Annotated in this window: 32 protein-coding genes and 1 pseudogene (1 of these 33 running past the window's edge); 23 read left to right on the top strand and 10 right to left on the bottom strand. The window is 45.5% G+C overall.

Going from position 1 to position 57,671, the window contains the following annotated elements; all coding sequences use genetic code 11:
• Window positions 1-331 precede the first annotated feature (331 nt).
• Both NXS07_RS00630 and fepB read left to right on the top strand, forming a co-directional pair.
• Entirely contained in the window at window positions 332-1,489 is a 1,158-nt protein-coding gene (locus NXS07_RS00630; RefSeq protein ID WP_038202181.1) for an MFS transporter, read from the top strand.
• 612 nt (window positions 1,490-2,101) lie between these two features.
• Complete coding sequence (fepB, locus tag NXS07_RS00635) at window positions 2,102-3,148, top strand: Fe2+-enterobactin ABC transporter substrate-binding protein (protein ID WP_038222107.1); 1,047 nt, start codon at window positions 2,102-2,104, stop codon at window positions 3,146-3,148.
• Window positions 3,149-3,182: 34 nt separating this feature from the next.
• Here the strand turns inward: fepB and entS are convergent, their stop codons facing one another.
• Window positions 3,183-4,448, bottom strand: a complete 1,266-nt coding sequence (gene entS, locus NXS07_RS00640; protein ID WP_038214341.1) for an enterobactin transporter EntS — start codon at window positions 4,446-4,448, stop codon at window positions 3,183-3,185.
• Between the two features lie 168 nt (window positions 4,449-4,616).
• On the opposite strand from entS, the gene fepD reads away from it, so the two are divergent.
• From fepD to NXS07_RS00655, 3 genes are read left to right on the top strand one after another with little or no spacing between them, the layout of a single operon-like run.
• Window positions 4,617-5,663, top strand: coding sequence for a Fe(3+)-siderophore ABC transporter permease (fepD, locus tag NXS07_RS00645; protein ID WP_038214343.1), 1,047 nt, complete (start codon window positions 4,617-4,619; stop codon window positions 5,661-5,663).
• 16 nt (window positions 5,664-5,679) lie between these two features.
• Window positions 5,680-6,711 carry a FecCD family ABC transporter permease gene (locus NXS07_RS00650; protein ID WP_046336394.1) on the top strand — a complete coding sequence of 344 codons (1,032 nt, stop codon included), beginning with the start codon at window positions 5,680-5,682 and terminating at the stop codon, window positions 6,709-6,711.
• Between the two features lie 36 nt (window positions 6,712-6,747).
• Window positions 6,748-7,551 (top strand): ABC transporter ATP-binding protein, encoded by an 804-nt coding sequence (locus NXS07_RS00655; RefSeq protein WP_258085972.1) that lies wholly within the window; start codon window positions 6,748-6,750, stop codon window positions 7,549-7,551.
• A gap of 79 nt (window positions 7,552-7,630) precedes the next feature.
• Here NXS07_RS00655 and NXS07_RS00660 read toward each other — a convergent pair whose 3' ends face one another.
• The 3 genes from NXS07_RS00660 to fes are packed head-to-tail and all read right to left on the bottom strand — an operon-like array spanning window position 7,631 to window position 17,848.
• Window positions 7,631-16,225 carry a non-ribosomal peptide synthetase gene (locus NXS07_RS00660; RefSeq protein ID WP_258085973.1) on the bottom strand — a complete coding sequence of 2,865 codons (8,595 nt, stop codon included), beginning with the start codon at window positions 16,223-16,225 and terminating at the stop codon, window positions 7,631-7,633.
• A gap of 40 nt (window positions 16,226-16,265) precedes the next feature.
• Window positions 16,266-16,523: an MbtH family protein gene (locus tag NXS07_RS00665; protein ID WP_038214354.1), complete on the bottom strand. Its 258-nt coding sequence runs from the start codon at window positions 16,521-16,523 to the stop codon at window positions 16,266-16,268.
• Between the two features lie 38 nt (window positions 16,524-16,561).
• Entirely contained in the window at window positions 16,562-17,848 is a 1,287-nt protein-coding gene (gene fes / locus NXS07_RS00670; RefSeq protein WP_258085974.1) for an enterochelin esterase, read from the bottom strand.
• 314 nt (window positions 17,849-18,162) lie between these two features.
• Here fes and NXS07_RS00675 point away from each other — a divergent pair, with 314 nt between their 5' ends.
• The 8 genes from NXS07_RS00675 to NXS07_RS00710 all read left to right on the top strand — a co-directional run bounded on the left by NXS07_RS00675 (window position 18,163) and on the right by NXS07_RS00710 (window position 27,697).
• Entirely contained in the window at window positions 18,163-20,361 is a 2,199-nt protein-coding gene (locus NXS07_RS00675; RefSeq protein WP_258085975.1) for a TonB-dependent siderophore receptor, read from the top strand.
• Window positions 20,362-20,543: 182 nt separating this feature from the next.
• On the top strand, window positions 20,544-21,728 hold the full coding sequence (locus tag NXS07_RS00680; protein WP_051870463.1) for an isochorismate synthase: 1,185 nt from the start codon (window positions 20,544-20,546) through the stop codon (window positions 21,726-21,728).
• Entirely contained in the window at window positions 21,725-23,353 is a 1,629-nt protein-coding gene (locus NXS07_RS00685; RefSeq protein ID WP_258085976.1) for a (2,3-dihydroxybenzoyl)adenylate synthase, read from the top strand. The genes NXS07_RS00680 and NXS07_RS00685 overlap by 4 nt, the downstream gene beginning before the upstream one ends.
• Entirely contained in the window at window positions 23,350-24,237 is an 888-nt protein-coding gene (locus tag NXS07_RS00690; protein WP_258085977.1) for an isochorismatase family protein, read from the top strand. The genes NXS07_RS00685 and NXS07_RS00690 overlap by 4 nt, the downstream gene beginning before the upstream one ends.
• Complete coding sequence (gene dhbA / locus NXS07_RS00695; RefSeq protein ID WP_038193395.1) at window positions 24,237-24,995, top strand: 2,3-dihydro-2,3-dihydroxybenzoate dehydrogenase; 759 nt, start codon at window positions 24,237-24,239, stop codon at window positions 24,993-24,995. The genes NXS07_RS00690 and dhbA overlap by 1 nt, the downstream gene beginning before the upstream one ends.
• Before the next feature lie 258 nt (window positions 24,996-25,253).
• Window positions 25,254-26,501: a multidrug effflux MFS transporter gene (locus NXS07_RS00700; RefSeq protein ID WP_258085978.1), complete on the top strand. Its 1,248-nt coding sequence runs from the start codon at window positions 25,254-25,256 to the stop codon at window positions 26,499-26,501.
• Between the two features lie 86 nt (window positions 26,502-26,587).
• Entirely contained in the window at window positions 26,588-26,983 is a 396-nt protein-coding gene (locus NXS07_RS00705) for a nuclear transport factor 2 family protein (protein WP_038214362.1), read from the top strand.
• 204 nt (window positions 26,984-27,187) lie between these two features.
• On the top strand, window positions 27,188-27,697 hold the full coding sequence (locus NXS07_RS00710) for a MarR family winged helix-turn-helix transcriptional regulator (protein ID WP_258085979.1): 510 nt from the start codon (window positions 27,188-27,190) through the stop codon (window positions 27,695-27,697).
• A 120-nt stretch (window positions 27,698-27,817) separates the two neighbouring features.
• Here NXS07_RS00710 and NXS07_RS00715 read toward each other — a convergent pair whose 3' ends face one another.
• Together NXS07_RS00715 and NXS07_RS00720 are read right to left on the bottom strand one after the other, a co-directional pair.
• A complete protein-coding gene (locus NXS07_RS00715) occupies window positions 27,818-28,996 on the bottom strand; it encodes an MFS transporter (protein WP_258085980.1) in 1,179 nt (392 codons plus the stop codon).
• A gap of 257 nt (window positions 28,997-29,253) precedes the next feature.
• Entirely contained in the window at window positions 29,254-30,087 is an 834-nt protein-coding gene (locus tag NXS07_RS00720; protein ID WP_258085981.1) for a MurR/RpiR family transcriptional regulator, read from the bottom strand.
• A 338-nt stretch (window positions 30,088-30,425) separates the two neighbouring features.
• Here NXS07_RS00720 and iolD point away from each other — a divergent pair, with 338 nt between their 5' ends.
• The 6 genes from iolD to iolB all read left to right on the top strand — a co-directional run bounded on the left by iolD (window position 30,426) and on the right by iolB (window position 39,224).
• Window positions 30,426-32,360, top strand: a complete 1,935-nt coding sequence (gene iolD, locus NXS07_RS00725) for a 3D-(3,5/4)-trihydroxycyclohexane-1,2-dione acylhydrolase (decyclizing) (protein WP_258086027.1) — start codon at window positions 30,426-30,428, stop codon at window positions 32,358-32,360.
• Window positions 32,361-32,702: 342 nt separating this feature from the next.
• Entirely contained in the window at window positions 32,703-33,695 is a 993-nt protein-coding gene (iolG, locus tag NXS07_RS00730) for an inositol 2-dehydrogenase (RefSeq protein WP_258085982.1), read from the top strand.
• A gap of 59 nt (window positions 33,696-33,754) precedes the next feature.
• Window positions 33,755-35,455 (top strand): solute:sodium symporter family transporter, encoded by a 1,701-nt coding sequence (locus NXS07_RS00735; RefSeq protein ID WP_258085983.1) that lies wholly within the window; start codon window positions 33,755-33,757, stop codon window positions 35,453-35,455.
• 11 nt (window positions 35,456-35,466) lie between these two features.
• Window positions 35,467-37,371 carry a bifunctional 5-dehydro-2-deoxygluconokinase/5-dehydro-2-deoxyphosphogluconate aldolase gene (locus NXS07_RS00740; protein ID WP_038202138.1) on the top strand — a complete coding sequence of 635 codons (1,905 nt, stop codon included), beginning with the start codon at window positions 35,467-35,469 and terminating at the stop codon, window positions 37,369-37,371.
• Between the two features lie 72 nt (window positions 37,372-37,443).
• Window positions 37,444-38,334 (top strand): myo-inosose-2 dehydratase, encoded by an 891-nt coding sequence (gene iolE / locus NXS07_RS00745; protein WP_038202136.1) that lies wholly within the window; start codon window positions 37,444-37,446, stop codon window positions 38,332-38,334.
• Between the two features lie 59 nt (window positions 38,335-38,393).
• Entirely contained in the window at window positions 38,394-39,224 is an 831-nt protein-coding gene (iolB, locus tag NXS07_RS00750; RefSeq protein WP_038202134.1) for a 5-deoxy-glucuronate isomerase, read from the top strand.
• A 43-nt stretch (window positions 39,225-39,267) separates the two neighbouring features.
• Here the strand turns inward: iolB and NXS07_RS00755 are convergent, their stop codons facing one another.
• Together NXS07_RS00755 and NXS07_RS00760 are read right to left on the bottom strand one after the other, a co-directional pair.
• Complete coding sequence (locus NXS07_RS00755; RefSeq protein ID WP_258085984.1) at window positions 39,268-40,557, bottom strand: cytosine permease; 1,290 nt, start codon at window positions 40,555-40,557, stop codon at window positions 39,268-39,270.
• 22 nt (window positions 40,558-40,579) lie between these two features.
• The gene (locus NXS07_RS00760) at window positions 40,580-41,275 is read right to left on the bottom strand and encodes a helix-turn-helix transcriptional regulator (RefSeq protein WP_038202129.1); all 696 of its coding nucleotides are present in this window, start codon (window positions 41,273-41,275) and stop codon (window positions 40,580-40,582) included.
• 407 nt (window positions 41,276-41,682) lie between these two features.
• Between NXS07_RS00760 and NXS07_RS00765 the strand changes: the two genes are divergently transcribed.
• Both NXS07_RS00765 and NXS07_RS00770 read left to right on the top strand, forming a co-directional pair.
• A complete protein-coding gene (locus tag NXS07_RS00765) occupies window positions 41,683-42,297 on the top strand; it encodes a helix-turn-helix domain-containing protein (protein WP_038185912.1) in 615 nt (204 codons plus the stop codon).
• A complete protein-coding gene (locus tag NXS07_RS00770; RefSeq protein WP_038202126.1) occupies window positions 42,281-43,138 on the top strand; it encodes a queuosine precursor transporter in 858 nt (285 codons plus the stop codon). Before NXS07_RS00765 ends, NXS07_RS00770 begins: the two co-directional genes overlap by 17 nt.
• Window positions 43,139-43,819: 681 nt before the next feature.
• Here the strand turns inward: NXS07_RS00770 and NXS07_RS00775 are convergent.
• A complete protein-coding gene (locus NXS07_RS00775; RefSeq protein WP_038202123.1) occupies window positions 43,820-44,374 on the bottom strand; it encodes a TetR/AcrR family transcriptional regulator in 555 nt (184 codons plus the stop codon).
• A 176-nt stretch (window positions 44,375-44,550) separates the two neighbouring features.
• Between NXS07_RS00775 and NXS07_RS00780 the strand changes: the two genes are divergently transcribed.
• Together NXS07_RS00780 and NXS07_RS00785 are read left to right on the top strand one after the other, a co-directional pair.
• Window positions 44,551-45,081 carry an HPP family protein gene (locus NXS07_RS00780; protein ID WP_038202120.1) on the top strand — a complete coding sequence of 177 codons (531 nt, stop codon included), beginning with the start codon at window positions 44,551-44,553 and terminating at the stop codon, window positions 45,079-45,081.
• Window positions 45,082-46,116: 1,035 nt separating this feature from the next.
• A complete protein-coding gene (locus NXS07_RS00785; RefSeq protein WP_258085985.1) occupies window positions 46,117-57,498 on the top strand; it encodes a non-ribosomal peptide synthetase in 11,382 nt (3,793 codons plus the stop codon).
• A gap of 139 nt (window positions 57,499-57,637) precedes the next feature.
• On the opposite strand, the pseudogene NXS07_RS00790 reads toward NXS07_RS00785, so the two are convergent.
• Window positions 57,638-57,671, bottom strand: a pseudogene (locus NXS07_RS00790) (type II toxin-antitoxin system RelB/DinJ family antitoxin); it runs 229 nt beyond the window's last position.

Genomic DNA, 57,671 nt, shown 5'->3' on the forward strand with positions numbered 1-57,671 from the left:
GGTTTTTTGGCAACCCTTGCAATAATAACGAGGAAACCCGGCTTTACCTGCTCCATGTTTGCGTACCGGTTCGGTTTGGTTACAATACCGGCAAGCAACTTCTATCGTCACCGTCATTTTGAGATCCCCTTAAAAAGGCATAAGAATATCAGGTTAACGCTTTGGCGTCATGACCAAATATAATGGTGGAACGTGTAAAAATTAAGTGCAATAAAATATTATTGAAATAATTATATTACCATAATGGTATTTATTGTAGTTGATAGTGTTGAAAGCTTTTTCAAAGTAGTTTAACGTTTCATGCTTTATATGAATCTATCTAGGAATATTTATGATACATAAGAATGTTATGCTATTGCTTGTCTTGGCTATTGCTGTCTTTGGAGTTATTACCACTGAGGTAGCAGTAATCGGCCTACTACCACAATTAGGGTCACAACTTCACGTTACACCTACACAAGTCGGTTTTCTTGTCAGTATTTATGCTGTCATTGTTGCCATAACAGGGCCATTCATCACATTACTACTATCGCGATATAATAAAAAGCACATTCTTCTTACAATCCTTCTTATATTTGTTATCTCTAACCTTATCTATGCCACAACAAGCAGCTTTAATTTAATCCTGTTCTTTAGAATATTGCCAGCATTGTTTCATGCCACTTTCTTTGCTGTGGCGCTCGTCGTCGCTGCCAATTCAGTAGCTAAAGAGGAAAGCCCAAGAGCAGTGGCGAAAGTTTTCGCCGGGGTTGCTGTAGGATTGGTATTAGGCATGCCGGTTAGCTCGTTTATCGCAGAACATTTATCATTAAGCGCTGCGTTTTATTTTGGTTCAATATCTTGTTTGCTCGCTTTTATAGGTATTTTATTCTTTATTCCTTCTTCTATCTCTACAAAAAAAATTAACTTTTCCAGTCAATTAATTATATTACGCAATGGGAAATTATGGTTAACAATTGTTACAGTAACGGCCGTATTCTCTGCAATGTTCGCAAATTTTAGTTATATTGCAGACTATCTTGCTAAAATCACACGTCTTGATAATGACACTATTAGTGTATTTCTCGTTTTGTTTGGTGTTAGCGGAATATTTGGTAATTTTATTTTTAGCACCTTTCTACAAAAAAATGCTATAAAAACAACGAAGTTATATCCTATTTTGTTGACGTTACTATATGTTTTTATTTGGATTCTGGGTTTTTCCCCAATAGCTATATTTATATTGATTTTTTTTTGGGGAGCGTTACATTCAGCAGGGCTCGTTATCAGCCAAACATGGCTTATGAAGGAAGCCAATGAAGCACCTGAGTTTGCTAATAGTTTGTATATATCGTTTTCAAATTTAGGAATCACAGTAGGTGCCATGGTAGGTGGATGGGGAGTATCTTATTTAGGTGTCCATTCCGTTGTTCTTATTAGTATCATATTTACGGTTACGGCATTTTTAAGCATCTATCTTAAGAGTAAAATAGATAATAATATTGGCTAGACTCTGGACAATAGTGAGGATAATGTTCAACAAATCGAGTAGGGTGAAACGTTACCCTACTCTGTCAAGATAGGTGGTGCTTCCATTAAAAAACATTTATGGACACTGACTCAATTCAAGTGGGTGCATAAAATTTTCGGTCACGTATTTACCCTCATTATACGTGAGAAACAACGGGATGAATACGTGACCTAAATTCGCTTCATGGCAATCAGCCCTGTAAGAGCGATTAAAAAGGACATGCCAATAAAGGAGCAAACCAATCATCGCAAACAGACCAGACAATAATCCGGATGCAGCTTCAGCAGTGTTGGCCAACGTTGAAAATGCACCAAAGCTCTTGCCGATATCCTCACTTCGGGAAAAAGACTGAATGGTGGAAACCAGGGTGATATCAACATCGCGGTCCGCTATGGAATTAATGGATAACCCTTTGTAAAAGTTGACCCTATTTAATGGTAATAATTCCCATTTTCATTTATGGTTGCGCAATGTGTCCCTTACTTCTGGATAAAATGTACTCTTTCCCTTTATTCAAATAGGTCGAATGAAAGTTTTGGGTATTCCCATGCCAGAATTCCATTTACGCTCTGATGATTAAGGAAATTAAAAATGCAGTGCAAATTTACTTTTTCCTATTACCGATTAATCACCGTTATTTTTGCTTTTATCGCACTAATTCTTACCAGTGGCTGCGATGAAAAATCGACAGAAATCAAAACCGAACAGCCTCAATCTTCAGGGGAAACCACCAGCATGGCGGGTTGGCCACGAACCTTCGAAACAGTAAAAGGCCCTCTCACATTAACACAGCCACCTAAGCGTATTGTTTCTACCAGCGTGACGCTTAGTGGCACTTTGCTGGCTATCAATGCCCCTTTAATCGCTTCAGGCGCAACAGGCCCAAATACTGATGTGGCTGATAGCCAAGGCTTTTTTATTCAATGGGCCAAAGTCGCTTATGAACGTGGTGTAAAGCTTCTCTATATCAGTGAACCCAATGCCGAAGCTGTTGCGGCTATGGTGCCAGATCTGATTGTTATTTCAGCGACGGGAGGGGATTCAGCCATGAAACTGTATGAACAACTCTCAACCATTGCCCCCATACTGGTTATTGATTATGGCGATAAGAGCTGGCAACAGCTTGCCCTGCAACTTGGGCAAATAACCGGGAATGAAGCTGGTGCCGGGGAAATCATCGCGCGCTTTGAGCAACGTTTGCAGAAAGTGAAACAAGATATCACCTTACCCCCGAATCCTGTTTCTGCATTTGTCTATTATGCTGATGGGAGAGGTGTCAATCTTTGGACGCCATCATCTGCGCAAGGGCAATTACTGCATCAATTAGGTTTTACACTCGCCACATTACCGACCAGCCTGAAAACAGAAACCAGTATGGGCAAACGTGAAGATATCATTCAGCTTTCTGCTGAAGGGTTAGCAGATGGTTTAAACGGCCAATCCTTTATGCTGTTCGCTACCAATGACAGCACAATTCAAGCTGTGAATGCTAACCCTTTTTTACAGCACCTGCCTGCTGTCAGCACCCAACGCCTCTATGCGATGGGGCCGGATACTTTCCGCTTAGACTATTACAGTGCAAACAATATGCTTGATCGCATTGAACACTATTTCTCAAATCAAGAATTAAAAAATTAGCCGGTTCAAAAAAACAAAGATTGCTGCATCATATTCACTTTTCAGAGGCACCGCCCTCTAATGATGCGGCATTATCATGCAGAGTAGAATGGCGCAGAGGTTTTACCAATGCTGCAAGCAATAGACAGGTAATTGCCGCAAAAGAACCAAACGAAAGCGCCGTTATGAGAGGAGATAACAGGCGTCCCATTACGCCTAATCCCAATGCTCCCAAGGAATCACCGGTAACATCCTGTGCTGTGACAAAACTATTTACCCGCCCCAATAAGTGATCCGGTGTATGACTTTGGATGAGTGTAAACTGCAATAAGGAAGCAAAAGCATTCAGGTAGCCATAACACACCAATGCGAGTAATGCCGGGACAATATGCGTCATGACACCGAGCAGGGATAATGCGAGGAAAGAGCCCAGCGCAAAAATAATAAGTAAAAGACCGGGTCGGGCGCTTCGTCCTATCCAGCCACTGGTAAATGCTCCTAGCATGGCACCCAGAGGAACGGCTGAATACATCAAACCTGTCGCGGAAGGACCTTGGTGATAAACCTCTTGAGATAACGCAGGGAAAAGGATGCGAACTGCCCCCGCCATGCTGATCAACATACCGATTAATATCACACTGCCTACGATTTTATGCTGACAGACAAATCGGACACCACTCACTAACGCTCTGAGTGGATGCTCTTGCAGGGTTGACTGTGGCTTCATCTTGGGCAGTCTCACCAGCGGGATCAGTGTAGCCAAAGTCCCTGCAGCGGCAATGGCAAAGTTCCAGCCCGGTCCGCTGGCAACGATAATAAGACCCCCTAATGCGGGGGAAAGAATAGCACCAATGCGAACCGTGATCATACTCAAGGCACCCGCCGCAGCCAGATTTTCCCGGCCAACTAAGTTTGGGATCGCCGCCATTAAAGCGGTCATGCCTAAAGCGCCAAAGAACCCATCCCAGACGGAAAGGAAATAGAGTACAAACAGTGAAGGGGAATCCAAAAACGCATTAAAACTCAATGCAACAAAACCCAAGCCACAAGTGCCTCGGGCAAACAGAATCAGTTTACGCCTGTCATAGCGGTCGGCCAGTATTCCGCCCAGCATCAATCCGATAAACATGCCGATCCCATCTAATGCCACCACGATCCCTACCTGCAAGGTAGAACCGGTCAGAAACTGCATTTGAACTGGGACACCCACTGTCAGCATGCCTAATGCAAAAACAGATAGCATACGGGCGATAAAGATAGCGCGGAAGTGTGCATTATTTTTAAGTAAACTGAAGTCCAGCAGGATTGATGACTTAGCCATGATGCTCCATGCAATACGTAAACAGGAATTGAAATAAGTGATCTTCGCAGCTTAATTGCCGCAATATAAATATGTTTCCAGAAAAAGCTGTGCTAGCATATCGACCGTTAATGATAATGGCAATACAAATGATTATCACAATCAATAACGAATGGAGTCTTTCCGGTTATGCCTGCTGCCCCAATGCATCGTGAGATAACCTCTTCAAAACCCTTGCCTCAATTTCATACTTATCGCACCCGTCGGTTAACAGGCCCCATAATCTGTTTATTACTCCTCATTATTTTTTCTATAGCGAGTCTGTTATTAGGCAGTAAATATATTGCCCCTGAGACCGTCTGGAATAGTTTAACCGGTGAGCTGCATAACAATGAGAGCATCATTATTCTCGAATCGCGCCTGCCTCGTACCCTTGTCGGTATTTTGGTCGGGATGGCATTAGGTGGCGCGGGGGCATTAATTCAGGCACTGACACGTAACCCTCTGGCAGACCCGGGTATACTGGGCGTCAACGCAGGAGCCAGCTTTGCCATCGTAGTGGCAATCACATTATTTGGTTTAAGCAGTGTTATGGCAAAAGTTAGCGTGGCCTGTCTGGGCGCTTTTCTTGCCAGCCTGGCGGTCTGGTTAATCAGCATGCAGTCTGGTGATAAATCCAATCCTGTTCGCTTAACACTGTCGGGAGTCGCGATCAGCGCCCTGTTAACCGGGGTAACAACCAATATTGCCCTGCTCAATCCTTCAACTTTCGATCAATTACGCATCTGGCAGGCGGGTACGCTGGATATCCGATCTTTACAGGTTACTCTCCTTGTTGCTCCGCTCATTCTTATCGGTTGTGCGCTCACCTTATTGATTTCAAGGCCGCTCAATACGTTGAGTATGGGGGAAGAAATCGCAACAACATTAGGCGTCAAAATCCTCTGGGTAAAAGTTTCAGCCATCATAGCCATTATGCTGCTATGTGGAACGGCAACCGCATTGGCTGGCCCGATCGGGTTTGTTGGATTGATGATCCCACATATCGCGCGCTGGTGGTGTGGCCCAGACCAGCGCTGGATCATTCTGCATTCATTACTCATGGCTCCGGTGTTATTACTTAGTGCAGATATCGTCGGGCGTTTATTGGTTGCCGGTGAGCTGCGCGTATCAATCGTCACGGCCTTTATTGGTGCGCCCGTGCTGATCTGGCAGGTACGTAAGCGTAAATACTGAGCAGGAGACAGATTTCATGCCGAAAATGTTGCAAGTCGGGCATCCAGAAGGGTGGATAAATGGCCGCATTCCCCTTCGGGTTCTACTGGTGAATATTCTCCAGCTATTTTTAATTATGTTATTAGCACTGTTCGCTGTTTATTACGGAACGCTGAAACTTTCCTTCTGGCAAATCTGGCAGGCTTTTCAAGGTGAAGGTGATCCCGGCATTATTGCTGTCGTCACGCAATGGCGAGCGCCCCGTGTTGCCATTGCGCTGGTGGTCGGAGCCGCACTGGCGATAAGTGGCGCCATCTTTCAGTCTGTCATCCGCAACCCTTTGGGCAGCCCCGATATTATGGGGTTCAGTACCGGCGCGTGGACTGGCGTACTGATTACTCTGATTTTTCTAAATGGCGGTTATTATCAAATGACCCTGGGCGCGCTGATCGGCGGTTCATTAACTGCTGCTTTAATTTATTTATTCGCCTGGCGCCAGGGTATCCACGGTTTCCGCCTGATTATTGTGGGGATTGCTATCAGTGCCATGCTGACAGCGGTCAATACTTGGCTTATCGTAACGGGTTCGCTGGAACATGTCATGAGTGCAGCACTTTGGGGCAATGGTTCGCTTAACGGCATCACCTGGCAAAAATCGGCCTCAGCCCTGTTTGTTATTCCTTTGCTTACTTTCGGCGCTTTTGCTTTGGCAAAGTCGCTGAAAATAATGGAAATGGGGGATGATAAAGCCAGCGCCTTGGGCTGTAATGTTGAAACTAACCGTATGCAGCTTATTCTCTATGGCATCCTTCTGACTGCTGTCGTGACGGCAACGACAGGCCCGATATCCTTTATTTCCCTTGCTGCACCGCAAATTGCCCGAAGATTAACAGGTACAAGTTATGTTCCTCTGTTTTCTGCTGCCATGACAGGTGCCTTGCTATTGTTAACTGCTGATTTAGTTGCGCAGCATACTTTTTCAAATGTGCAGCTACCTGTGGGTGCTGTCACCGTCAGTATTGGTGGTATCTACCTTATTTGGCTTCTTATTCGGGAAGCTCGCCAATAATGCCAATCATACAGTAAACAGAAAGAGTAATTATCGATGACATATCGCCTCAGCGCTTCACATTTGACATTAGGCTATGAACGAAAAATTATTACTGAAGATTTAAGTATCAGTATTCCGGATAAACAGTTCAGCGTAATCATTGGCCCAAATGCCTGCGGCAAATCTACGTTACTGCGTGCGCTTTGTCGTTTACTGAAGCCCCATCACGGTCATATTTTGCTGGATGGAAAAGATATTCAACAAATACCGACTAAGGCATTGGCACGTCAGTTAGGTTTACTGCCCCAGCAAGCGATAGTGCCGGAAAATATCACGGTTTCCGAGCTAGTCGCCCGTGGCCGCTATCCCCATCAAAGCCTGCTGCGCCAATGGAGTCTGGATGATAGAACTGCCGTGGCTCAGGCGATGAAAGCCACAGGGATTGCACAATTAGCTGAACGCTATGTTGATGAATTATCAGGAGGGCAGAAGCAGCGTGTCTGGGTAGCTATGGTATTAGCCCAGCAAACTCCTTTACTGTTTCTTGATGAACCAACAACCTGGCTCGATATTGCTCATCAAATTGACCTGCTGGATCTTTTCCTGCAACTTAATCAGGAAAGCAGCCACACCCTTGTTTCAGTGCTGCATGATATTAATCAGGCATGCCGCTATGCGGATCATTTAATCGTCATGCAGGCAGGGCAGATTGTTACACAGGGTAAGCCTCAGGATATTATCAGTACAGAACTTATCAAATCGGTGTTTGGCTTATCTTGTGTTGTCATTGAAGATCCGGTTTCCCACACGCCCCTGATTATTCCCTGCGGCCGCTACCATTCGGTAAAAGACATTTAAAAACCGTTAAAAAGAAAAAATCCCATCACTAATGAATGATGACGGGATTTTTAGGTAATGTTTCAAGCTAGGTATTTTTTCAATCGCGATGCGTTTTCAACAGTGTATTGAGCAATGGCCCTAACTGTTTCAGTGATGTTGGCGAAAGAATATCCGCATGTTCACAATCTTGCCAATAGATGCTTAACTGCCGGATCCAAGGCGCCCATGTCGCTGCAACATCCATATCAGCAGGCAATGTGCGTGTTGCCGAAAACAGAATGGCTTCGCCATCATATTTTTGATTGGCGGCTGATGAAAGGATACGAACAGAATCCTTATAGTTAGCCACAATATCGGCGAACATGGCCTGCTTTTCAGCACGCAGCAGCGGATCATGCTCATCTTCCGTGGCGGCCATAAATTCGGCCTGTTCACGCGCAGCTTCTTCTTTGGCTTCTTCTTCACTTAAGACAGTCCAGTCTTGGCCTTCCGGTGGATAAGTATCCAATAATCCGAGGAAAGCCACTTCTTCTCCCTCTTGGCGCAAGCGCGCAGCCATGCCTTGAGCCAGCATCCCGCCTAACGAATAACCGAGTAGGTAATAAGGGCCATGTGGCTGGATCTGCCGTAATGTCGCTAAATGGTGTGTACACATCTCTTCAAGGTTATCAGAGTCGGCAATAACTCCCAGCGGGCGAGGTGACTGTAGTCCAATGATCGGCCAGTCGCCTTTTAAATAACGCAGCAGCCCACTATATTGCCAGGCAAAGCCAGATGCAGGGTGCAGGCAGAATAGTGCCGGGCCGTGCCCGTCTCTCAGCGGGAACACTTCCCCTAGGCCACGATTTTCTGCGGAATTTTGTCCATTTTCATCAGACAGTAGTGCACTCAGTTTCTCGACGCTGCGAGCAACCATGATATGACCAATAGAAATAGACCGATTAAAACGACGGCGTATTTCTGCGGCCAAGCGCATAGCTAATAGTGAGTGGCCACCCAGCGCAAAGAAATCATCATCAGCCCAAACGGTGTCGCAGTCCAGAATTTCAGCAAAAAGGGCTGCCATTTGGCTTTCCGTGCCTGCTACAGGCAAGCGCCCAGTAGTAAGTTTCTGTGGCATAGGAAGTGCCTTGCGATTCAATTTCCCATTGGCGCTTAATGGGAAACTGTCCTGAAGCACATAACTGACCGGCAGCATATAAGCAGGCAATCGCCGGGTAAGTGCTTGATGTAATGCCTCTGTATCCAGTGAAACATCGGGTTGAGGAATTAACCAGGCAACTAACTGACGGGCATCTGCATTACTAACGGTGTTGGCTGTTTTGCCTAATTCACACGCAGCAACCGCCGCCTGAGCGACGCCGGGCTGTTCCAGTAGAACCTGTTCAATTTCCCCCAGCTCAATACGCTGACCCCGTATTTTTAATTGATCGTCACTGCGTCCAAGATATTCCACTTCACCATTTGGCAACCAACAGGCAATATCGCCAGTTCGATACATGCGTTCGCCACAGGCAAAAGGATCAGCCACAAAACGGCTGGCCGTCAAATCAGCCCGGTTCAGGTAGCCCGTCGCCAATTGAATACCGCAGAGATAGAGATCGCCCGCTACACCAACAGGAACCGGACGCAGCCAAGAGTCCAAAATACGCAATTGGGTATTCCATACCGGTCGGCCAATAGGCACACCTGAACCTGTACAGTGATCTAATGCCTCACCATAAGCCGGCTGCCATGTGACATCGACTGCCGCTTCCGTTGGCCCATAGAGATTATGTAAAGGTGCAGCGATGAATGTTTGATAGCGGCGAGCCAGTTCACAGGATAACGCTTCACCACTGCAAAACACCCGACGCAGGCTATGACAGAATAAAGTACTTTGCTGACGTGATGCCAATGAGTCAACTAACGTCGCCAACATGGATGGCACAAAGTGCAGCGTAGTCACCGTATAGTCATCAATAAGCTGCATTAGCGCTTCTGGATCGCGATGCACTTCAGGCGGCGCCATCACGAGTTTAGCGCCTGTCATCAGCGGCCAGAAAAACTCCCAGACAGAAACATCGAAGCTGCATGGTGTTTTCTGCAAAACCACATCATCCCGGGTAAGTGGGTAAGCATCCTGCATCCATAACAGACGGTTCACAATGGATTGATGGCTGACCATCACACCTTTTGGCCGTCCGGTTGAACCCGAGGTGTAAATGATATAAGCCGTGTGCTGTGGCGTCACTTGGGCTGCGGGATGCACCGGCTGCTGATTTTCATCCGCCAACTGATCCAGTACCAGCAAAGGAGCCTGATGAGCAAAACGCGCTTGAAGTTCACTTTCCGTAATGACTAACCGTGGCTGGGCATCCTCCAGCATCATCGCCAAACGATCATCAGGATAACCGGTATCGAGGGGTAACCAGGTTGCTCCCGCTTCTAGTATCGCCTGTAATGCCAGGCTGAGTCTTACTGAACGGGGTAAAGCAATCCCAATAATATCACCGGGCTGAACCCCTGCTTCAATTAAACGATCAACTAATAGACGAATTTGAACACGCATTTGCCGATAAGTCAGTTGATGCTGGTTATCCAGTAATGCTAAATCATCAGGCGTTTTTTCAGCCTGTTCAATCACAAACTGGTGGAGTGTACCAGAAGGGATTTCATGGTGTGTCCGATTCACTTCGGTAATCAATGCAGCTTCATCCGATGATTGTAAAACCCAATCCCGCAGAGCCGTATCGGGTTGCTCAAGCAGTTGCTGAATCAGGAGAAGGATACGTTGAGCCAATAATTCAGGTTGTTTGACACATTCCCGGTATTCCATTAATAAACGCAGCCGCTTACCCGGCAGAACCAGCAAGGTTAAGGGATAATGCGTGTAACCACGGTTATTAATCTTCTGACAAATGATCGTTTGGGTGCAATCTGATTCAGTATCGGTTTCTGGATAATTTTCCACTACCAATAAGGTATCAAAAAGCGTACTTGTCCCCGCAATATGTTGAATTTCACCCAGACCGATATTGTCGTGTTCAATCAACTGGATCTGCTGTGCCTGCAATTGTTCCAGCTGAGGCAAGAGAGGTAACGTGATATCCAGCGTCATTCGAACCGGCAGGGTGTTGCTGAACAGCCCAACATGCTGGTCTAACCCTTCAATCTGGCCAAACCGCCCAGACACGGGGGAACCGAAAACCACATCGGATGAACCACTGTGTATACTGAGCAGAACAGACCAGATCCCCTGCATCAGCGTATTGAGTGTCAAACCACGTTGCTGACATAAGCTGAATAGTGCCTGTTCCATTTCAGGTTCGAGCACGATATCAAGCTCTCTCACTTTGCCGTTATGGGGTTGATCACTGAACAGTTTGGTTGGTTGAACGCCCTTCAACACATCTTGCCAGCATTGGCGCGCCGTTGCCGTTTCTTGTGCCGCCAATTGATGGACGATCTCTTGATAACTGACTCTGGGTACAGGTAACGCTTGCTCACCTTGATTCAGCAAGGTTAAAAGATCTTGTATTAAGATAGGTGTTGACCAGCCATCCACGACGAGATGGTGAATATTCAACAATAACGTATAATGTGAACCTTCACCGTGACAGACCAATAAAGCATGCAGCATGGCTTGAGGCTGGTGGAAAAGATCGCGAGCCAGTTCAGTTCCTTCCAGTTCTAATAATGCCGCCTCTTCTTCCTGCTCAGATAATTCGGGGAGCTGATAAAAATCAAGCGGCCAAATCTCGCTATCCTCTGATAAAAAGGGTATCAGTTGTAGAGGAGAAGCACTTTGCTCAGTATCAAAACGTGCGGCAAGCTGAGGATGGTGGCGGATCAGGCCAGACAGTGCCCGGTGCAGTTTAACCCGATCTAATGGCCCATGCAGAGAAAGGCGGGTGAGTGAATTATAATTACCCTTATCTGTTGCTGTCTGAGCGTGAAAGAGTAGCCCCTGTTGCAGCGGTAACAGCGGTAACACAGTCGTCAAAGACCCATAACGTTCAGTCAGTTGCGTCAGATCACTTTCTTCAAGTCTCGGTAAAACAATTTCTGCGGCAACCAGCGTCGCGGCCGCCTGCTGTGGCTGCTGTCGGGCAAAATTGATTAGGCAGTCGGTAGCCCATTCCATGCCGCGCTGTAATTCAGAGATGTCTTGTTCGCTGAAGATACCATCTACCCATTGCCAGTTAATTGCTAACTGCGGAATACTTCCCTGTTCATCAACAAACAGGTTGATTTCCAAGCTATGATTGGGGGACATTTGCGGATCTTGATAAACAGCAAAAGTATCACGGAACAGGTTTTCAGTTCGCTGTGGCGCCCATAAGTTATCAGTCGTAGCAAAACGCCCCAAATAGTTAAATAAGATCTCTGGCGTATCCTGTTGGGCTAATACTTGTCGGCCAGTTTGATCCAGATAACGCAGCAGGCCATAACCTATGCCACGATCGGGTATTGTACGCAGGGCGCTTTTCACCGCCCGTACGATTTCTGAGGGGTTTTCGGCAGCGATTTCTGTGGATTGGAATTCTGCCTGTGGCAACGCCAGCACCACGGGATATTCAGCCGTTAACCAGCCAACGGTTCGTGCTAAATCAACGTCATCCTCCAATTCAATACGACCATGCGACTCTAATTGGAAACGTAATTTGCTGACACCAAAGTACCGGTTACAGGCTATAGCCAATATTGTTAATAATATCTCTTCAATATTGGCATGGTACTGCTGCGGCAACGCTCCCAGTAATGCCGTGGTCTGTTTGCCGGTTAATAGTGTTCGTTGCTCACGGACAGCGACTTGCCGATCCCGATGCGCATCCAACGGGCGTTTTCCTAGCAGGGAAATTTTTTCGTCAAGCATGGCTTGCCAGAAAGACAGCTCTCCGGCACGGCTTGCTAAATTTTGACCTAGCTGAAGGTTCCAGTCATACAATGTGTACTCTTCTGGTGGCAAAGCGATTGTTTTACCCGCCATGGCAGCTTCTACCGCCTGTTGCAGTTCATCCAGTAGTACCCGCCATGACACACCATCCGTTGCCAGATGATGAATAACCCATACTAATCCCTGAGTCTCTTCATCTTGTTGCAGTAAACAGGCATGAAATAAATGACCCGTGGCCGGATCCAGGCGCATCACCGCCTCATGGAAAGCCTGTTCTGCACTCGTTTCTATATGACCACTATTTTGTATAACGCTGTAATACGATCCGTCTGCCAGTACAGGTTTTTCACCGATAATAAGGCGATTATTGCGGGTAACAGCATGAAGTACCGGGTGAGTCTGGCTCAAAGCGAGAAGGGCGGATGATAAATGTTCTGGCCGTAATTCAGTCGGTACGCGGATGAATACACCGTGGGCGAAACGGGTATTGATGCCATTAGATTCTGCAAACCAATGCAAAATAGGTAAGTGATCGATCTCGCCGATTTGTACTGGTTTAGATATCTTATTGGCGCTAGATGTTCGCTTGCCAATAGCGACCGGAGACATTTTCAGCGCCATACGCGCTGGTGTCCGTTCACTGAAAATATCTCGTGGACGAAGCTGCCAGCCAACACGACGCAATTGTGTTCCCAGTGCCATTGCAGAGATACTGTCGCCTCCGAGCGCAAAGAAATCATCATCGGCACTGACCTGAACCATCCCTAATAAGGTTGCAAACGCCTCACAAATATATTTTTCCTTTTCATTTTCAGCTTGCCGCCCCATAGAAAAATGCTGTTGCTGCGGTTTGGGCAGTGCCTTGCGATCCACCTTGCCATTGACTGTTAATGGCAACTCTTCCAAAATCACCAATAAAGCAGGCACCATATAATCAGGTAGCTGTTTTGCCAGTTCAGCCAGCAATCGTGCAGAAATATCCGCTAAGGCTCGCAGTTTATTATCAGGAACCGAGCAATAGCCAATCAGCCGATAGGTGACTCCCATGGGTTCTGCAATAACCACGGCCGAGCTGACTTCAGGTAAAGCAGCCAACGCATTCTCTACCTCTCCTAACTCAACGCGAAAACCGCGTACTTTAATTTGGTGATCCACTCGGCCAACAAATGAGAGCTGCCCATCAGGCCGCCAACGCATCAGATCGCCACTGCGATACATCACCTCACCATTCTTGAATGGGTTGGCGACAAAACGCGCCGCAGTTAAATCAGGACGGCGCAGATAACCGCGGGCAATGCCTGGCCCGGAAAGGTAAAGTTCCCCCACGGCGCCAACTGGTACGGGTTGCAGATGACTATCCAGAAGCCAGACATCCGTATTGGCAACGGGCCGTCCAATAACAGGCTGATCAGCGACCTGAATATTGGCTCCCAGCGTGTCGATGGTATATTCTGATGGGCCATAGTAATTATGGATATTCATTTGTGGGTATTGCTTTAACAGATCCCACAATCGCGGCGTCGCCGCTTCACCACCAATCATAATAAACGCGGGCTGGTGATTGCCTTCTTCCAGCAAACCGCTGTCAATAAGCTGAGTCAAAAACGATGGGGTAATATCCATGAGGTCAACAGGCAGTTGATTCATTTGCTGTACCACACTCCAGGCATCTCGCCGCAACTCTTCATCAAAGATATAAAGTTCGCTGCCTAACATCATGCAGAACAGCGGCTCCCAAGACGAATCAAATGAGAAAGAGGCTGTGTGACCGGCGCGCATACGCCGTTGGTGCTGAAGATGAAAATTGTCAATCACTGGCCCAAACAACCGTGCAGCATGGGAAGCCAGCAAATTCAGTAACCCACCATGTGTACTCATCACCCCTTTAGGCTTGCCCGTGGAACCAGAGGTGTAGATGATGTAAGCAAGGTGTTCACCCCGCAACGTTTCACGCCTTTCTTCATCTGTGATAGGAAGGGAAGACAGACTGGCACACCGCTCCTGTATCTGATGATCATCCAGACAGATTACCTTCGGTATATCAGGCATTTGTGGCAGTGTATTAATGCAGGTTATCAACAGAGCCGGTTGAGCATCATCGCTCATTAGTTGTAAGCGTTCCCGCGGATAATCGAGATCAAGTGGCATGTAAGCCGCACCACTGGCTAATACCCCCAGAATCGCGACAACCGAATCTACTGAGCGGGGTACACCTATCGCGACCACATCCTCGGCACCAATACCCTGTGCCATCAATAAACGCGCAAGCTGCATACTTTTTGCCATTAATTGATGATAGCTAAGTTGTTGATCACCACAGCGGACAGCTGAGGTATCTGGTTGCTGTTTCACCTGAGATAAGAAGAAATCAAGCACAGAAACCCTACCTGATGGCGGTGTTACGCATGGCCCGCGGGACCATTCATCAAGACGCTGTTGTTCTTGTGGGGGAATCATCGGTATAAAAGCAATCGGTTGTTTCGGCTGAATGAGCAGTTGATCTAATAGATAACGGATGCGCTCACTGTGCCAGTGTAAAGTCTGTTCGCTATATTTTGTCCGATTGGCAATAAAGGTCAGATGAAGAACGTCATCCTGGAAATTCAATTCAAATTCCAGATCATCCACTGGCCCCGTGGCGAGTGTGTGAGTCGTAATCGGCCTGCCGTCTAATTTCAGCGTCTCGTTATATATTTTATAGTTAAAAACAGGGCCATAGAGCAGGTTGCTGCTTCCCGATAACCCCAAATCGCAGCGTAGCTGTTCGGCGTCATAACGCTGGTGACGGCGGACTTGTTTTATTTCTGCCACAAAAGCCTTCACGACATCGGCCAGTGTCATACTGTCTTGCAGTTTGATTTGTAACGGTAGCAGGTTAACCACAGGGCCGGTAGAGCAGAGCGCGGCTGATCCCATACGCCGCATAAACGGAAAACCAATAGAGAGATACTTTTCTCCGCACATGCGGTAGAAATAGATGCCGAGTGCAGCCATGGCAATTTCAGCAGGTTGAAATTGGCGTAGTGAATCCTCTGCTATTAATGAAGTCAGCTGAGCTGCCGGAAAATGGCAGTGATAATTTAAAGGCGAGCTGTTCCCCGAAGCGGCAATATCTTCAACTGAAAGAGAGACACAGGCACCCGGCTCACGGGTATATTCTTGCCAGAATGCCGCAGCCTTTGCTTTTGCCGGCGAACTTTGCCAATCCTGATATTCCTCCACTACCTGAGTAAAGGAACAGAAAGGGGTCTCAGCGGGCTGATAGCCGGCTCTCAGTGCATTATAAATCTGAATAATCCGACGAGTCAGTGCATCAAAACTGAAACCATCCAGCATGAGATGATGAAAGCGTTGATACCAGAACCAGCGTTCAGGTTGCTCATCAATCTTCATTACCACCTGCCGGTACAGCGCACGTTCTCCATCTGCGGGTAATTCAGCCGAGAGATCCTCCTGCATCAATGTATGTGATGCTATTTCAGCCTGTTCAGCCGGCTCTCTGGAAAAATCAATCCATTCAGGGGCAATGACTTGCTGTGGGTCACAGTAAAGCGGGATCTGTTGTACCGGTATTCCATCTTCATTCAGGAAATACCGGGCATGGATCGTATCAGCTTCAGACAACCCCTGACGAAGAGCTGCATCAAATAATGGCTGGTCTAATGCCCCTTTAATTTCAATATAATGTGCAATGGTAAATATGTTACGTGGGTCAGCGAGTTGATCGGCTATCCAAATCCCTGGCTGGGCAGCAACCAGTGGTAGCGTCAAATTTATTGTTTCAACCCCAACCTCTTGTAATCTACTGGACACGTGTATTTCCTTCTTGGCGCAAGCTAAATCACAAGGGTTATCAGTCCTGATTAACCAATTCTTGATTAACCGATTCTCGACTAACTAATAAGTCACGCAAACGGGCAGGGCGCATATCTACCCAATGTTCTTCTATGTATGTAATACATGTTGACCGCGAATCTGGCCCGGCAACCTGTTCCCAGCCAGCCGGCTGTTCCGCAAAAGCTGGCCAGAGGCTGTATTGCTGTTGAGCGTTGATCAGCACAAAGAAAGTCGCGTTATCATCATCAAAAGGGTTTTTTTGTTCCTGAGACATCTTTAGCTCTCGTTATATTTAGAGTTTCAGTCATTGTTTTATGCGTTTTCAGACAGTAACCAGCTAAGGCCATCAATCAACCCGCCACGCCAGCACAAAGAATCATGTCCGCCATTAAAAACACGATAACTCACGTGATATCCGGCATTTTTTAACGCTTCATACATTTGCTGGTTAACACCTTCGATATCATCTTCGCGGGAACCCGCCTCCTGAAAGATTTTCAATGAGGATGGGGTAACTTTTTGCTCAATAACCTGCTGTGTCAGCCAACCGATTTGACGCTCAGATGACTTCATCATTTTGCTGTAGGGCCACCAGAAAGAACCGGACTGAGTGAGTACACAGCCAAAGCGTTGCGGCCAATGTAGTGCCGCATAAAGTGCGGCCAGACCACCATAACTCTGGCCGGCGACAACCGTATTGCTGGGGGAATCGCTGAACGTGGCATGCTGTGCAGCAAGCGGCAAAAGTTCATCCTGAACCGCCAGCCAAAAATCTCTGTTGCAGGGTAATTCTTGCTCCCGTCGGGACATATCAATCACATCAATAAGTAGCCAGACGGCTCCCGGTATGTGCTGCTGTTCGGTAGCGGCTTCTAAGGCAGAAAAAACAGGGGTTCTTTCTGCCCAATTTTGCCCATCCAGAAGAATGACCAGCGGGCGTGGTCTCTCCTTTTCCTCTCCCGTAGCGTAAAGCCAGATACGCCGCTGATTACCGAGGCGATGACTCTGCCAATTCAACAGAATAGGCTGTTGTATATCCGACTGAGCGAGACTATTTCTCCCGATTGATGCCCAAGCTGACTGCTCCGGAGCATGGGGCATATGAGCGGCCGATAAAGACATTCCGAGCCCATTACGATGACAGCCTTGTAAATTCAGAGGATCGGGAATAGACAGAGGAAAGAGTGAACACCACCATTCGCGTTGCTGTTGGTTACGCTGCTGTGTATCGCCGTAAAAATTAGGGGGGAGATAGGCATGAGTGGCAGGGATCAGGCTGTAACTTCCTCTCCAGTCATCATCAATCGTGACAGACCAATACCAAATGTCACTTTCGGACAATCGTTGCAGACTTTGTGGCTGTGGACTGTGGTGATCTGTGATGCCGTTAATATCAATATAAACCCGGCGAATATCTGAATTCTGTTCACTTCCGGCAGGATCTCGCCAGAAAAACGTGAGTTGAACCTGATGCTCCGGCCTTGCTTCCACTAACGGAGTCCCTAAAGCTGCAATATGCTCCCACCATAATTCACTGCCAGCGTAAGATGCTGATAATAAATTACTTATAGTACCGGATGGCTGAAATGCTAATTTCATTCCCTTATCCTCTTCAAAATAATTGCCCCATCTAGTTGTTCCATTAATGCCCCTATCTGGCATAACAATTTATAACCACGCAGGTAAAGATAAATGGTTATCATTTGCTAAACAATATTGATTATCATTTTTATTTGCAATAGCATTAGGCGTCTTTTATGAGCGAAGTTTATCGATTAATGGAATTAATAAGGTCGTCGCAGAGGAGAATAGGACTGGAATCCTCTTATAGAGGCTTAGGGAAAACAAGAGGCATAATAATCTGATTATAAAGTAATTATTTCCAAGAAATCCTATTTTAAGAGATGAAATCTATGGTAATGCCCACGAAAAAAACGCTAAAAAATAAAACAACCAAAAGTTACAATAATAAAGTACCGTTAATATTAACTTCTGTATTATTTTTATCTCCTCACGCCGTAATAGCCGATGAAACGGCTAATGAGAAAGACACCATCATCGTCACCGCATCAACACAGGGCGGCTCCAGCGGCTTCGTTGAATCAGAAAGTTCTGCGGGCACGAAAAGCGCTACACCACTGATAAAAACACCTCAGGCGATTACGGTAGTGAACCGTGCACAAATAGAGGCTCAGGGCGCGACAACAGTGGCTGATGCCCTGAATTATTCCAGTGGTGTGGTCACTAACTATCGGGGTTCTTCCAACCGTAGTGATGAAGTCATTACACGTGGTTTCCGTTATGCGCCCAAATTTCTTGATGGATTGAGCTATGGTTTAAACGGCCAGGGGGCTACGGCAGGCCAAATTGACCCTTGGTTTTTGGAGCGTGTGGAGCTCGTTCACGGGCCGGCATCTGTGCTATACGGGCAAGTCAGCCCCGGTGGGCTGGTTAGCATGACCAGCAAAAGACCGACTGCACAACCTATTCATAAAGTGCAGATGAAAGCCGGTAATCAGCGTCTTGGTGAGTTTGCCTTTGATTTTGGCGGGGCAGTACATGACGATATTCCCCTTTTCTATCGCTTGAATGGAATTCTCAGTACTCAACAGCAATTCGTCAAAGACTATAAAAAGGAACGTATTGCAATTGCTCCGGCGCTGACATGGATACCGAACAGTGACACGACCTTTACGTTACTGACTAGTTATCAATACGATCCTAAAATGGGATTCCGTAACTTTTACCCTAAAGTCGGGACTGTTACGCCTATCCCCAATGTGGGCTATATGCCCTATGATATGAATCTCAGTGAGCCTTCTTTTAATCAGGCCAGACGGGAGCAGACTTCTATCGGCTATATTCTTGAGCACGATATTAATGATATTTTCTCTTTCCAACAAACCTTACGTTACTCAAGCTCGGATGAACGCACTAAATTGTTTGTTTATACAAAAGATGTTACCAGTTCCATCATTGGGCGTCGCCCACAACGTGAACATAATAAAGCGCAGGAATTTGGTATAGATAATCAACTGAAGGCTCTGTTTTCAACAGCTAACATTGAGCATAACATTATCAGTGGAATAGATTACAAGTGGGGAGACAGGCACAATAAAACATGGAATGATAAAAACCCGGGCAGGGAACCCCAATATCGTTTTGACTGGTCAAATCCCACTAGGAACGTTCACATTGATGAGAAAAACCTCTCACTTGACTCAAATGATAAAAAGAAACTTCATCAGTTAGGTCTCTATTTACAGGATCAACTCAATTGGGAAAACTGGAACTTAGTTCTTTCAGGGCGTTATGACTGGACTGAAGTCAAGCAACAAGATCTCATCAAGCACACATCAAAAAAACAGAATGACAGTGCGTTTACAGGACGAGCGGGTTTATTGTATGCGTTTGATAACGGTATTTCGCCTTATATCAGTTACAGCACCTCTTTTGAACCCAACCTGGATACAGGTGCACCAGGTGCCCCGGAATTCAAACCAACAATGGGTGAACAGACCGAAATAGGCATTAAATTCCAGCCCAAAGACCACGATACCCTGCTGACGCTTTCTCTGTTTGATATCACCCAGAAAAACGTGACAACCCGTGATCCAGTTACCCGCATTAGCGAACAAATTGGCAAGATTGGCTCAAAAGGCGCGGAAGCCGAAATTCATTCTCAAATCACCCCAGAAATCAATCTGATGGCGTCGTATACTTATACCGATACCAAGACGAAAAGCGATAGAAACCCTGCTCGTGTCGGTAAAAGAGTGCCTGCGGTTCCTGAACATGCGGCTTCTGTATGGGGTAGCTATAGCTTCAAACAATCCGTACTGGAAGGGCTTACGCTGGGTACTGGCGTGCGTTACCTCGGCACCACTTCCGGTGATTTTACAGAAAAATTCAATGTACCGTCCTACACCCTCTATGATCTGATGGCAAAATATGATCTTGGTGAAGCGTCACCTCAGTTAAAAGGTGCCAGCGTACAACTGAACGTGAATAACCTGACCGACAAACGTTATGTTGCTTCGTGCTCGAATGACGGAGCCTGCTTCTATGGCAGCGGTCGCAGCATTTTTGCCACTGTAGCGTATAGCTGGTAAGCGGAAATGCATTTATCTCAGGGGGCATTGATAAAGCAATGCTGGCACAGGCTGCTTTCTACCTTACTGATGTCCCCTGAGAAATAACTTTTATACAACACAGGTGTAATACGTTTTTCTAATTCGAACCGTAACAGGCAGAAAAAAATAAAATAACAGTCAATAAAATATAGGAAAAAACCGTGCCTAATTTAGCAACTGAATTCCGCATATCCCAATTGCAGGATTTTTGTTGTGATGATTTTGTGTTCCTGTCATCTAATAAAAGTCTACATGCACACGGATGCTTTACCAAAATAACCACGTCAGTCGGTGATAATACAGATACTGACTGCCAATTACATCGCGATATATCTGAGCTTTTCCGTCAGGCTAAAAATAAAGGTATTGAAAACCCCATTATAGTGGGTGCTATTCCATTTGATAAACGCCAGCCTTCTGCTCTGTTTATTCCGGAGGATTACTCTTGGCTAGAGCGTGAGGCATTATCTTTTTCATCTGTTTCTTCCAGCCCCAAATTACAGCAGATACATTCATTGCCGGATAAAGACGAATTCTGCCAGATGGTTACTCATGGCGTTGATGCAATTCATCATGGTTTGCTCGATAAAGTTGTCCTTTCCCGCCTGCTGAACATCAAATTTGACCAACAGCCTAATGCTACGCAGTTATTTATGCGGTTGAATCAACAAAACCCTTATAGCTATAACTTCCATGTTCCACTTGGCAACAGCACCCTTATCGGTGCCAGCCCAGAGTTACTGCTGTGTAAACAGGGGAATACCATTATTTCTCAACCTCTGGCGGGTTCTTCACGCAGAAGCAGCAACGTCATGCAAGACAATGAGTTGCGCCAATCGCTATTGCGTTCAGCGAAAGATCAGCATGAACACCAATTAGTGATTACCGCAATGAGAAAAGCATTAGCTGAACGCTGTACTGAATTAGCTATTCCTGAGACGCCTTCGTTACTCAGCACTCCCTTGCTTTGGCATCTCGCGACAGAAATTCGTGGTGAATTAGCCGATAACCAGATAGATGCCCTCTCGATCGCTTGCTTGCTCCATCCAACCCCGGCACTGTGTGGTGCTCCCAGACAGCAGGCCGCGACGCTGATTTCTGAATTGGAACCGTTCAAGCGCGACTATTTTGGCGGTATTGTCGGTTGGTGTGATGCCAGAGGTAATGGCGAATGGGTCGTGACGATTCGCTGTGGTGAAGTGTTTGAAAACCATATTCGGCTTTTTGCAGGAGCAGGGGTTGTCGCTGACTCGAAACCCAGTGCCGAATGGCATGAAACAGATGTGAAATTTGGCACGATGCTACAGGCGCTGGGATTGTCTTATGATAAGGAACGTTGTTTATGAATATTGAATTCAATCACTGGCCTGAGAAATTAGCGCAACACTATCGCCAACGTGGTTACTGGCTTGACTTGCCCCTGAGCGACATACTCAGCCGCCAAGTCGCTAATGAAAATATCGCCCTTATTGCTGGCAAACATCAGTATAGTTACCACCAGCTCAATTGTCTGGTCGATAATCTGGCGGCTGGCCTCAAGCATCGAGGGGTTCAGCACAGACAAACGGCATTAGTCCAATTAGGCAATGTCGCAGAATTTTATATTACTTTTTTTGCTCTGCTGCGTTTGGGAGCCGTTCCCGTTAATGCGATATTCAGCCATCAACGCAGCGAGCTGTTAGCTTATGCTGATCAGATTACGCCTTCATTACTGATCGCTGATCGTAGCCATACACTATTTTCTGACGATAATTTTCTTCATGAGCTGCAACGACGTTACCCCACGCTGAAAAAAATCTTCCTGCGGGGTGATAACCATAGCCCAATCGATTTGGCTCTATTGCTTGATGAACAAGCACATGACTTCATAGCGTCCCCTACGCCAGCAGATGAAGTTGCATTCTTCCAGCTTTCAGGTGGTAGCACTGGCACTCCCAAGTTGATTCCCCGAACCCATAATGACTACTACTACAGTATCCGCGCTAGCGTTGAAATCTGTCATTTTCATTGTCATACGCGCTATTTATGTGCTCTACCGGCAGCACATAATTACCCAATGAGTTCACCGGGAGCCTTAGGCGTTTTTTATGCAGGTGGTCAGGTCGTTCTGGCTAATGACCCCAGTGCATCAAGCTGTTTTCCCCTGATCCAGCAACACCAGATTAATGTGACTGCCTTAGTGCCTCCCGCAGTAAGCCTATGGTTAGAAGCGATTAACAGCACAGGAGACAACTCGCCCCTCAAGAGCTTGGAATTATTACAGGTGGGTGGTGCACGATTGAGTGAATCATCAGCCAGAAGAATACCTTCCGAGCTTGGCTGCCGCTTACAGCAGGTATTTGGCATGGCAGAAGGGCTGGTGAACTACACACGGCTGGATGACGATGAACAAACCATTTTCACGACCCAAGGCCGCCCAATCAGTGCTGATGATGAAGTATGGATAGCGGATAAACAAGGCAATCCTCTGCCACATGGTGTCGCCGGCAGGTTAATGACCCGTGGCCCATATACTTTTCGTGGCTATTACCGAAGCCCTCAGCACAACGAACAGGTATTTGATGAAAACGGCTTTTATTGCTCTGGAGATATCGTTATTCAAACCAGCGAAGGCTATTTAAAAGTGGTGGGCAGAGAAAAAGATCAGATTAATCGTGGCGGAGAAAAAATTGCTGCGGAAGAGATTGAAAATATCCTATTACGTCATCCTCAGATGATTCATGCTGCCCTGATTGCTATCCCAGACCCACTGATGGGAGAAAAAAGTTGCGCCTATATTGTTACCCGTGAAGAGATAAAATCTGCCGTATTACGCCGTTTCTTACGTGAACAAGGCATCGCTGATTACAAACTGCCGGATCGATTTGAACGCGTCACTCACCTTCCCATGACGCCTGTCGGAAAAATCGATAAACAAATATTACGCCAAATGACACAGCACACCCCATTTCAAGTCGGAGAAACCCAATGAGCATCCCCAAACTAAACGATTATCTTCTGCCTGCTGTTCAGGAATTACCTGTCAATAAAGTGAATTGGGCATTTGAGAGCAAACGAGCGGCTTTGCTCATCCATGACATGCAGAATTATTTTCTCAATTTTTGGCAACCGGATAGTCAGCTAGTGACGCAAATCATCGATAATATTGCCCGCCTGAAAGTACAGTGCCAGAAACTTGGCATACCTGTTTTTTATACCGCGCAGCCCGACCACCAGAGCGATGCTGACCGGGGCTTACTTAATGATATGTGGGGGGCAGGGCTGAATAAACACCCTGAACAGCAAAGTATCACTGACGCATTAGCACCCGAAGGTGATGACACGTTATTAGTCAAGTGGCGCTATAGTGCTTTTCAACGTTCTGATTTGGAACAGTTACTGAAAAATAGCGAACGGGATCAATTAATGATCTGTGGTATTTATGCTCATATCGGCTGCATGACAACAGCCACTGATGCCTTTATGCGTGATATAAAACCTTTCTTCGTTGCAGACGCACTGGCAGATTTCAGCCGTGAAGAGCACATGATGTCTCTGCGTTATGTCGCAGGACGTAGTGGCCGTGTACTGACGACTACAACATTGCTCAATGAAATGTCACCTTCTTCTCTAGGGGAGAATAAATGGGATCGGGAACACCTTCGTGCTGAAATTTTACCGTTATTAGACGATGACTGTGGCGACATTGATGATCATGAAAATTTACTTGATTACGGCCTCGATTCGGTACGAATCATGTCGTTGATAACGCGCTGGAATAATCAGGGTCATCAGCTAGATTTCATCACACTGGTTAAAACACCAACCTTATCGAACTGGCTTACGCTGTTGACTGATAAACAGGAGGTCAGATAATGAGCACTGTTTTTGATTTCAGTGGTAAAAATGTCTGGATCACGGGGGCTGGGCGTGGAATAGGTTATCAAATTGCCAGCCGTTTTAGCCAGGCTGGCGCTAATGTTACTGGGTTTGATGTGGCTTTTCCTGACTCTGAAATCCCTTTTACCTCTTATGTGTTGGATATTAGCGATCATCTGGCCGTCAGCCACTGTTGCCGTAAGTTGCTGACACCCGAAACTCACTTGGACGTATTGGTTAATGGTGCTGGCATTTTGCGGACTGGCCACACAGAAACGTTGAGTTGGGAAGACTGGCAGCAATGCCTGAATGTTAACGCCGGCGGAGCTTTTAACTTCTTTCAGGCTGTGATACCACAATTTCAGCGGCAATGCAGTGGGAATATCGTTTCTATTTGTTCCAATGCGGCTCATGTTCCTCGCGTAGAAATGTCAGCTTACGGAGCGTCTAAAGCTGCGCTTCGCAGCCTTTGCCTGAGTGTTGGGCTTGAATTGGCGCCTTATGGCGTTCGTTGTAATTTAGTCTCACCGGGTTCAACGGATACGCCAATGCTACAAAGCATGTGGCAGACACTAGCATCAAGGCAGCACACTATTGATGGTTCTCCTGAAAAATTTAAATTAGGGATTCCTTTGAAAAAAATTGCCTTACCGAATGAAATTGCTGACACAGTTCTGTTTCTTGCCTCTGATCTTGCCAGCCACATCACTTTACAGGATATCGTCATTGATGGAGGCGCTACGCTAGGAGCCTGAGTACTGAAGCCCGTCTGCACCGTGAAATTGTCGGCGGGTATCAACAAGACAGATGTATAAGTGTTCTTAACTTTTACAATATGTAACTGATTAAGACTCTGATTATCCCTAGATAAATAATTTCATTTTGGTAATTAAAATTATTTAAAAAAGCTGATTTTTATAAATTTTTAGCGGAAATTTATAAAATATGGTTTCCAAATTGAAATCATATTTTGCCAGTGCTATAGTCGTACCATGTTTCTTTATATGGGATGAATGGCAGTGAATGAATCGCAGGATAAGGTAACTGAGATTTACATAGATCAGATTCATCAATCTGATCATCGCGAAGGAGAATTAAGTTTAAAACTTGTTCTCGTGTTGGGCATGCTTAGTGCGATAGCTGCACTTTCAACCGATATGTATCTGCCATTGTTCCCCGCTATTTCACATGTATTAAATGCAACTCCGGCAGGTGTTCAGTTAAGCCTGACTTCGTTTATGGCAGGTCTCGCTGTTGGTCAGTTAATTATAGGGCCTTGGTCAGATGTGATCGGGCGTCGAAACCTCCTATTGGGTGGCATGGTATTGTTGACTGTTGCTTCAATTGCCTGCTCGTTATCAACCAGTATTCAAGCGTTGATTGTGGGTCGTTTTTTTCAAGGGGCAGGAGGGGCGGCTGGCATCGTCCTAACGCGAGCTATCGTGTCAGACCTTAGTTTTGGAAATAAGGCGGCATACTATTTCAACCTCATTTTAGCGATACAAGGTGTTGCACCCATTGTCGCTCCGTTAATGGGAGGTGTAGCCGCATTTTTTCCTTGGCCTGTTGTATTTATCTTTATGGCAATCACTTCATTCACTCTGACTATTTTGGCTTTCATCTATGTGCCTGAAAGCCTGCCGGAAAAAAGGAATAGCCATGCGGAGGGTGATGGTTTTTTAAGTCAGTTTTTTAAGTTGTTTAAAAACCGGATTTATATCGGATATACATTAATCTTTGCTGCAACGTTTGGGATGCTATTTGCCTATATTTCATCTTCCCCCTTTATTTATCAGTCCATGTTTGGATTTACCCCGACGTTTTTCTCCATCATTTTCGCTATAAATGCTGGGATTATGATGCTGAGTAGCATTATGAGTGCGCGGTGGGTTGTGCGCGTTGGGGCAAAAAAACTGGTCATGATGGGGGTTGTGAGTTCGTTTGGTTTAGCCTGTATATTGCTAGGTGTTAATTACGTTGATTTTTATCAGTCTGAGCTGACCATTATAATTTTCATGTTGCTCATGTTTACGATGGCATTTGTGTTCGGGAATGCAGCAAGTTTGGCGTTGGCTGCTGTGCCGGAAGTTCGGGGGACGGGCTCGGCGGTTCTTGGCGCGTTTCAATTTGGCGTTGCTTCGTTGACCGCTGTTTTAGCAGGTCTTGGTCATTCAATTTCTCTTTTCCCTGTTGCTACCGTGATGATGGGATGTGGGGCGCTCAGTATTTTTTCCTTAATGTTAGTGTGCGCAAGGAAATGAATAAATGAGTGATCATATGCAAAACGCAATTGAGATCTGTGGTGCAAGATTAAATCAAAAAACAAGATGAATAATAAGGGGAAATAATGTTAAACGTTTTATTTGATAATTATATCGAAGCCGTTATTGAAAAGTCACCTTCAAAGCTGGCGTCATTATTCTGTGATGATGGTATTTTAAAGTTACCATTTAGAACAGGTCGACCTATAATTGAGGGTAAATCCAATATTCTTGAACATTATTTGGCGAGTTTTGGTCAGGCGCCATTAGTTTTTATTTCAATTGAAGATGTGGCAATATATGACACGGCTGATTGTGACACATTTATTGTCGAATACCGATTAAACGGAAAAACTTTGCCGGAAAATAGGGGTTTTTATTGCTTGTATATCAATGTATTTAAGGTTAAAAACGGAAGAATTAAAGAATTACACGATTACGAAGATGTGTTAAATAGAGAGTTAATACTATTAAATAATTAAGGCATTGTAATTACTTATTATATAGATATTAAAATAACCGCTTTATATATATTGTTTTTATTTTTAGCTTTAATATAAACAATATTTTATTTAAATTATTATTTGCGGATTTATTATTATCTTTATTATGATATAATTAAATAATTATTATATTTTAATGTTGCCGTTGTATATAGGGCATAAAACAATATTGAGAAGGTTATAATGAAAGCAGATAATCAATTATTTAATGAAAATTGCAATACAAACAGAGTCGATAGTGAGATAGATAGCGCAACAGTGACACCATTCGAAAGTGCATTAGGTCGGCTCCAGTGTGTTCTTGTTGCCAGACGAACGGCGACTAATCCGGAAGGTGTCTCGTGGGCTCAATACGATACCCTGCATTTTTTGCGACAGTTTCAACCTATGATCCCAAGTATGATTGGTGAAAAGCTTGGGTTTACCCGATCAAAAACATCCAAAATACTACGTTCGCTCAAAGAAAAGGAATTAATCGAACAAGAATCGGGTGAAAATGACAAAAGAGAACTAGTGACACGTTTAAGTCATAAGGGGTTGATGTTTTTGCAAAGAGCTGAGTTGAGTCGCCATAATATGGCGGATATTGTCGCCTCCAGCATGTCGCAAGGGGAAATAGCAATATTCACAGAGTTGTGTAATCGAGCCTCTGATCTATTGTATTCAGAAACGCCTGTGAAACATGATGATTGATTATGTTTGAATTGATCGTATTCCCTCATTACGGGGGACATGACGCGGATGCGTTGTCATTATTTGCTCAGTAACTGTAGGTGCTGAATGAATATCAGCACCACAAAAGAAGATGTTTCTTTAAGCAGATTTAAGCGCTTCTACACGCGCTTTATTGTAGGTAAGGAAACCTGAAATTACCGCCAATAGTAATGCTGTAGAGGCGAGCAGACCGCCCACTAAATTGAGTGAAGCGTAACCATAATTAGCGGCGATAACAACCCCACCCAACCATGCACCGACTGCATTGCCTAAATTAAAAAATCCAATATTGACTGAAGAAACGAGATTAGGCGCACCGGCTTCTTGAGCTTTATCCATCACCAGACGCTGGATTGGCGATACTGTAGCAAAGCCAAACGCCGCCATCAGAAATATACTCAAGCAGGCAATGAATGGATTGTCGCCATAAAGCCAGAAAATAAATAAAACTAAGGCTTGTAACCCCAGTGTCCAATATAACAATGGCATCATCGCCTTGTCCGCGAGTTTTCCCCCGACGATATTGCCAGAGAAAAATCCCAGCCCCAAGACGACAAGAATCCATGTGATTGCGCTTTCTGAAAAACCTGCAATATGGGTCATCAATGGCGCGATATAAGTAATAGCAGTAAAGAATGCAGCAGGGCCTAAAACCGTGATCCCCATCGCCAGTAGAACATGGATATTTGTAAAGGCCAGCAATTCCTTTTTGATACTGGTAGGCGTTTGTTGAATGAATTTAGGTAATAATCTTAAAATACCGAGTAATGAGATAATGCCGATAAAGGTAATAATTGCAAAAGTGACACGCCATGAAATAACTTTTCCTATCCATGTACCCAACGGTATGCCAATAAGATTGGCAAGCGTCATTCCACTGAACATAAATGCGATAGCACTTGTCTTCTTATTTTCTGGCACCAGTTCGGCCGCAATAATAGCGCCTATTCCCATAAAAGCGCCGTGGGTAAGAGATGTTACTATGCGGCCAACAATTGCCAGATAGAATGTGGGAGCTAAAGCAGTCAAAGCATTTCCAATAATAAATAACATCATTAATATGGCGAGCATCTTTTTTCTTTCTACCTGTCTCCCCAATATAATCAAAACGGGCGCACCAACAAATACACCAAGGGCATAACTGGTTGCCATATACCCCGCCATAGGTATTGAAATATTAAACTCGGTTGCAATTTCAGGAAGTAATCCGGCGATAATGAACTCGGTTGTAGCAATTCCAAATGTTGCTATGGCTAGAGCCCAAATAGCTGCAGGCATAGGGGAAACTCCTAATGAGTGATGAATAATGGGGTTATTGTTGAAACATTCTGTCGTTATCTTTGGATGCTGTCGCTGTAGTAATATATTCCTGCGGCATCTCATTTGGAAGCATTTATAAATCAGTTAGATCAATACAAACTGGTGACACGTTCCCAAAAATGTGAAGATAACAAGCAAAAAAGCCCACTTTTGTCTGGAATGCGTTTTGCCCAAAAGCAATAGCTTCTGAGCATATTATTAGTTGATAAAGGTAATCACTTTCTATTTCCTTGCCGATACGCTAGCGCCACTGTTAATGACTGCACCAGGCACAACGTTGCTGACTGAGAACGGAATGCATCCACCTGCGCTTCCTTCACCACAAAGCAGACATCGCTGAAACTGGCCAGTGGGCTGATTTGGCTATCAGTAATCACAATCTGCTTTGCCCCCGCCTGTGCGGCCCTTTCACTGACCATCACCGTTTCTTCGGCATACGGCGTAAAACTGATTGACACCACAACATCATTAGAACCAATCATATTCATCTGTTCGCGAAACATTCCACCCAGACCATTCACCAGTAAGGGGCGGCACTCCAAATGACTGAGGGCATAAGTGAGATACGACGCCACGCTGAAAGAGCGACGCAGCCCAATAATGTAGATATTGTGGGCGTTTACCAGTAAATCCACGGCCTTGTTTAAATCTTCCGCTGGCGTGCGAGCGGCGAGTTGCTGCATTGCCTGTGCATTGGAATTAGCGAATTCCTGCAAAATATGCTGCGGATCTTCCGGTATCTGCTGATCGCCATCCAACTCCTTAAATAACCGCGCCCGATCCGTATAACTGGCGGTTTCTTCAACCAGATTCAGACGAAATAATTGTTTCATCTCATTGAAGCCGCTGAAATCAAAAGCATTGGCGAAGCGAATGAGTGTAGAAGGCGGAACATTGGTCTCTTTTGCGATAACCGCAACCGTATCAAATGCGACACTATTGGTATTATCCAGTATATATCTTGCAACTTGTTGTAACCGTTTACTTAACTCACCATAACGCGAGCGAACTTGTTCTTGTAGCTCATTCAGGTTCGACGCAGCAGACATAATGCCTCCATAATAAATTGTAATGAAATGGATAATTCATTCATCAGACAAGCCTGCTGAAGATGATCGCAAGTTACCACTTTCTGATGAATGTAATTGCATAAAAATAGCGTGTTGATCACATTAATTAAAGTGCATTTCAATTTTCATTGAAAATGAAACATATATTTCATATATCTGTAGCATATTGACTCAATTTGTGAATGGCAATGATGGCGTGCGTTTCTATACTTGAATGGAAACGGGTCACTGGCTGATGGCCTGCTAGTGTGCGTCTGGAACATCACGACAGCAGCTTTGTCATGCCAACGATGGAGTAACCCATGAATACAGCGGCAATCAATACAACGAAAATGACCATGGCTCAGGCTTTGGTCAAATTTCTCAATCAGCAATATATTGACGTGGATGGGGAAGAATATCCTTTTATCCGTGGCGTTTTTACCATATTTGGTCACGGTAATGTCGTGGGATTGGGGCAGGCGCTGGAACAGGAACCCGGTCATCTCCGTGTCTATCAAGGATGTAATGAGCAGGGAATGGCGCATATTGCTACTGGCTTTGCCAAGCAGAAAAAACGCCGGCAGATTTTTGCCGTCACATCTTCTGTGGGGCCGGGGGCTGCCAATATGGTGACTGCCGCCGCAACAGCGACAGCTAACCGTATTCCATTATTGTTATTGCCGGGAGATACCTTCGCCTGCCGTCAGCCTGATCCGGTTTTGCAGCAGGTTGAACAGTATGGTGATGGTACGATCAGCACCAATGATTGTTTCCGGCCTGTTTCCCGTTATTGGGATCGTATTTCCAGACCTGAGCAATTGATGAGTGCCATGATCCACGCGATGCGGGTATTGACCGATCCCGCAGATACGGGGGCAGTCACGATCTGCTTACCACAGGATGTTCAGGGTGAAGTGTGGGATTATCCACATTACTTCTTCCAAAAACGGGTACATCGTCTTGAACGCCGCCCAGCCTCTTTGCCAAGTATTCAGGATGCGCTGGAACTGATTCAGCGCAAGAAAAAGCCGCTGTTAATTTGTGGCGGTGGTGTGCGTTATTCCGAAGCGCATGACGCTTTTCGCCAGTTTGCTGAAATATTCAATATTCCATTTGCTGAAACGCAGGCCGGGAAAAGTGCGATTGTGGCGGCTCATCCATTAAATTGCGGTGGTATTGGTACGACGGGCTGTCTGGCTGCAAACCTGCTGGCTAAGGAAGCGGATTTAATTATTGGTGTTGGAACACGTTTTACTGATTTCACCACGGCATCAAAATCCCTGTTCCAGAACCCAGAAGTGGAATTCCTTACCATCAATGTGGCGGAATTTGACGCCTGTAAACTGGATGCTGTCGGTGTCGTCGCAGATGCCAGAGAAGGGCTGAATGTCATCGTGCAATCATTGGCAAAAACAGCATGGCGTTCAGGCTGGCAGCAGGAAATTTCGCAGGCGAAAGCAGCTTGGCAACAAGAGTTGGAGCGGTTGTTTGCCATTCAGTATCAGGCCGGAGATAAACCAGAAATCTCGGGTCATTTAGATGACAAACTAGGCGAATACAGTGAAACGCTGCAAACCAACCTGACTCAGACGCGGGTACTCGGTCTGATGGCTCACTATTTGGAGCCGAACGCGATCATTGTGGGAGCGGCAGGCTCTCTGCCGGGGGATTTACAGCGCGTATGGCAGCCAAAAGAGCCTGATACTTATCATCTTGAGTATGGCTATTCCTGTATGGGGTATGAAATAGCGGCCTCGCTGGGAGCAAAACTTGCCTGTCCGGATCAGCCAGTTTACGCGATGGTAGGGGATGGTTCTTACCTGATGCTGCATAGTGAATTACAAACGGCGATTCAGGAAAACATCAAGATCACGGTTCTGTTGTTTGATAATGCTGGGTTCGGTTGCATCAATAATTTGCAGATGAGTCAAGGCATGGGCAGTTTCGCTACGGAAAACCGTTATCGCAATCAGCAGAGTGGGCGGCTGGATGGGGGGCTGGTGCAGGTGGATTTTGCCAAGAATGCGGAAAGTTATGGCTGCAAGAGTTATCGGGTGCATGATGAGCAGCAATTAATTACCGCTTTGCTGGATGCCCAAACACAGCCGTGCGCGACTTTAATTGATATTAAAGTGCTGCCAAAAACCATGACCCATGATTATGAATCATGGTGGAGAACAGGGACAGCCCAGATCGCGGATAACCCAGCGATTACACAGGCGGCGGAAAACATCAGGGAATATGTGGAGAAAAAGACGCGCCAATATTAATTGTTAAAATCTGAGTTACCCTATTTTAATGTTGGATATGGAATTTTTATTTCATATCCCGTAATGCTATTGCTCTCCAATTCCATCTACTGCTTTCAAAAAATAATACACAGGTTTGTATATTACATTACTTTATGTTTTTAAAGGTTATTCTTTCATTTATCAAAAGTGATTATTTTAACTTTCATGACAGGTATGACACTAAATTCATTTTTTTCATCACAAAATGCTAACCATCTCTAAAAAATAAAATTTTCAAAGAGTAAAAAATTGAAATAAATATTTTGCTTGATATATTTTTATTCATACCAAAAACAGACACCGAGGCATTAAGGAGCATCCATGTTCAATATTGCATTATTTGGCGCTGGGCGGATTGGGCAGGTTCATGCGGTTAACATTGCTAATCATAAAGAAACTTGCCTTTATTCCGTGGTTGATCCCCATCGGGCAAGTGCTGAAATGTTGGTACAGAAATATCAGGCAAAAATACAGACCATCAAAAAAGCGATGTCCGACCCTGATGTTCATGGTGTCCTTATCGCATCAGCAACGCATACCCATGCCGATCTGATCGAGCTGGCAGCCCGGCACAATAAAACGATTTTCTGTGAAAAACCGGTTCATCTTGACCTTGAGCGAGTTCGTCAGTGCCTTGCCACGGTAAAAGAGTATCAGGTTCCTCTGTTTGTCGGCTTTAATCGTCGCTACGATCCTCAGTTTCGGCGGCTGAAAACCCTGTTTAATGCCGGCATGATTGGTAAAGCAGAGTCCCTGCTAATCACTTCGCGCGATCCGTCCCCTCCGCCCGCTGAATATATTCGGGGGTCTGGGGGCATGTTCCGGGATATGACCATCCATGATTTTGACATGGCTCGTTTTATCATTGGTGAAGAGCCTTGCGCTATTTATGCACAAGGCAGCAATCTTGTTGATCCTGCGATTGGGCAGGCAGGCGATATTGATACCACGTTTATTGTTATGAAGTTTCCGTCCGGGGCAATGGCAACCATCACTAATAGTCGCCGTTCGGGATATGGTTATGACCAACGTCTGGAATTGCATGGTGAGAAAGGTTTGCTGACTGCCGGCAATATCAAAGAAAACAGCGTTGAACTCTGGGGTGAAGAAGGGTGTCTTGCTGCTAAACCTGAGCACTTTTTCCTGCAACGTTATCGTGAGGCCTATATTGCGGAATGGAGTCACTTTGTCGATGTCATGGCAGGCAGAGCGATACCTGAAACCACCGCCATTGACGGTGAACAGGCTCTGTATCTTGCAGACAAAGCGCTCGAATCCCTGCTATCCGGCCAAGAAATCAAACTACCGCTGTAGGGTTTGATAACGACAAAAGTATTGCTGCCTGAAGATAGTCAATCAGGGGGGAGGATCAGATGTTAGCTTTTCTTTCTTTTATTGGGTTTACCCTGCTGGTAGCAGGGATTGCCTATTATAAAACGCGAAATAAACACTTAATTGATTCTACCGAAGGTTATTTTCTTGGCGGGCGTTCTCTGACCGGAATTTATATTGGTAGCTCCATGCTATTAATGAATTTATCCACAGAGCATTTGGTCGGCTTAAACGGGCTGGCATTCAGAACCGGATTTATCGTTATGGCCTGGGAAGTCATCGCGGCATTGACCATCGTGCTGTTTGCCGTCTATTTCCTGCCAAGATATCTGAAATTGGGCATTTCGACGATCCCTGAATATTTAGAACGTCGGTTTGATAAAAACACCCTGCTGATTACCTCAATTTTATTTCTGGCGATGTACGTAATTTCGTTATTACCCATCGTATTATATACCGGAGCAATTGCACTGGAAAGTCTGTTTCAGGTGTCTCAGGTACTTAAGGTCGATAGAACTACTGCGTTATGGATTATGGTTTGGGGCGTCGGTGGGCTTGGCGCAGTTTATGCTATCTTCGGGGGGATTAAGGCTATTGCTGTTGCTGATACTGTTAATGGCGTTGGGCTGATTGTTGGCGGGTTAATGGTCACGGTTTTTGCCTTGTTGTATGTCGGGGATGGCAACGCGTGGAAAGGTTTGACTGATGTTTATCAGGCACATCCTGATAAATTCAATTCGATTGGCAGTGAAGATTCGCTGGTTCCATTCTCTACGCTGTTTACGGGGCTGATTGTCTCCAATATGTTTTTCTGGTGTACCAACCAATCCATCGTACAGAAATCACTGGGTGCCAAGAATCTGGCAGAAGGGCAAAAAGGTGTGATGCTGTGTGCCTTATTTAAGCTCATCATTCCCTCCATTATTATTCTACCGGGGATTATTGCATTCCATATTTTCAGTGGGCAGATAGATAATCCAGACAACGCTTATCCTGCACTGGTGCAATTGGTGCTGCCAAAAATTCTGGTTGGCTTCTTTGCTGCGGTCGTTGTGGGAGCGGTATTTTCCACATTCAGTGGTGGGCTGAACTCTTCCGTGACTCTGTTTATTGTCAATATCTACAAACCGCGAATTAACCCGAACGCGACTGAAACACAGACGGTGGCGGTCGGCAAATATCTGGGGCTTGGGCTGGCGCTGGCAACCATGATCATTGCGCCACTCGTTGCCAACGCGCCGGATGGTTTGTTTTACCTGATTCAGCAGCTACAGGGTATTTTCAACGCACCGATCCTGAGTGTCGTACTGGTCGGATTAATGACGAAACGGGTTCCACCGATTGCAGCAAAACTGGGGCTGTTGTTTGGCGTATCGGCTTATATCATCTGCAACTTTATCCTGCACATCAATATTCACTTCTTCCATTTGGTCGGCATTTTATTCGTACTGAATATTATCTTTATGCTGACTATCGGTTATTTCTTCCCGGCTGAAACTTATCAGGAAGTGTATACAAAGCAGGTCGATATTACGCCGTGGTCGATGGTAAAACCGATGGGATGGTTAATCACACTGTCTGCCATTTCCATGTATGTTTTCCTCGCACATAACGTGCCTGTATATGTCATGGTGCTCTACTCTGTATTTGCCGCAGGCGTTCTGGGCTATGCCTTCTATCAAATAGGCAGTGCACTGTTTAAACGGCCTGTCGCGGCGAAGGCGCCATACCGTATTCGGTAAAAGGTGGAACAATGGATCAGTATAAAAAGTTTGATGTTATCTGCATGGGGCGGATCGCCGTTGATCTGTATGGTCAGCAAATTGGCACTCGTCTGGAAGACATGGGGAGTTTTTCTAAATACCTTGGCGGCTCTTCGGGCAATGTCGCTTATGGCACTGCGCGCCAGGGGCTGAAATCTTCTATGCTGGCAAGGGTCGGTGATGAACACATGGGGCGTTTTCTGCGTGAAGAGTTGCAGAGGGTTGGCTGTGATACCAGCCATTTGATCACCGATAAAGAACGGCTGACGGCGCTGGTATTGCTCGGCATTAAAGATAACGAAACTTTCCCGTTGATCTTTTACCGTGATAATTGTGCGGATATGGCTATCACCCGTAATGATTTCAGCGAAGACTATATTGCATCTGCCCGTTGTTTGGCGATTACAGGAACTCATCTTTCCCATCCACAAACCCGCGATGCCGTGCTGACAGCGTTGCAATATGCCCGCCGTAATGGAGTAAAAACCGCCATTGATATCGATTATCGTCCGGTATTGTGGGGGCTGACGTCACTTGGCGATGGTGAAACCCGTTATATCGCATCAGAGCAGGTGACAGCGCAATTGCAGGAAGTCCTCCCCCAATTTGATCTAATCGTTGGTACGGAGGAAGAGTTTCATATTGCGGGTGGCTCCACAGATACCGTTGAAGCTCTGCGTTGTGTTCGGGCATTGACTGAGGCGACTCTTGTCTGTAAACGGGGCGCATTGGGATGCTCTGTGTTCAACGCAAGTATTCCCGATACACTGGATGAGGGCATCACCATACAGGGCGTCAGAGTGGAAGTTCTCAATGTTCTGGGGGCGGGTGATGCTTTTATGTCTGGTTTACTGCGTGGTTATCTGAATAACGAAAGCTGGGAACAGGCCTGTATTTATGCCAATGCCTGTGGCGCACTGGTGGTTTCCCGTCATGGCTGTGCGCCCGCCATGCCAGATAAAATTGAACTGGATAACTACCTTGCTCGGGCTAAGGATGTACTGCGCCCGGATTTGGATGTTCATCTTAACCACTTGCACAGAATTAGCCGCCGTCACAAACAGTGGGAAGAATTGTGTGTTATGGCGTTTGATCACCGTATCCAGTTTGTTGAAATGGCGCGTAAGGTTAACGCCAGTCTCGAACGCATCCCGCAACTGAAAAAACTGTTATTCCGTGCAAGTCAGGAAGTGATCGCGGAAGCCCATCTTGAAGGGCAGGCAGGAATATTATGTGACAGCACCTTCGGGCAGGATGTGCTCAATTCCGCGACAGGAAAAGGGTTATGGATTGGGCGTCCGATTGAATTACCCGGCTCTCGTCCACTGTGTTTAGAACACGGTGACATTGGCTCTCAGCTTGTCAGTTGGCCACTGGAGCATATCGTGAAATGTCTGGTGTTCTTCCATCCTGAAGACAATCATCCTTTACGTCTGGAGCAGGAAAAAACCGTGCAGGAAGTGTACGCCGCCTGCTGCCAATCGGGTCATGAATTGTTGCTGGAAGTGATTTTGCCATCCGATATGACACATTCTGATGAATTTTACCTGCGCGCCCTCCAGCGTTTCTACAATCTTGGCATCAAGCCGGACTGGTGGAAATTACCGCCAATGCAATCAGCAACGTGGGATCAGATTGAAGCCTTGGTTGTACAACGAGATTGCTATTGTCGTGGTGTTGTGATCCTTGGTCTTGATGCATCAGAGGCAATCTTGAAGGCGAGTTTCAATGCTGCGGCAGGTAAATCCATCGTCAAAGGTTTTGCTGTCGGGCGTACACTATTCGGTCAACCCTCACTGAAATGGCTGGCTGGCGAAATCGATGATCAAACACTCATTCTTCAGATAAAAACGAATTACCACAATCTGATTAGCTACTGGCGTCAGCGTGGATAAAAGCGCATTAAGTAAAAACAAGTAGATAAAAAATAAAACCTTACCGATTTTTCATCTTACAGGAGATCCATCATGGCTGTTCAACTTGGCATCAATCCTCTGACCTGGACTAATGATGACTTGCCTTCTCTGGGCGCAGAAACCCCACTGGAAACTTGTCTGACCGAAGGCCGTCAGGCGGGATTTGCTGGTTTTGAACTGGGCAATAAATTTCCTCGTCAGTCTCAGATCTTGGGGCCAATACTGGCTTCCCATAACTTGAAACTGGTGTCTGGCTGGTACTCCGGTAACTTGCTGACACGTAGTGTAGAAGAAGAAATTGCTGCCGTTCAGCCGCATTTGACCCTGCTACGCGAATTGGGTGCCAGTGTGATGGTGTTTGCCGAAGTGACTGACTGTATACATGGTGATCAGGGAAAACCGGTACACCTGAGGCCATTATTTCCAGTCGAACGCTGGCAGGAATATGGCGAAAAACTGACGGAATTCGCTCGTTATACCCAGTCTCAAGGAGTTCAGATTGCTTATCATCACCATATGGGAACCGTGATTGAAAGTGCGGAAGATGTTGATCACTTGATGGAGCATACAGGTGAAGAAGTCGGCTTGTTGCTGGATACCGGGCATTTGACCTTTGCGGGAGATGATCCGCTGGCTGTGGCAAAACGTTGGTGCACACGTATCAATCACGTTCATTGTAAAGACATACGCCCAGAGGTGTTGAAAGATGTCAAAAACCGTAAAACCAGCTTTCTTGACGCGGTGTTGAGTGGCGTCTTTACTGTGCCAGGTGATGGTTGTGTTGATTATCCTGCTATTTTCAATGTATTGAAGACTAGCCACTATGACGGTTGGTTAGTGGTGGAAGCAGAGCAGGACCCCACGATTGCCCATCCACTGACTTACGCTACGCTCGGGTATAATAACCTGCACAGGTTCGCGAAAGACGCCGGATTGATTTAAACGCTGACATTCTAATCGCATTAATTTTAAGTATAAACATAGGCATAGAGGTAGGTCACATGTCTAAGCTACTGTCAAAATACCATGCGCCTGATCAGGACAAACGTACACAGCATATCACGCCAGAAACAGCAAACTGGGGATATGTCCACTTTGCTGTTTATGAACTGAATGCGGGAGAATCTATTACATTGCCCGCCTCGGAAAAAGAAACCTGTTTAGTGTTGGTAGCGGGAAAAGCCACCGTAATCACTCCCTTGCAGCGATTTGACCAGATTGGCGAGCGCATGAATCCATTTGAACGTAAAAAACCTTATGCAGTTTACGTTACGCCGAATGAATCCATAGAAATTATTGCGCAGACTAACCTTGAACTGGCTGTCTGTCAGGCGAAAGGCAGGGGAAACTATCCCACTCGCTTGATTGCGCCGAAGGATATTAATGCTGAGCAGCGGGGCAACGAAAATAACCGCCGCTATGTCCATAACATCCTCCCAGATGACAAATCAGCGGATAGCCTGCTGGTGGTTGAGGTGTATACAGACGAAGGCTGTACCAGTTCTTATCCCAGCCACAAGCATGACACTGATAACGAACCACAGGAAACCTATTTGGAAGAGACTTATTACCATCGGTTAAATCCATCGCAAGGTTTTTGTTTACAGCGTGTTTATACGGATGACCGTTCGTTGGATGAAACGATGGCGGTTTATAACAAAGATGTTGTCATGGTGCCGAAAGGGTATCACCCCGTGGCGACTATTGCCGGATATGACAGTTATTACCTGAATGTGATGGCTGGCCCTAGCCGTAAGTGGTTATTTACATGGGAAAAAGACCATCAGTGGGTTAATGGTGCAGAGTATGCGGAAAAACATACCCGCCGTTAAGCTGGCAAATTGCTCCCCTGATGGGGAGCAATAGCATAAGTGGTTATGGCAGAGAGCGGCGGCTAAAGGCGATCTTAAATAGCCAATAAGCCACACTCGCCATCAGTAATGAGTTTATTGTTGGTACACCCCATTCCGTCGCTAACCCAACAATGCAGCCGATAATACTGGCGATAATAGCTGCCCAGCCGATGGTGGGTGTTTCATTGGGAAGGTTTCCTTTCTGCCGACTTTCGTCCAGCACTTTGCGATGGGTACGCAGGATATAGTAATCAACTAGCATAATCCCAAGAATAGGCGGGAATACGACGCCAAGTATAGTCAGAAAATCTACAAATCGGTCTAGAATACCTAAAATGGAAAGCACAGTGCCCAACACGCCGATCACGACAGTTGTTGGCGGGTAACGCAGTTTTTTGCCTGCGATGCCCTCTACGGCGTTGATAATTCCCAATGAAGAAGAATACAGATTTAAGTCATTGACCCTTAGTGTTGAAAAAACGACAACTAATAAACCTGCTCCACCCGCGGCTTGCGACATAATAGTGACGACATCCGCCGTATTCAGTGCTTTTGCAATTAGAATCGCCAGACCATTAATCACAAACTCTCCTGCGATGATGGTCAGTAGTGTAATGGCAAAAACATGCTTGCCTGATTTGGTATAGCGAGTCAGATCGGGGGTCATAAAACTGGCAACAATCGCACCACCTACAACAATTGTGATACCGGCACTAATGGATAAAGTTTCTCCAGAATGGGGCAGGTTTATGACCTCATGCAGAGGCTGACCTGCTTTGCCTGATAGCACGATAGTTGAGATATAAGCGACCAGTAGAATAAACAAGGGAACGGCAATGCTGGCGGTAAAGCGCAGTGCCTTAAAGCCAAAAGCGACCAGCGTTGTTAATAACGTACCGGATATTGCTGCCGCCCAGCCAAATCCCAATTTATTACCAGAGGCAAAATTAAGAGACTTGGCAAAAATGGCATTTTGAATACCAAACCAGCCCAGTAAACTGACAGCAACGATAAGGCCGATTAACACCGAACCCATTCGGCCAAAGCCACACCAGCGAGCCAGCAAACTGCCAGACAGCCCTTCGCGCATACCCGCAAATCCTAGCCCGAAAGTGACAACGCCAAAGATCAGACTGCCGATAAAAACGGCGAGAAATGCATCGATCAGAGTCATCGAGTTGCCGAGTACAGCACCAAGCATAAACTGATCCAATGCCGTTAACATGCCCATATGAACGACGGCCACACACAGCAGGGATAAGCGCTGATCTTGTGGCACTCGGCTTAATGGACAGTGTTCAATTTTGAGCACTATCATCGTTCCTCGATTTGTTTTAGATAAAGAGGACGCCTTTTTCAATGAGGCGTTCAGGAATATAGCTATCTAATTGAAAGTGCCTGCAAAATTCTTCAAATTGCTGGATGGAGTGGACATTAGCCTTCTGATAGATGGTGTATATTCTGTTTTCTATCGTCTTATGGCTGACATTGTATATCTGGGCTATTTCCTTATTTGAACGTCTTTGCAACATAAAGAAGATGGTATCCAGTTCACTTTTGGTAAATAGATCTGTTGTAGCTTCTGTAGTGAGAACGCTTGGTTTTTGGCGATTAATATATTTTAGAGGGGAGAGAGTACTCATTGGTTTGGCATTCCAAACTATCCCGATGCACTCTTTTTTATCGTTATACACAGGGAATTTCTCACTGATGAAAGGAGCTAAGCTGTTTTTTCCATACCAATAATGTGTCTCAATGATAGAAACTTTGTCTTTAGATTCTTCAGTTCTCCTGTCATGTTCTTTTAGGTCTTGTGAAAATTGATCCTCAGACCAATGTGTTGGAAATTCACAGTCAAGCTTACCCTCTATGTCAAAATCTTCTGGTGTGTTGGTGTAAAGATAAGCGGCTTTATTCATATAGATATGTCGGGACGCTAAATCCTTAATGCCCCAAGGATCGCTTAGATGTTCCATCATGGCGATCAATCCCTTGAGATAGGGTTCATTATTTTTATAGGAAAAACTCATTTTTATCTCATATAATTTATATATGTTAAATTTTATATTAAAAATAATAACAATTGTATCTATGTACTTATTAACTTCTGATGTATGAATACTAATTTTTTTTGAAAAATGGTGTATTTAAACTAAAAAATATCAACATAATCGATATCTCCTCTATTTTTTGACTATTTTACGGTTTTTTATTATCAGTTTCTTAGTGTGTCTATTAAAATATAACCTATTGATGTAATATTTTCTATATATGATAGTTTTATTATATTATTATATAATTCTGTTCAAAAATAAATTGCTATCACTTTTTATGTTTTACGACAAGGGTATTTTTCACTCTTTCCAGACCCAACAAAAAGTGTTTATCCTAAAAAGTCATGTAAATTAATTGGTTATATATTTTTCTGGGCGTTGATATGTATAAAAAACAAAAAATGGAACACCTGAGAAAAAATTTGCAATACTTACTTGATTCCAGAGGAGAGAGTAGGGTATCGATCTGTGATCGAACCGGGCTTAACCGCACGACTATTTATAATATTCTGGATGGGAGAGTTCAAAACGTTCATTCTTCAACGATACAGAAAGTATCCAACTTTTTTGGGGTGTCGTATAGAGAGATAGAAACGATCGATATTGCAGAAAAAGAACGCATTGATGCCATTGTTTCTTATGAAGGAAACATGAACCCCTGTGCCGTTCCGCTATTTATGCAATCTGAATGTATTATCTCTGGGTTTTTTGACAGTAAAATCGGCTCGCTTATTGTTGAAAGAAAACTCACTTATTATTTTGGTTCTGGCCCGAATATTGTTGCTATTCTACTTGAGAATGATTTCCCAGGTAAATATAATGCGGGTGATTTATTAATAATCAAAAGAGGTAATTACCAGAACAATAATCCAAAGTTATGTTTCGATCAAAGGCAGCAACTGTTTCATATTAAAGAGTTTAATAGTGAAGTTACGACAAATTTGATGGTGATTGGAGATATAATGGAAGAGCGGTTCGGATATGGGAAAAAAATATAAATTACTGGGATTTAACAGTCAAGATAGTACAGCGAATGTATTAATTTTATCAACAGGAAAAGTTTTAAAAATAAACGTAAAGGAGCTTGAGAAAAGTGAAATAGCAGACGATCTAGACAATCACGAAATAAAATCACTTTATAGAAAGATATATTCTAGCTTTCCAAATATCCCCTCAGTCTATGAAATTGAAGAACGTAATGAAAAATCTTGGGTTGTTTATTCATTTCTCGCGTTACTACTGACAATTTTCTACACTTTCAGTAATATAGCGGCAGCTAAACCCGTTTACATTGATTATCTTGATATCATTGTTACCCCAGGTACTTTCATTTATCCTTTTTCATTTTTAGTCATTGATTTACTGAGTGAATTTTATGGCTTCAGGCTAGCAAGAAAAGCGATATATATGTCATTGGCTTCTAATCTGATCATTGTATCCTTGCTGAGTATCTCGACAAGTCTACCTGCCATCGCAAACTGGGATTTAAATGATCAGTACAATGCCCTGATGAATCATATTTTATCGGCGATCTTTGCTTCTTCACTGTCATTTCTAGTTTCAGAGCTTGTCAACTCCTATATCTTATGCAAGCTGAAGGATATGACAAACTCCCGATTTTTAGCGTTAAGAGTATTTTTTAGTACCTTTATCGCATCAATTCTTGACAGTTTTGTTTTCTGTTTCATCGCATTCTATGGGAAACTGCCTGTAAATCAAATTGTTGTCATGATGCTTGTTCAGATTTTAATTAAAATTTTCTTTGCATTATTTAATATTTTCCCTGCTTACGGCTCACGTTATTTATTTAATCGGTGGGTTGGTAAAACAGCAAACTAATGAATGGCATGGGGAACTTCTCCATGCCATTTTTTGATAAAACCCTGTCTTATTTTGTTTTGCATCGTCGTCATGTGATGGGTTGACACTTTTGCTATGTGTCACTATCTATCATTCACTCCGTTATTGTGATTCTGCTGCCATTTCGATTTTTTATACAATAACCCTACTCATATTCATGTTATCTATCTATTATGACGGGTGATTTACCTTGTTTTTTGCTGCACAGAATGGTTTCTGTGCCCATATAAAAAATTTAATTAAATATCAATTAGATATGGTGTTTTATTTGTTGTTTTGTTCATGAGGCATCAAATAATGACACGAATATTCATCACTAAAATCAACATTTATGTTTTTATATGTTGATTTTAGCGTGTGTCTGGTGTATTAATTTAATCGTTAAAATATAAGTTATAATTAAGTTTTTTGTCTGGGTCCTGATAAGGGAAGTCTGACCTCCCTTTAAACAGACAAATTATTTTCATTATTTTGAATAGATGATTTCTATTCGCCCAACACCAGAATATTAGTACATTTTTTATTCTTATAATAGTCAGTCCCTTAACCAGATCTTTTGGTTAAGGGACTGAACAATCTACTATACCCAATGGATTTCAATCTGCCGTTCAGCGGCAAGTTAACGTAGCTAACAACGCAGTGACTTGAAAGATAAGGGTATCAGCTCAGAAAACACATTGAGGCTATCATCTTGGCAGATAGTCGATAGATCTCCTCGTGGCCTGTCATTTCGCCAAACTCTGCTCTCACTATCATCCCTTCTATAAATGTCATAAGGGCTTCTGTTTTGATTTCTGCATCCGTCTGATTGGCAGAGAAAATGGAAAATAAGAGTGATTTTAACCACGTCTTATGGCATTGAGCCTGTTTGACAATAAGCTCATCGTGGCCTTTAAACTCGGCTAAGGCGTGCATAAATAAGCACCCTTGAAAATCGGCTGATCTGAACCATGAGAAGTGCCAGTCAAGGATAGCATTCAGCTTATTTTCCATTCCCTTGGTGGCGAATACCACCGTATTGAGTTCCTCTTCAAACCTCTTATGTCGTCTGATTAACATACTCTCTATCAGTTTATTTTTGGAACCGAAATAGCGGTACATGGATGTTTTTGACACATTCGCCTTATCTCGGATCAAATCGACTCCCACCGCGTTATAGCCGAATTCATTAAACAGGGATTCAGCGATATCTAAGATATGTTCTTCTTTGCTCATAATATTTTTTCTTGTTTATTCTAATTAGTTCTAATGATCGTCCATATTCCTGACAAATCGAACGTTGCCTTTTAGTGTACAGATCTGTACCATTTGTTGCGTGTGTACAGAACTGTACACTTAGAGTATCACATTGACTGAGTCATATCGCAAACGAATCATAGGGAGACTAAAACATGAGTAAATTGAGGGGAGGTGGTGGATTACCGCCAAAGCCGGATCTTGTTCAATTAATGAAAGGATTATCAGGCGGTTTTTTGGGGATCTTGTTGCTCAGTTATTTAAGCCAAACGACGGAATATCCTTGGTTAATGGCGCCTTTTGGAGCGACATGTGCCATTTTGTTTGCTGCACCCACTTCTCCGCTTGCTCAACCACGGAATGTTATTGGTGGACATTTACTCACTACGGCTGTGGGGCTTGTCGCACTATATACATTGGGTAATTCCATGATTGTGATGTCTCTGGCAGTCGGCATTGCGATTATGCTGATGCAGTTATTTCGGGTAGTTCATCCGCCTGCAGGGGCTAATCCGTTAGTGGTACTTCTCGCAGGGCAAGAGGCCGTAGGTTTTGATTTTCTTTTAACGCCTGTCTTAACGGGTAGTCTGGCGCTGGTCATCATTGCATCTTTTATTAATAACATAGGAAAAGAAAACTGTTGGCCATTATATTGGTATGGTTTTAGCAGAAGAAAAGATAGCTGACGCCCATTTCGGGCGTTATTATTTTATTCCCTCCACAAATATCTTATTTTCCTCTCCTCTCCTTTCCTCTCCATTCATCCTCTAATAAATATCTGGCTTGGTTTTTTTGGTTTGAATAAGACTAATATTATAAAAAACCTCCTTTCTTTCGTATATCTCAGTCTAGTAACAGATCGAAAATAATATAATCTTTATGGATTGTAATTCCTTGATTTATATTACCCTCCCCTCTCCACCTTGTTGATATAATTGTTCATCAAATTCATTTTAGCGAATATGAATTTGGTGATTCTGCATCAATAATTCTATCATTTATTTTCCTCATGTTGTAATTGTCATCCTAAAAATCACTTCTAAATATAGTAACTAATAGTTATTTATATTCTTTGTTAATATTATCCTGATATGTTTAGTACTCAAAAATGATTATTTTATTCATATTATTGAATATTTTATGATTGTTGTATCATTTAAAATGATATTTATTTAATTTTAATATGAAAGTATATTTTTACGAAATAAATTGCTTGCTAGTAAAATTCCCAATTTAATTAAAACAACTATTAATATTTTAATTTTATTTATTTACTTCTGAATTAACTCCGCTATGCAGAATAATAAAGCTATTACCGTATGAAACGCCATTTTATTAATTAATAACATTAAGTTAATTTTCCATTTGTTACTATTTATATAATTGATTATTTTCAAAAAAATAATTGAGTAACTAGGGCAACCTTCAATTCTATGCACGGCTATATCAAGGACGAAGACTAATAAAAAAAGAGGCAGTAAGAGGCCATATTTAATCAAATAATCGGCTGAATATGTCTCGAAAGCAGGATGCCTGCCTAATTAAAAATTCCGATAACGACGATAACTCACGATATCTATCTGTCAGCCAATTTAGGTATGAGGGTAGTTGAGGCATTTCTTTTCCCATTTATCGCCAGGACTGATTCAAAAAGTCATTACCTGATATCCGGTCAGGTAAGCAAATTTTTATTTAATAAAAAATCCGAAGGGAGTATCGATATGGATAACATTCTGGCCTCGCCATTTACACGCCTATTTTGGAATGAATGGATTCTTGAACCTGATTCAGTTAAATACAATATGGTTATGGATCAAACTATCCAAGGCGATTTGGATGAACGTAAATTGAGATCGGCTATACAGGGATTGATGAATCAATATCCATTATTTCAATATCAGCTTGATGAAGAAAATGGTGAATTATATTGGAAACCGGGTCCGAATAGTCTTAATACCCTACAAATTTTTGACAGTGAAGAAAAACTGCGTCAGTTTGCCTTACAGCCCTTTGATTTAAGGCAAGGGACACTGATTCGATTTGGATTATTTCAACAGGCAGAGCGACAATTTCAATTAGTCATTGTACTGCACCATATTGTGGTAGATGGCGGGAGTACCGAAGAATTTTATCACGCCATATCGGATCTCTATAATCAGCGCCCCCTGCGCCACACTCCTCTGACACTGGATCAAATTGCCGAAAAATTTGCACAATATCGTCAGCAGATAAAAACATTGGAAGAACATCAGCCTGCACAGTTCTGGAAAACATGTTTGACGGAAGTGGCAGCAACGAATCCGTTGCCTTATTTATCAGAACCGGCGAAAGATGAACAAGAATTAGTGGGAGAGGTTCGTTTCAATCTGTCATTAAGTGATTGGCAGCAGCTTAAGCGTTCTCTGCGGCACTGTACGCCATTTCTGGTATTCAAAACGCTGTGGGCGGCACTGATTGCCCAATATATGCCTGATGGAAAGGTTCACGTCAGTTATCCGGTTGCCGTGACAGGAGGAGAATCGCTTTCATTGGGTGCCCAAATCAACACCGCTGTTTTTCCCTTACAGTTGGATGATACGGTCAGCTTTGCTTCGCTTTACCAGCAGACGTTACATTACACCTCATCATTGAAGACACCCTCCGGCCTGCGTTTCTCATATTGGCCGCTTTTTAAGGTGTTGCCTTTAACACCTATCCGTAAATTAAATGTCGTCGTGAACCAAGCTCATTTCAAGGATTTCTGTCTGGAACTGGAGAGTTGTGAAGTCCATTACAATCACCGTTTCGACAACGATTTAGCGGATTCAGAATGGGCGCTGGAATATCAGCAGCAAGGTGATCAATGGTCTTTCCGTATCCGCTATCCACGCCGCTGTTTCCACCCTGAACAAATTACTGCCTTGGCCGAACAGTTCCAGCAACTCCTGGTTAATGCCCTGACAAATCCAGAAAAACCGATCCGACAATTTCCGTTCCTGACACCAGATCAGCGCATGGCCTTGCTGAAATGTGGTCATCAGGGAGAACAGGGTGATGTCCCCGAAACAACGATTCATGAAAAATTCCAACAGCAGGCTTGCCTGCATCCACAACAAATCGCGTTGATTGATAATCAGCAGCAACTCAGTTATGCGGAATTGGAACAACGTAGTAACCAACTGGCTCATTTGATACGGGAACGCTATCTGCAAGCGACAGGACAATCACTGCCCCCGGACACCCTATTGCCGATTTTTATGAATCGTGGGGTGGATATGGTGATTGCCATGTTGGCGGTGATGAAAGCGGGAGCGGCTTATCTGCCTCTTGATCCGCAAGTCCCAACGCAACGGCTGGCCTATATCCTGACCGATAGCCAATCCCGGCTGGCAATTACAGATATGACGCATCAGCCCATATTGCGCGATTACGGGCAAAATCTGGCTTTGTTGACATTCGGAAACGACAGGGATGATTACCGTGATCAGCCAGACAGTGCTCCGCAAACAGCCTCAGAGCCGAATTCATTAGCCTACTCCATCTATACATCTGGCACGACAGGCCGTCCGAAAGGAACTCTGCTGGAACATCGTGGGGTATTACTCATGCTGGATGGTCTATATGCGAGAGTGATTGAGGGTATTGAACGGCCACAACGTTGGTTGCAGTTTGCTTCGCTGGCATTTGATGCTCATGTGTTCGAAACCTTTATGGCACTGTGTTTCGGCCATACATTAGTGATTGCTTCAGAAGAAGAGCGTCATGATCCTGACCTGCTGATAAAATTAATCGAAAATTATCAGGTTGAAGTCGCCACTTTTCCACCCACTTTGTTGAAAACAAAACCCGCGTTGCCTGCCCGGTTACAAAATATTCTGGTGGGAGGCGAAGCAACACCTCAAGCCATTCTGGATCACTACGCCATGCAGGGACGGCGGATATTTAACGCCTATGGCCCCACGGAAGCCAGCGTATGTGTCACTATGCACCATTATCAGTGGGATGGCGCCCAAAATATTGGCCGTCCGTTTCCCGGCATTCAGGCTTATGTCTTGGATGAGCAGTTGCAGTTAGTCCCGATGGGCATGAGCGGTGAGCTTTACCTCTCTGGCGCCGTGCTGGCCAGAGGATATTTGGGGCAGCCGGAATTAACAGCCAAGACGTTCATTGCCAACCCATTTGCTCAACATACCGATGATCAGCGGCTCTATCGCACGGGAGATCAGGCGCGTTGGTTGCCGAATGGGGAACTGGAATATCTGGGACGCAAGGATTTTCAGGTAAAAATTCATGGCTATCGCATTGAGCTGGCTGAAATTGAGCAGGTGTTTATTGCGGCATCCGGGCTGAGTCAATGCACAGCGCAGGTACGCGGTCAGGATCGCTCGCACATTGTGCTCTACTATGTGTCAGAGATGACCTTAAACGAAGATAACCTACGCCGTACTTTGCAGCTTTCGCTGCCGGATTACATGATGCCATCTGCATTCGTGCAACTGGCATCGCTGCCGATGACGATTAGTGGCAAATTGGATGCAGCGGCGTTACCAGAGCCAGATTTTAAACAGAGCCGCTATGTTTATCGTGCCGCAGAAACGGAGTTAGAACACCGGCTGCAAAATATCTGGCACGGGATTCTGGGTTTGGACGAAATAGGGATTGATGACGACTTTTTCCATCTGGGGGGCAATTCTATTTCCGCTATCCGGTTGGTTTCGGAAATGCGTCGCCAGCAGTTGCCATGCAGCACTAAACTATTATATCAATGCCGTACGATTGCTGAACTGGCGGTACAACTGGCTACCACTCCTGATTCCCAGATGATGCATTCCGAGCAGGGAATACTACAGGGTGATTTTCCTCTTCACCCTATTCAGCATTGGTTTTTCGAGCAGGTGTTTGCTGAACCTCATCACTGGAATCAGGCTTTTCTGATTCGGGTGCCACCTTTACAACCGCAGAAACTGGAAACAGCGATTCAGGCACTGGTGGAACGGCACGATATGCTGCGAGCCAGATTTATTCCTGCTGAACGCCAGCTTTATCTGGATATCAATCAGGTCGCCCCAACGGCGCTGGAAATTTGCCATTATGACCCGTTGACCGATGACGCATTCCATGACTGTCTGGATAGCTGGCAAAGTGATTTCGATATTACGGCTGGCCCACTGTGGCGTTTTGCCTATATTGATGGCTATCCAGATGGTTCAGCCCGCATTTACTGTGCCTTGCATCATCTGATTGTGGATGCCGTGTCATGGCGCATCCTGCTTGATGATTTAAAACAGCTTTATCATGGTAAAAACCTCGGCGCCAAAACAGCCAGCTATCGGCAATGGCAGGCTGCCTTGACTGAACAGCTTTCCGGCTTTGAATCTCAGCGTGAATTCTGGCAGCAGCAATGTGTTTCACAATCTGATTACCGGCCATTATTGGAGGCCAGCCATACTCGTCAATTCCTGCAACAATCTTTAGACCCTGCCACCAGTATTCGATTGCTGGATTTGACCACAGGTGCGGCAAGTTTTGCGCCTAATGAAGTTTTACTGACTGCGCTCCTGCACGCATTGGGTCATCTCAGTGGAATAGCGAACCATACGTTGCTTCTGGAAGGTCATGGCCGCCATCTGCCATCGGTACAGTTGGATGTGGGTCGTACTGTGGGTTGGTTTACGGCTCTCTATCCTCTGCATTTTTCTGTTGAGGGTGAAGATACGATTTCATTGCAGCAAGTTCATGCCACCCTTGGCGGCGTACCCGATTCAGGCATTTCATACGGGGCATTGCGTCATTTGGGGGCTGAGGCGTCGGCATTGTCTTTGCCCTATCCTGGGGTGATATTCAATTATCTGGGGCAGTTACAGGCGCCTGAAAATGATTGGCAGATCAGTGCAGAATCGGCCGGACAAACCATCAGCCCGCGCAATGTTGATTCCGGTTTGCTTACCCTCAATATCTGGCTTATCGGCCAAGAGCTGCATTATCGTTGGGATGGTTTACTCAGCCAGTCGCAGCTTGCTCAGTTGGATCACGGTTTCCAAACAGCCTTGATATCGCTTATCGACACGATGGCACCATCAGCCAGTAAGATTCAGCAGACAGTGGACGATGGGATTGATGCCGCATTACTGGCTCGATTACCGGCAGGATTGGCACCCGTGGTTGCTTATCCCGCCAACAGTCTGCAACAAGGATTTATTCATCATTATCTGAGTTATCTCGATAACTCGACCTACCATTTTCAGTTTGTCCTGGATTACGAACAACCGATCGATCTGAATGATTACTACCGCGCTTGGGAATACGCTCAGCAACGATATCCGATGTTGCGTACAGGCTTTGACTGGCAGGAACAGCCACAGCAAATTGTATTCAGGCAGGCTGAATTATTATGGCAATACCATGATTTCAGTACCAGTCCGACACAGGAGCAGGCACTGACTGCGCTTTGTCAGCAACAATACCACGAATCTTTCGAACTGAATAAACCAGAGCTGATGCGGATTTGCCTCGTTAAACTGGCTGCCGACCGATACAGCCTGATCCACACCAGTCATCACATTATTATTGATGGCTGGAGCAGCCAGATATTGCTGGAATACGTCCATCGCACTTATCAGCAGCTACAGGCGGGACAAATGCCCGATACCTGCATTGATACAGCCTATCTGGCGACCCAGCGTTATTACGCCAGTCAGGTTGCAGAGTGCCGTCATCACTGGCAGGAATTGGGGACTCAGCATTGGGAGAGTACGGATATTTCCCTGTTGCTGGCTCGTGGTGCACGGAATACCTCCGGCAATGAAACGCCTGATACTCAGGCGGTAGTGCGTCAGGTATTGCCTCATGCAGTCGCTTTGTCATTACAGGAAACCGCCCGCAATCATGGCTTGACACTCAATGTCATGCTTCAGTTCGTCTGGCACAAATTATTACATCTGTTTAGCCAACAATCACAGACTATCGTGGGTATCACCTTGTCTGGCCGCAACCACCCCGTATCAGGCATAGAGAGCAGTGTCGGGTTATTCATCAATACCTTGCCACTGGTGATGGACTGGGAACCGCAATCGACCTGTCTGCAACAGCTTCGCACGCTTCATCAACGCATGATTGATTTGGATACTTACAGCTATCAGCCACTGGCCGAATTACAATCCGCGGGTGAAAAGTTGTTCCAAACTATTTTTGTCTATGAAAATTATCCAACGACAGAATTAGATACCCTGCGAGCCAATCTGCGGGCTACCAGTGACAATACGACCGACTACCCCTTGAACCTGATTGCTGAGGGCGATGTAGAACAAGGTTTGACGCTATCTCTGTCCTATAACCAGAATTGCCTTGATGCTGAACGTGGCAACGCCATTTTGCAGATGCTGGGAACATTGCTGGCGCGTCTTCCTTCCCATCTTCACTATCCACATCAGCGGTTACTGGCGCTGAGTGATGACAAACGCCAACAACTGTTAGAAGAATGGGCTTTTGCGGTTGATCAAGACTTGGAACTGATGACTCTGCATGGTTTGCTGGAAAGGCAGGCGCGATTAACACCGCAGAATCCGGCGTTAATGGATGATTACCGGACATTAAGCTATCAAGAGTTGGATGAGATTACATCACATCAGGCTGTTCGGCTGCGGGCGGCATATCGTCGTCTTTTCCAGCGTGAATTAGCGTCAGGTGAGCTGATAGGTCTGTGTTGCGAGCGCAGTATCGACATGATTGTGACATTGCTGGCGATCCTCAAAGCCGGGGCTGCTTATGTGCCGATGGACACAAATGTTCCGGCAGAGAGACTGAATTACATCCTACAGGACAGCCAAATAAGGTTGGTACTGACGGAACCCGCTTTGGCACCGCTGTTTGAGCGCCCCGATCTACAACAGCTATACCTGAGCGAATTGGCCGATCCAGAGGCCACAGACGAAATACAATCGCGGTTGCCGCAGGTGGAACCAAGGCAATTGGCTTATGTGATTTACACATCAGGCACGACAGGCAAGCCGAAAGGTACGCTGGTGGAACACCGGGGTTCTGCTGCCATGGCGCGTAGTTTGTTTACCCGAATGGAAATGACGCAGTCAGGCATGCGCTTCCTGCAATTTGCTTCCATTGTGTTTGATGCCCATCTGATGGAAATTTTCCCGGCATTTGTGGGTGGACATTCGCTGGTGGTGGCATCTGACGCGCAGCGTTATGACTTGCAGGAATTGCAAACGTTGTTGCAGAAGTGGCAGATTGGTTATGCGATGTTGCCGCCTGTGCTGCTCAAACTCAAACCGACGCTGCCGGATAGCCTGCAATGGCTGGCGGTAGGCGGTGAAGCCTCCTCTCAGGATGTATTGGATCATTATGCTGCACAGGGGCGTAATGTATTCAACTGCTATGGTCCAACTGAAACGAGTGTCTGCTGCACTGTTAACCCTTATCGCTATAATGGCGCGTGTAACATCGGCAGGCCGTTGGCGCAGTGTGGAGCTTATGTGCTGGATAGCAGCCTGCAACCGTTGCCGGTGGGTGCGCCCGGTGAATTGTTCCTATCCGGTGCGGGACTGGCACGCGGTTATCTGAATCAACCGGAATTGAGCCGCGAAAAATTCGTCGTTAATCCATTCCAGCAGCATTCAGATCACTCACGCTTATATCACACGGGCGACATTGTGCGCTGGCTGGATGATGGATCATTGGAATATCTCGGTCGTAATGACAGTCAGGTGAAGATTCGAGGGTATCGGATTGAGCTTGGGGAAATCGAGCGCGTGCTCGCTAATATCCCCGGTGTTGATCAAGCTGTGGCGATCATTCATGGCAAGGAATTTCCAAAAATCGTCTGCTACTATACATTGAGCGACAACACATTGAACGGTAGTACATCGACCGATAATGAGCTTTCGTCCGAGATCCGGCAGACATTGGCACAGGTGTTGCCTAACTATATGCAACCCAGTGCGTTGATTCCATTGCCCCGTATTCCGATGACTATCAATGGCAAGCTGGATCGCCGCCTGTGTCCTGCGCCTGTTTTTACGGATGTACAGCAGGAGTACACTGCTGCTGAGACGCCGCTGCAACAGCAGTGTTGTGATATCTGGGCGGAGTTGCTGCAATGTGAACGTATCGGCATAGACGATAACTTTTTCCGGCTGGGCGGCAACTCTATTATAGCTATCCAGTTGAGTAATCGTTTGAGCCAGTTATTGCAGTGCACCATCCCATTGGTGGCGTTGAATCGGCATCCTACTGTCAGATCCCTGAGTGCCTTCCTGTCCGATAATTGCACACACCTTGAAGTGATCCCGCAAGCCGGGTTGCAACGTGGCGTTCTGTCTTTTTCACAAATGCGACTCTGGTTTATCGAAACGCTGATGCAGGAAAACAATGTTTACCATATTCCCCTGTTATTCCGCTTGCAGACCGATATTCAGATAGACAGTTTTGTTCATAGTTTGCAAGCCGTGGTGCACCGCCATCAGATATTACGTTGTACCTTTGAGCAAGATGAGCACGGAGAATCTTTCCTGCAAGCCCATGATGAGGCGCTGGCTGTTGCCCATGCGGAAGTGCAGGCGGATGAGTGGCATGATTTCTTACAGCGGGAGATTTTCCGTGTCTTTGATTTACGCCACGAATATCCCATCCGGGCGACGCTGTTACAACGGGTAGAATCAGATGGACATGTGTCTCATTTCTGCCTGCTCAACATTCATCACATCAGTTTTGATGGCTGGTCGTTGAATGTGTTTTTAAAGGAGTTGGCCGAGTTTTATGGTGCTGAATTGGACAAACGTCCACCTGCACTGCCGCCGTTATCCATCCAATATATGGATTACGCCGCCTGGCACCAACAAATGTTGTCCAGCGATAAACTGGAACAGCTAAAACAATTCTGGCTGAAACAGTTGCAGGATTGTCCTCAGTTGGAACTTCCCTGCGACTATTCGCGCCCTGATATTTTTGACCATCGTGGCAGTACGACTTTCTTCTCCCTTACGCCTCAGTTAAGCCAGCAACTGCGGCAACTGGCGCGCCAATTGGATGTGACCTTGCATGCGGTCTTATTGACTGGCATGAACCTCTTGTTGGTCAGGTATTGCGGCAAGCACGATATTGTCATCGGTAGCCCGATAGCCAACCGCTCACACCCGCAGTTGGAGCCACTGATTGGCATGTTCGTCAATATGTTGGTACTGCGTAATCAGATATCGCCAGAGTGGAGCGTGGCTGAACAAATCCGTCAGGTCTTTGCCAACACGATTACCAGCCAGCAGCATCAAGAGATGCCTTTCGAAAAATTGGTCGAATTCCTGAAGTTAAATCGTGATTTATCACGCCATCCGCTGTTTCAGATCTCTTTCTCGCTGGAACAGAAAGCGACGGATGTTGATGCCCCTTTCATCATGCAAAATCTGGCGGAGTTATATGACGTTGCCAAGTTTGATCTCAGCTTCGGGTTTGAAGAGGGGAATGATGCGCTGTCCGGCAACATTAACTACACCAAGGCGCTGTTTGCGCCGGAAACCATCAGTGAAATGGTCAGGCACTTCCAGAATATATTGATGCAAATGGTGGCTCATCCGGAACAATTAGTGCAAGACATCAGTCTGTATTCACCGGAAGAGAGAATGGCTCTGTTGCAACCGCCGATGGAAACGCAGAATGCGGCTCTCTACAGCCATCCATTGTATCAGGGGATCCTCGATTGGACTCGGCAGCAGCCGAATGACATCGCCCTGATTGATACTATCGGCCAGTGCAGCTATGCCGAAATGCTTCAGACTGCGCAGATATTGGCCGCGCAGATCCATCAACATCCGCGTAATCAATCTGAACTGATCGTCATTCAGGTAAGCAAAGGCAGGGCGCAGATTATTGCTGTTCTGGCTGTCTTACTGGCGGGACGAGCCTACATACCCGTCGATATTTCATGGCCGCAGCAACGCTGTCAGCAGATCATTGATCAGACTGAAACGCAGTTGGTAATCAGTAGCAAAGCGTGGAGAACCGAAACCTGTGGAATCATCCAACTTGATCCGTACGGCTGTGCCATTCACCTGACTGAGCCTCAACCGATGTCATTACCCGTGCCGATCCCCTGTGACAGTCTGGCCTATGTGATTTTCACCTCTGGCTCCACGGGAACACCAAAAGGCGTGGCTGTTCGTCATGACACGGCCTGCAACACCTTGATAGACATCAATCGTAAATTGAACGTTGTGCGGGGAGATACCTTACTGGCTCTTAATGCCCTGTGCTTTGATTTATCGGTTTATGACATGTTCGGTATTCTGGGTGTGGGGGGAAGGCTGGTGATCCCAAGTGAAGAGCAGCGATACCAGCCAGAGACCTTACTCAGATTAATCCATGAACACGGCGTCACGATCTGGAATGCGGCACCGGCGTTGTTTGAATTGCTATTGCAGGAAGTAGAAAATCTGGCAGAGCGGCCTACTGTTGCGATGGATCGCGTTCTGTTATCCGGCGACTGGATACCCGTTAATCATATACCGCGCTGTCGTGACTGGCTCCCCGGTTGCCGCGTCTTTAGCGGTGGTGGCGTCACGGAAGCTTCGGTGTGGTCGATTCTCTTCGAAGTACCACAAGGCGCCGGCTATAGCCAGAGCATCCCTTATGGCAAGGCACTGGTTAATCAATACTTCCTTATCTTGGATAAAGATCTGGAACCTGTACCCGCTCAGGCCATCGGTGAGATGTATATCGGTGGGGTCGGTGTGGCCATTGGCTACTATCGTGACCCGGTACGTACAGAAGAACGTTTTCTGCAACATCCTATCAGTGGTGAACGCCTGTACCGGACGGGAGATTTAGGGCGCTGGCTACCGGATGGCAACATTGAATTTCTGGGACGAATAGACAGTCAGATCAAAATTAATGGTTATCGGATAGAACTGGGGGAAATTGAAAATACGCTGATGGCAATACCGGGCATTCGCCAGTGTGCTTTGGTTAAAGTCAGTGGCTTATCTGATAGCCTGGCTGCCTATTATGTCAGTGACGAACCGCTGGATGAAGCCGATGTGCGTCAGCGCCTCGCACAAGTGTTGCCGCCGTATATGGTGCCTGCTGTGTTGACGCATCTGCCAAAACTACCGTTGAATGCCAGTGGCAAGATAGACCGTAAACAATTGTCGGCGTTGAATTACATCGCGCCAAGACAGCATCAGTATCAACCGCCCGAGACTGAACAAGAGCAGCAACTCTGTCAGTTATGGCAGCAGAAGCTGGAACTGGATCACGTTGGTGTAAACGATGACTTTTTTGAATGTGGCGGGACTTCCATTCTGGCTATTCCTGTTTGCCAGCAGATGTCGGTCTTGCTGGGGCAGGCGGTCACTGTGATGGAACTGTTCAAGCGGCGCAGTATCCGTGGCATTCTTGCAAGCCTTGAATATCAACTGATCCAGCCATTGAACAGCGACTCAGCTAAAGAAACGTTATGGATGATCCATCCGGCTATGGCGGGATGTGAAGTTTATCTGGACATCGCCAGAACGCTGGATGGCAAACTGACGTGTCTGGGCGTGGATAATTACAACCTGTACCACCGGCCGTTAATCATGTCACTGCGTGACATAGCCAGTTTCTATCTGGAGCATATGGAACGGTATCAGCCATTGACACAAGGCCCGGTACGTATTTTGGGATGGTCAATGGGGGGATTAATTGCGCTGGAGATTGCGGCACAACTGGAAGCCAGAGGGATACGTGATATCCATCTCTACCTGCTGGACAGCTTCTATCGAGTCAGTCTGGGGGCTTTACATCCAAGCTGGCGGCAGATGCTATTACAGGAGCTGGGGCTGGAAGGGGATGCCGCGGTACGAGCGCTGGAGGCCGGCCCTGCGGACGATGCGATTTGCCAGCATGAGCTTTCGCAACCTCTACAACATAGCCCGGTCACTCTATTCAAAGCGACTCAGTTGCCGGAGTTCCACGCTCAATTAAACGAGCAGGGAAAAATACCGGCAGCACTGCACGCTGATGATAACCAGATAGGGCAGGCTTGCCAGCATCTGTCTGTCATACCACTGCTTTGTGACCACCACAATATTATCGAGCTGAAAGCACAGATTATTGAAGGTGTGTTGGAGCGGGTGGATTGAGCTGACTTTCAGTGAAAAAACGGCGCGATTTTTATGGCAGGTATATTGATTGCGCCGAATGATGATGAGAACAGGCTCGGTTTATTGATGAACCGGGCCTTAATAAATAACTCTACTCAATTTCCCTTTGTTTCATGGTCTATAAGATACCCAGTTTATCAAAGAGATCATCA

It is taken from the genome of Xenorhabdus bovienii, from assembly GCF_024721015.1.
Taxonomy (GTDB): Bacteria; Pseudomonadota; Gammaproteobacteria; order Enterobacterales; family Enterobacteriaceae; genus Xenorhabdus; species Xenorhabdus bovienii.

Bases quoted from the DNA above. Each gene is read 5' to 3' on its own strand.
- NXS07_RS00710 (WP_258085979.1), top strand. From the start codon at position 27,188: ATGAAAGCAGATAATCAATTATTTAATGAAAATTGCAATACAAACAGA.
- fepB (WP_038222107.1), top strand. From the start codon at position 2,102: ATGCAGTGCAAATTTACTTTTTCCTATTACCGATTAATCACCGTTATT.
- iolE (WP_038202136.1), top strand. From the start codon at position 37,444: ATGGCTGTTCAACTTGGCATCAATCCTCTGACCTGGACTAATGATGAC.
- iolB (WP_038202134.1), top strand. From the start codon at position 38,394: ATGTCTAAGCTACTGTCAAAATACCATGCGCCTGATCAGGACAAACGT.
- NXS07_RS00700 (WP_258085978.1), top strand. From the start codon at position 25,254: ATGGCAGTGAATGAATCGCAGGATAAGGTAACTGAGATTTACATAGAT.
- entS (WP_038214341.1), bottom strand. From the start codon at position 4,448: ATGGCTAAGTCATCAATCCTGCTGGACTTCAGTTTACTTAAAAATAAT.
- NXS07_RS00690 (WP_258085977.1), top strand. From the start codon at position 23,350: ATGAGCATCCCCAAACTAAACGATTATCTTCTGCCTGCTGTTCAGGAA.
- fepD (WP_038214343.1), top strand. From the start codon at position 4,617: ATGCCTGCTGCCCCAATGCATCGTGAGATAACCTCTTCAAAACCCTTG.
- NXS07_RS00785 (WP_258085985.1), top strand. From the start codon at position 46,117: ATGGATAACATTCTGGCCTCGCCATTTACACGCCTATTTTGGAATGAA.
- NXS07_RS00665 (WP_038214354.1), bottom strand. From the start codon at position 16,523: ATGTCTCAGGAACAAAAAAACCCTTTTGATGATGATAACGCGACTTTC.
- NXS07_RS00735 (WP_258085983.1), top strand. From the start codon at position 33,755: ATGTTAGCTTTTCTTTCTTTTATTGGGTTTACCCTGCTGGTAGCAGGG.
- NXS07_RS00655 (WP_258085972.1), top strand. From the start codon at position 6,748: ATGACATATCGCCTCAGCGCTTCACATTTGACATTAGGCTATGAACGA.
- NXS07_RS00715 (WP_258085980.1), bottom strand. From the start codon at position 28,996: ATGCCTGCAGCTATTTGGGCTCTAGCCATAGCAACATTTGGAATTGCT.
- fes (WP_258085974.1), bottom strand. From the start codon at position 17,848: ATGAAATTAGCATTTCAGCCATCCGGTACTATAAGTAATTTATTATCA.
- NXS07_RS00685 (WP_258085976.1), top strand. From the start codon at position 21,725: ATGAATATTGAATTCAATCACTGGCCTGAGAAATTAGCGCAACACTAT.
- NXS07_RS00780 (WP_038202120.1), top strand. From the start codon at position 44,551: ATGAGTAAATTGAGGGGAGGTGGTGGATTACCGCCAAAGCCGGATCTT.
- NXS07_RS00770 (WP_038202126.1), top strand. From the start codon at position 42,281: ATGGGAAAAAAATATAAATTACTGGGATTTAACAGTCAAGATAGTACA.
- NXS07_RS00675 (WP_258085975.1), top strand. From the start codon at position 18,163: ATGGTAATGCCCACGAAAAAAACGCTAAAAAATAAAACAACCAAAAGT.
- dhbA (WP_038193395.1), top strand. From the start codon at position 24,237: ATGAGCACTGTTTTTGATTTCAGTGGTAAAAATGTCTGGATCACGGGG.
- NXS07_RS00650 (WP_046336394.1), top strand. From the start codon at position 5,680: ATGCCGAAAATGTTGCAAGTCGGGCATCCAGAAGGGTGGATAAATGGC.
- NXS07_RS00765 (WP_038185912.1), top strand. From the start codon at position 41,683: ATGTATAAAAAACAAAAAATGGAACACCTGAGAAAAAATTTGCAATAC.
- NXS07_RS00740 (WP_038202138.1), top strand. From the start codon at position 35,467: ATGGATCAGTATAAAAAGTTTGATGTTATCTGCATGGGGCGGATCGCC.
- NXS07_RS00775 (WP_038202123.1), bottom strand. From the start codon at position 44,374: ATGAGCAAAGAAGAACATATCTTAGATATCGCTGAATCCCTGTTTAAT.
- NXS07_RS00705 (WP_038214362.1), top strand. From the start codon at position 26,588: ATGTTAAACGTTTTATTTGATAATTATATCGAAGCCGTTATTGAAAAG.
- NXS07_RS00760 (WP_038202129.1), bottom strand. From the start codon at position 41,275: ATGAGTTTTTCCTATAAAAATAATGAACCCTATCTCAAGGGATTGATC.
- iolG (WP_258085982.1), top strand. From the start codon at position 32,703: ATGTTCAATATTGCATTATTTGGCGCTGGGCGGATTGGGCAGGTTCAT.
- NXS07_RS00720 (WP_258085981.1), bottom strand. From the start codon at position 30,087: ATGTCTGCTGCGTCGAACCTGAATGAGCTACAAGAACAAGTTCGCTCG.
- NXS07_RS00630 (WP_038202181.1), top strand. From the start codon at position 332: ATGATACATAAGAATGTTATGCTATTGCTTGTCTTGGCTATTGCTGTC.